This window comes from Curtobacterium sp. PvP017, assembly GCF_054060195.1.
Genome location: NZ_JBSSCY010000003.1, coordinates 283,933 through 340,142, shown reverse-complemented (window position 1 = coordinate 340,142; position 56,210 = coordinate 283,933). Strand labels below are relative to the sequence as shown.

Annotated in this window: 55 protein-coding genes (2 of these 55 only partly in view); 24 read left to right on the top strand and 31 right to left on the bottom strand. The window is 70.7% G+C overall.

Features of this window, described 5'->3' with window-relative positions; genetic code table 11:
• From ACVKXF_RS09170 to ACVKXF_RS09150, 5 genes are all read left to right on the top strand, one after another.
• Positions 1–733, top strand: the 3' portion of a protein-coding gene (locus ACVKXF_RS09170; protein ID WP_456795531.1) for an SDR family oxidoreductase. The gene continues 29 nt to the left of window position 1, outside the view; 733 of the gene's 762 nt are visible here — the last part of the coding sequence; the start codon falls outside the window, past its left edge; its stop codon occupies positions 731–733.
• 10 nt (positions 734–743) lie between these two features.
• Positions 744–1,199 (top strand): NUDIX hydrolase, encoded by a 456-nt coding sequence (locus tag ACVKXF_RS09165; protein ID WP_123312602.1) that lies wholly within the window; start codon positions 744–746, stop codon positions 1,197–1,199.
• Positions 1,200–1,615: 416 nt separating this feature from the next.
• Positions 1,616–4,009 (top strand): ATP-binding cassette domain-containing protein, encoded by a 2,394-nt coding sequence (locus ACVKXF_RS09160; RefSeq protein ID WP_456795530.1) that lies wholly within the window; start codon positions 1,616–1,618, stop codon positions 4,007–4,009.
• A 122-nt stretch (positions 4,010–4,131) separates the two neighbouring features.
• Complete coding sequence (locus ACVKXF_RS09155; RefSeq protein WP_340196366.1) at positions 4,132–4,398, top strand: hypothetical protein; 267 nt, start codon at positions 4,132–4,134, stop codon at positions 4,396–4,398.
• Positions 4,399–4,536: 138 nt separating this feature from the next.
• Positions 4,537–4,692 carry a hypothetical protein gene (locus ACVKXF_RS09150; RefSeq protein WP_396288449.1) on the top strand — a complete coding sequence of 52 codons (156 nt, stop codon included), beginning with the start codon at positions 4,537–4,539 and terminating at the stop codon, positions 4,690–4,692.
• A gap of 220 nt (positions 4,693–4,912) precedes the next feature.
• Here ACVKXF_RS09150 and ACVKXF_RS09145 read toward each other — a convergent pair whose 3' ends face one another.
• The gene (locus tag ACVKXF_RS09145) at positions 4,913–5,881 is read right to left on the bottom strand and encodes an alcohol dehydrogenase catalytic domain-containing protein (RefSeq protein WP_456795529.1); all 969 of its coding nucleotides are present in this window, start codon (positions 5,879–5,881) and stop codon (positions 4,913–4,915) included.
• Between the two features lie 153 nt (positions 5,882–6,034).
• Here ACVKXF_RS09145 and ACVKXF_RS09140 point away from each other — a divergent pair, with 153 nt between their 5' ends.
• On the top strand, positions 6,035–6,484 hold the full coding sequence (locus tag ACVKXF_RS09140; protein WP_456795528.1) for a GNAT family N-acetyltransferase: 450 nt from the start codon (positions 6,035–6,037) through the stop codon (positions 6,482–6,484).
• Between the two features lie 34 nt (positions 6,485–6,518).
• Here the strand turns inward: ACVKXF_RS09140 and ACVKXF_RS09135 are convergent, their stop codons facing one another.
• A complete protein-coding gene (locus ACVKXF_RS09135) occupies positions 6,519–7,199 on the bottom strand; it encodes an SDR family NAD(P)-dependent oxidoreductase (RefSeq protein WP_456795527.1) in 681 nt (226 codons plus the stop codon).
• Between the two features lie 102 nt (positions 7,200–7,301).
• On the opposite strand from ACVKXF_RS09135, the gene ACVKXF_RS09130 reads away from it, so the two are divergent.
• From ACVKXF_RS09130 to ACVKXF_RS09120, 3 genes are all read left to right on the top strand, one after another.
• Entirely contained in the window at positions 7,302–8,138 is an 837-nt protein-coding gene (locus ACVKXF_RS09130) for a helix-turn-helix domain-containing protein (protein WP_396288441.1), read from the top strand.
• Positions 8,139–8,196: 58 nt separating this feature from the next.
• Positions 8,197–8,775, top strand: a complete 579-nt coding sequence (locus ACVKXF_RS09125; RefSeq protein WP_340196361.1) for an NADPH-dependent FMN reductase — start codon at positions 8,197–8,199, stop codon at positions 8,773–8,775.
• Between the two features lie 62 nt (positions 8,776–8,837).
• Entirely contained in the window at positions 8,838–9,662 is an 825-nt protein-coding gene (locus ACVKXF_RS09120; RefSeq protein WP_340196360.1) for an ornithine carbamoyltransferase, read from the top strand.
• Between the two features lie 72 nt (positions 9,663–9,734).
• On the opposite strand, the gene ACVKXF_RS09115 is transcribed toward ACVKXF_RS09120, so the two are convergent.
• Positions 9,735–11,636, bottom strand: a complete 1,902-nt coding sequence (locus tag ACVKXF_RS09115; protein ID WP_456795526.1) for an ABC transporter ATP-binding protein — start codon at positions 11,634–11,636, stop codon at positions 9,735–9,737.
• A 31-nt stretch (positions 11,637–11,667) separates the two neighbouring features.
• On the bottom strand, positions 11,668–12,888 hold the full coding sequence (locus ACVKXF_RS09110; RefSeq protein ID WP_456795525.1) for a beta-ketoacyl-[acyl-carrier-protein] synthase family protein: 1,221 nt from the start codon (positions 12,886–12,888) through the stop codon (positions 11,668–11,670).
• Between the two features lie 55 nt (positions 12,889–12,943).
• Between ACVKXF_RS09110 and ACVKXF_RS09105 the strand changes: the two genes are divergently transcribed.
• Positions 12,944–13,552 (top strand): TetR/AcrR family transcriptional regulator C-terminal domain-containing protein, encoded by a 609-nt coding sequence (locus ACVKXF_RS09105; protein WP_456795524.1) that lies wholly within the window; start codon positions 12,944–12,946, stop codon positions 13,550–13,552.
• A 24-nt stretch (positions 13,553–13,576) separates the two neighbouring features.
• Here ACVKXF_RS09105 and dhaM read toward each other — a convergent pair whose 3' ends face one another.
• The 3 genes from dhaM to dhaK form a co-directional block, all read right to left on the bottom strand.
• The gene (gene dhaM, locus ACVKXF_RS09100) at positions 13,577–14,299 is read right to left on the bottom strand and encodes a dihydroxyacetone kinase phosphoryl donor subunit DhaM (RefSeq protein ID WP_456795523.1); all 723 of its coding nucleotides are present in this window, start codon (positions 14,297–14,299) and stop codon (positions 13,577–13,579) included.
• Entirely contained in the window at positions 14,296–14,937 is a 642-nt protein-coding gene (dhaL, locus tag ACVKXF_RS09095; protein ID WP_396288427.1) for a dihydroxyacetone kinase subunit DhaL, read from the bottom strand. Before dhaL ends, dhaM begins: the two co-directional genes overlap by 4 nt.
• Before the next feature lie 74 nt (positions 14,938–15,011).
• Positions 15,012–16,013, bottom strand: a complete 1,002-nt coding sequence (dhaK, locus tag ACVKXF_RS09090) for a dihydroxyacetone kinase subunit DhaK (RefSeq protein ID WP_340196355.1) — start codon at positions 16,011–16,013, stop codon at positions 15,012–15,014.
• A 318-nt stretch (positions 16,014–16,331) separates the two neighbouring features.
• On the opposite strand from dhaK, the gene ACVKXF_RS09085 reads away from it, so the two are divergent.
• Together ACVKXF_RS09085 and glpK are read left to right on the top strand one after the other, a co-directional pair.
• The gene (locus ACVKXF_RS09085; protein ID WP_123312615.1) at positions 16,332–17,057 is read left to right on the top strand and encodes an MIP/aquaporin family protein; all 726 of its coding nucleotides are present in this window, start codon (positions 16,332–16,334) and stop codon (positions 17,055–17,057) included.
• A gap of 74 nt (positions 17,058–17,131) precedes the next feature.
• The gene (gene glpK, locus ACVKXF_RS09080; RefSeq protein WP_111084025.1) at positions 17,132–18,643 is read left to right on the top strand and encodes a glycerol kinase GlpK; all 1,512 of its coding nucleotides are present in this window, start codon (positions 17,132–17,134) and stop codon (positions 18,641–18,643) included.
• Between the two features lie 484 nt (positions 18,644–19,127).
• Here glpK and trpD read toward each other — a convergent pair whose 3' ends face one another.
• Positions 19,128–20,183 carry an anthranilate phosphoribosyltransferase gene (gene trpD / locus ACVKXF_RS09075; protein ID WP_123312616.1) on the bottom strand — a complete coding sequence of 352 codons (1,056 nt, stop codon included), beginning with the start codon at positions 20,181–20,183 and terminating at the stop codon, positions 19,128–19,130.
• A 70-nt stretch (positions 20,184–20,253) separates the two neighbouring features.
• On the opposite strand from trpD, the gene ctaE reads away from it, so the two are divergent.
• The 5 genes from ctaE to ACVKXF_RS09050 all read left to right on the top strand — a co-directional run bounded on the left by ctaE (position 20,254) and on the right by ACVKXF_RS09050 (position 25,639).
• Entirely contained in the window at positions 20,254–20,892 is a 639-nt protein-coding gene (ctaE, locus tag ACVKXF_RS09070; protein ID WP_123312617.1) for an aa3-type cytochrome oxidase subunit III, read from the top strand.
• A gap of 21 nt (positions 20,893–20,913) precedes the next feature.
• Entirely contained in the window at positions 20,914–21,723 is an 810-nt protein-coding gene (gene qcrC, locus ACVKXF_RS09065; protein WP_123312618.1) for a cytochrome bc1 complex diheme cytochrome c subunit, read from the top strand.
• A 33-nt stretch (positions 21,724–21,756) separates the two neighbouring features.
• Positions 21,757–22,821, top strand: a complete 1,065-nt coding sequence (gene qcrA, locus ACVKXF_RS09060; protein WP_123312619.1) for a cytochrome bc1 complex Rieske iron-sulfur subunit — start codon at positions 21,757–21,759, stop codon at positions 22,819–22,821.
• Positions 22,821–24,512, top strand: coding sequence for a cytochrome bc1 complex cytochrome b subunit (qcrB, locus tag ACVKXF_RS09055; protein ID WP_123312620.1), 1,692 nt, complete (start codon positions 22,821–22,823; stop codon positions 24,510–24,512). The genes qcrA and qcrB overlap by 1 nt, the downstream gene beginning before the upstream one ends.
• A 167-nt stretch (positions 24,513–24,679) precedes the next feature.
• Positions 24,680–25,639 carry a phosphodiesterase gene (locus ACVKXF_RS09050; protein WP_222657713.1) on the top strand — a complete coding sequence of 320 codons (960 nt, stop codon included), beginning with the start codon at positions 24,680–24,682 and terminating at the stop codon, positions 25,637–25,639.
• Between the two features lie 354 nt (positions 25,640–25,993).
• Here the strand turns inward: ACVKXF_RS09050 and ACVKXF_RS09045 are convergent, their stop codons facing one another.
• The 4 genes from ACVKXF_RS09045 to ACVKXF_RS09030 form a co-directional block, all read right to left on the bottom strand.
• Complete coding sequence (locus ACVKXF_RS09045; RefSeq protein ID WP_456795522.1) at positions 25,994–27,547, bottom strand: stealth conserved region 3 domain-containing protein; 1,554 nt, start codon at positions 27,545–27,547, stop codon at positions 25,994–25,996.
• Between the two features lie 97 nt (positions 27,548–27,644).
• On the bottom strand, positions 27,645–28,079 hold the full coding sequence (locus ACVKXF_RS09040; protein WP_340196075.1) for a DUF6804 family protein: 435 nt from the start codon (positions 28,077–28,079) through the stop codon (positions 27,645–27,647).
• A complete protein-coding gene (locus ACVKXF_RS09035) occupies positions 28,079–28,663 on the bottom strand; it encodes a GDSL-type esterase/lipase family protein (RefSeq protein ID WP_456795521.1) in 585 nt (194 codons plus the stop codon). Before ACVKXF_RS09035 ends, ACVKXF_RS09040 begins: the two co-directional genes overlap by 1 nt.
• Positions 28,660–30,192, bottom strand: a complete 1,533-nt coding sequence (locus ACVKXF_RS09030) for an SDR family oxidoreductase (protein ID WP_456795520.1) — start codon at positions 30,190–30,192, stop codon at positions 28,660–28,662. The genes ACVKXF_RS09035 and ACVKXF_RS09030 overlap by 4 nt, the downstream gene beginning before the upstream one ends.
• A 43-nt stretch (positions 30,193–30,235) precedes the next feature.
• Here ACVKXF_RS09030 and deoC point away from each other — a divergent pair, with 43 nt between their 5' ends.
• The 3 genes from deoC to ACVKXF_RS09015 all read left to right on the top strand — a co-directional run bounded on the left by deoC (position 30,236) and on the right by ACVKXF_RS09015 (position 32,751).
• Positions 30,236–30,967: a deoxyribose-phosphate aldolase gene (deoC, locus tag ACVKXF_RS09025; RefSeq protein WP_456795519.1), complete on the top strand. Its 732-nt coding sequence runs from the start codon at positions 30,236–30,238 to the stop codon at positions 30,965–30,967.
• 137 nt (positions 30,968–31,104) lie between these two features.
• A complete protein-coding gene (locus ACVKXF_RS09020; RefSeq protein WP_123312627.1) occupies positions 31,105–32,058 on the top strand; it encodes an ROK family protein in 954 nt (317 codons plus the stop codon).
• Positions 32,059–32,199: 141 nt separating this feature from the next.
• Positions 32,200–32,751, top strand: a complete 552-nt coding sequence (locus tag ACVKXF_RS09015) for a type IV toxin-antitoxin system AbiEi family antitoxin (RefSeq protein WP_456795518.1) — start codon at positions 32,200–32,202, stop codon at positions 32,749–32,751.
• A gap of 48 nt (positions 32,752–32,799) precedes the next feature.
• On the opposite strand, the gene ACVKXF_RS09010 is transcribed toward ACVKXF_RS09015, so the two are convergent.
• The 17 genes from ACVKXF_RS09010 to ybaK form a co-directional block, all read right to left on the bottom strand.
• Positions 32,800–35,124 carry a RelA/SpoT family protein gene (locus ACVKXF_RS09010; RefSeq protein ID WP_260233029.1) on the bottom strand — a complete coding sequence of 775 codons (2,325 nt, stop codon included), beginning with the start codon at positions 35,122–35,124 and terminating at the stop codon, positions 32,800–32,802.
• Between the two features lie 69 nt (positions 35,125–35,193).
• Positions 35,194–35,541: a rhodanese-like domain-containing protein gene (locus tag ACVKXF_RS09005; RefSeq protein WP_456795517.1), complete on the bottom strand. Its 348-nt coding sequence runs from the start codon at positions 35,539–35,541 to the stop codon at positions 35,194–35,196.
• Positions 35,541–36,548 carry a protein translocase subunit SecF gene (secF, locus tag ACVKXF_RS09000; protein ID WP_456795516.1) on the bottom strand — a complete coding sequence of 336 codons (1,008 nt, stop codon included), beginning with the start codon at positions 36,546–36,548 and terminating at the stop codon, positions 35,541–35,543. Before secF ends, ACVKXF_RS09005 begins: the two co-directional genes overlap by 1 nt.
• The gene (gene secD, locus ACVKXF_RS08995; protein ID WP_396288408.1) at positions 36,548–38,299 is read right to left on the bottom strand and encodes a protein translocase subunit SecD; all 1,752 of its coding nucleotides are present in this window, start codon (positions 38,297–38,299) and stop codon (positions 36,548–36,550) included. Before secD ends, secF begins: the two co-directional genes overlap by 1 nt.
• Before the next feature lie 92 nt (positions 38,300–38,391).
• Positions 38,392–38,793, bottom strand: coding sequence for a preprotein translocase subunit YajC (locus tag ACVKXF_RS08990; RefSeq protein WP_123312632.1), 402 nt, complete (start codon positions 38,791–38,793; stop codon positions 38,392–38,394).
• A gap of 91 nt (positions 38,794–38,884) precedes the next feature.
• Entirely contained in the window at positions 38,885–39,928 is a 1,044-nt protein-coding gene (gene ruvB, locus ACVKXF_RS08985; protein ID WP_123312633.1) for a Holliday junction branch migration DNA helicase RuvB, read from the bottom strand.
• Complete coding sequence (ruvA, locus tag ACVKXF_RS08980) at positions 39,925–40,545, bottom strand: Holliday junction branch migration protein RuvA (protein WP_456795515.1); 621 nt, start codon at positions 40,543–40,545, stop codon at positions 39,925–39,927. The genes ruvB and ruvA overlap by 4 nt, the downstream gene beginning before the upstream one ends.
• Positions 40,542–41,186, bottom strand: coding sequence for a crossover junction endodeoxyribonuclease RuvC (ruvC, locus tag ACVKXF_RS08975; RefSeq protein ID WP_123312635.1), 645 nt, complete (start codon positions 41,184–41,186; stop codon positions 40,542–40,544). The genes ruvA and ruvC overlap by 4 nt, the downstream gene beginning before the upstream one ends.
• A 2-nt stretch (positions 41,187–41,188) precedes the next feature.
• Positions 41,189–41,956 carry a YebC/PmpR family DNA-binding transcriptional regulator gene (locus ACVKXF_RS08970; RefSeq protein WP_123312636.1) on the bottom strand — a complete coding sequence of 256 codons (768 nt, stop codon included), beginning with the start codon at positions 41,954–41,956 and terminating at the stop codon, positions 41,189–41,191.
• Between the two features lie 118 nt (positions 41,957–42,074).
• Positions 42,075–42,686 carry a pyridoxal 5'-phosphate synthase glutaminase subunit PdxT gene (gene pdxT / locus ACVKXF_RS08965; protein ID WP_456795514.1) on the bottom strand — a complete coding sequence of 204 codons (612 nt, stop codon included), beginning with the start codon at positions 42,684–42,686 and terminating at the stop codon, positions 42,075–42,077.
• Positions 42,676–43,596 (bottom strand): pyridoxal 5'-phosphate synthase lyase subunit PdxS, encoded by a 921-nt coding sequence (gene pdxS / locus ACVKXF_RS08960; protein ID WP_111084046.1) that lies wholly within the window; start codon positions 43,594–43,596, stop codon positions 42,676–42,678. Before pdxS ends, pdxT begins: the two co-directional genes overlap by 11 nt.
• Before the next feature lie 13 nt (positions 43,597–43,609).
• Entirely contained in the window at positions 43,610–44,179 is a 570-nt protein-coding gene (locus tag ACVKXF_RS08955; RefSeq protein ID WP_123671781.1) for an HIT family protein, read from the bottom strand.
• A complete protein-coding gene (gene thrS, locus ACVKXF_RS08950) occupies positions 44,179–46,200 on the bottom strand; it encodes a threonine--tRNA ligase (RefSeq protein ID WP_396288401.1) in 2,022 nt (673 codons plus the stop codon). The genes ACVKXF_RS08955 and thrS overlap by 1 nt, the downstream gene beginning before the upstream one ends.
• A gap of 55 nt (positions 46,201–46,255) precedes the next feature.
• The gene (locus ACVKXF_RS08945) at positions 46,256–46,798 is read right to left on the bottom strand and encodes an adenine phosphoribosyltransferase (RefSeq protein WP_456795513.1); all 543 of its coding nucleotides are present in this window, start codon (positions 46,796–46,798) and stop codon (positions 46,256–46,258) included.
• A 238-nt stretch (positions 46,799–47,036) separates the two neighbouring features.
• Positions 47,037–47,270 (bottom strand): hypothetical protein, encoded by a 234-nt coding sequence (locus tag ACVKXF_RS08940; RefSeq protein WP_148061754.1) that lies wholly within the window; start codon positions 47,268–47,270, stop codon positions 47,037–47,039.
• 825 nt (positions 47,271–48,095) lie between these two features.
• On the bottom strand, positions 48,096–50,699 hold the full coding sequence (locus ACVKXF_RS08935) for an ATP-dependent Clp protease ATP-binding subunit (RefSeq protein WP_456795512.1): 2,604 nt from the start codon (positions 50,697–50,699) through the stop codon (positions 48,096–48,098).
• A 95-nt stretch (positions 50,700–50,794) separates the two neighbouring features.
• Positions 50,795–51,280 carry a Cys-tRNA(Pro) deacylase gene (gene ybaK, locus ACVKXF_RS08930; protein ID WP_456795511.1) on the bottom strand — a complete coding sequence of 162 codons (486 nt, stop codon included), beginning with the start codon at positions 51,278–51,280 and terminating at the stop codon, positions 50,795–50,797.
• A gap of 66 nt (positions 51,281–51,346) precedes the next feature.
• Between ybaK and ACVKXF_RS08925 the strand changes: the two genes are divergently transcribed.
• Both ACVKXF_RS08925 and ACVKXF_RS08920 read left to right on the top strand, forming a co-directional pair.
• Positions 51,347–51,652 carry a DUF6412 domain-containing protein gene (locus tag ACVKXF_RS08925; protein WP_456795510.1) on the top strand — a complete coding sequence of 102 codons (306 nt, stop codon included), beginning with the start codon at positions 51,347–51,349 and terminating at the stop codon, positions 51,650–51,652.
• 63 nt (positions 51,653–51,715) lie between these two features.
• On the top strand, positions 51,716–52,459 hold the full coding sequence (locus ACVKXF_RS08920; RefSeq protein WP_456795509.1) for a YidC/Oxa1 family membrane protein insertase: 744 nt from the start codon (positions 51,716–51,718) through the stop codon (positions 52,457–52,459).
• A gap of 16 nt (positions 52,460–52,475) precedes the next feature.
• On the opposite strand, the gene ACVKXF_RS08915 is transcribed toward ACVKXF_RS08920, so the two are convergent.
• Positions 52,476–52,691, bottom strand: a complete 216-nt coding sequence (locus ACVKXF_RS08915) for a hypothetical protein (protein WP_111084054.1) — start codon at positions 52,689–52,691, stop codon at positions 52,476–52,478.
• 95 nt (positions 52,692–52,786) lie between these two features.
• Here ACVKXF_RS08915 and ACVKXF_RS08910 point away from each other — a divergent pair, with 95 nt between their 5' ends.
• Positions 52,787–53,731, top strand: a complete 945-nt coding sequence (locus ACVKXF_RS08910) for a hypothetical protein (RefSeq protein WP_456795508.1) — start codon at positions 52,787–52,789, stop codon at positions 53,729–53,731.
• Between the two features lie 228 nt (positions 53,732–53,959).
• Positions 53,960–55,321 carry an MFS transporter gene (locus ACVKXF_RS08905; protein WP_123312647.1) on the top strand — a complete coding sequence of 454 codons (1,362 nt, stop codon included), beginning with the start codon at positions 53,960–53,962 and terminating at the stop codon, positions 55,319–55,321.
• Positions 55,322–55,710: 389 nt separating this feature from the next.
• On the opposite strand, the gene ACVKXF_RS08900 is transcribed toward ACVKXF_RS08905, so the two are convergent.
• Positions 55,711–56,210: the end of a carboxypeptidase regulatory-like domain-containing protein gene (locus tag ACVKXF_RS08900; RefSeq protein WP_456795507.1), read on the bottom strand. Its footprint extends 1,573 nt past the window's final position; 500 of the gene's 2,073 nt are visible here — the last part of the coding sequence; its start codon lies beyond the right edge, outside the window — the gene reads right to left on this strand; it ends in the stop codon at positions 55,711–55,713.

The following is a 56,210-nucleotide window of genomic DNA, read 5'->3' as shown; positions in this document are numbered from 1 at the left end:
CACCGACACGCGCGCCGTCGTGACCGGCTCGTCGCGCGGCATCGGCGCCGACACCGTCGGGTACCTGGCCGAGGCCGGCGCCAAGGTCGTCGTGAACTACCGCAACAAGGCCAAGCGCGCCGAGCAGATCGCCGAGAAGGTCGTCGCGGCCGGCGGCTCCGCCCTGGCCGTCGGCGCGGACCTGACCGACCACGAGTCCGTGGAGGCACTCGTCGACACCGTCGTGCAGGAGTGGGGCGGCATCGACCTGCTGGTCCTGAACGCCTCGGGCGGCATGGAGTCCGGCCTCGGCGAGGACTACGCGCTCCGCCTGAACCGCGACGCCCAGGTCGACATGCTCCAGACCGCCGTGCCGCACATGCCCGCCGGCTCCCGCGTCGTGTTCGTCACGAGCCACCAGGCCCACTTCGTCGAGACCGCCGAGACGATGGACGAGTACGTCCCCGTCGCGAAGAGCAAGCGCGCCGGCGAACTCGCCCTCCGTGAGCTCATCCCGCAGCTCGAGGCCGCCGGCATCGAGTTCGTCGTCGTCTCGGGCGACATGATCGAGGGCACGATCACCGCGACCCTGCTGAACCGCCTGAACCCGGGCGCGATCGAGGGCCGCCGGCAGGAGGTCGGCAAGCTCTACAGCGTGTCGGAGTTCGCCGCCGAGATCGCCCTCGCCGCGATCGAGCCGATCCCCGCAGACCACACCAAGCTCGTCGGCGACGTCAGCGGCTTCGTCGGCTAGCGTCGGGCGGGTGACCGCCAAGCCCGGCCTGCGCCGAACCTCCCGCATCATCCTGCTCGACCCCGAGGGTCGCGTGTTCCTGATGGACACGAACTCGCCGTCCTCCGATGGCGCGCACCGGTGGATCACGCCGGGTGGCGGGGTCGACCCCGGCGAGGACCACCGCGATGCCGCGATCCGCGAGCTGCGCGAGGAGACCGGGATCGTCATCGACGACCCGGGTGAGCCGGTGTGGTCGTGGGACTTCACCGTCGAGTGGGACCTCGCCGACCACGACCGTGGCCACAGCGAGTTCTACGTCGTGCGCACGCCGGGTTTCGAGCTGTCGGACGCCGAGTGGACGGACGACGAACGGGTCGACATCCTGGCGTCACGGTGGTGGACGGCCGACGAGCTCGACGCCACCGACGAGGTCTTCGAACCGGCCGAGCTGCCGGACCTGGTCCGCCGCTTCACCTCCGCCTGACCCGTTCACCCGCTGCCGTGTCCGGTCGCGTGCGGTGCACGGTGCCGCGTCCGTCGGTCGGTGCAGGGATGGTGGCGTGGTGCGCGCTTGTGGCGCTGCACGGTGCGCGTAACCGCGCACGGGGTGAGAAAGTGCGCACGGTGCTGACGGGAGGCGCGGTGCGGGCCCGACCCGTGCCTCCCGTCCGGTGGTGGGGCGCGTCCACCGCACGGTGCCGTGTCCGTTCGTCGGTGCAGGGTTGGTGGCGTGGTGCGCGCTTGTGGCGCTGCACGGTGCGCGTGACCGCGCATGGGGTGAGACAGTGCGCACGGGGTGAGACAGTGCGCACGGGGTGAGACAGCGCGCACGGTGCTGGGTCTGCTGGTGGGGGCCGGGGCGCCTTGTCGGGGTCGGTACCCGTCGGTACCCTGATCGACATGCACATCAGTTCCGGTGACGGCGCCGCCCAGAGCCTGAGCGTGCACGCCGCCGACGGCCACGACCGCATCCGCGTGCGCGGTGCCCGCGCGAACAACCTGCGGGGCATCGACGTCGACCTGCCCAAGCGCCGGTTGACGGTCTTCACCGGGGTGTCCGGCTCCGGCAAGAGCTCGCTCGTCTTCGGCACCGTCGCCGCCGAGTCGCAGCGGATGATCAACGAGACGTACAGCGCCTTCGTGCAGGGCTTCATGCCGTCGCTCGCGCGCCCGGACGTCGACCTGCTCGACGGCCTGACCACCGCGATCGTCGTCGACCAGGAGCGCATCGGCGCCGATCCGCGGTCGACCGTCGGCACCGCCACCGACGCGAACGCGATGCTGCGGGTCCTGTTCAGCCGTCTGGGCGACCCGCACGTCGGCGGTCCGAACGCGTTCTCGTTCAACCTGGCGACGGTCACCGCCGGGGGAGCGATCACGGTGCAGAAGGGCAAGGACGCCAAGGCCGAGAAGGTCTCGTTCACCCGACTCGGCGGCATGTGCGCCGACTGCGAGGGCCGCGGGCTCGTGAACGACATCGACCTCACCCAGCTGTTCGACGACGCGAAGGCGCTCGGCGACGGGGCGATCACGATCCCCGGCTACGGCACCGACGGGTGGAACGTCCGCATGTACGCCGAGTCCGGGTACTTCGACAAGGACACCCCGATCCGCGACTTCACCGAGCAGGAGCGCGCTGACTTCCTGTACCGCGAGCCCACCAAGCAGAAGATCGCCGGCATCAACATGACGTACGAGGGGCTCGTGCCCCGGGTGCGGCGCTCGTTCCTGCAGAAGGACCGCGAGGCGATGCAGCCGCACATCCGCGCCTTCGTGGACCGCGCGGTGACCTTCACGACGTGCCCGGCGTGCGGCGGCACCCGGCTGAACGACGTCGCTCGCTCCTCGAAGATCGGTGGCAAGAGCATCGCCGACGTCTGCTCGATGCAGATCACCGACGTCGTCCCGTGGCTGCGGGCGATCGACGATCCGGGTGTCGCGCCGCTGCTCGACGGCCTCCGCGACCTGCTCGAGTCGTTCGTCGAGATCGGTCTCGGCTACCTCTCGCTCGACCGACCCACCGGCACGCTGTCCGGGGGAGAGGGGCAGCGGGTCAAGATGGTGAAGCACCTCGGCTCGTCGCTCAGCGATGTGACCTACGTCTTCGACGAACCGAGCACCGGCCTGCACCCGCACGACATCGAGCGGATGAACGGCCTGCTGCTGCGGCTGCGCGACAAGGGCAACACCGTGCTGGTCGTCGAGCACAAGCCCGAGGTGATCGCGATCGCCGACCACGTCGTCGACCTCGGCCCGGGCGCTGGCTCCGGCGGGGGGACACTCTGCTACCAGGGACCCGTCGACGGGTTGCGGGGGAGCGGGACCATCACCGGTCAGCACCTCGACGACCGCGTCTCGGTGAAGGCCGACGTCCGCCGGTCCGACGGGGCGATCGCGATCCGCGGTGCCTCGGCCCACAACCTGCAGGACGTCGACGTGGACGTCCCCACCGGGGTGCTCACCGTCGTGACGGGCGTCGCCGGGTCCGGCAAGAGCACGCTCATCCACGGGTCGCTCGCGCAGCGCGACGGTGTCGTCGCCATCGACCAGAGCGGCATCCGCGGATCCCGGCGCAGCAACCCGGCCACGTACACCGGGCTGCTCGAGCCCATCCGCAAGGCGTTCGCGAAGGCCAACGGCGTCAAGCCCGCGCTGTTCAGTGCGAACTCCGAGGGCGCGTGCCCCGCGTGCAACGGCGCCGGCGTCGTCTACACCGACCTGGGGATGATGGCGGGCATCGCCACCCCGTGCGTGGAGTGCGACGGGAAGCGGTTCGACCAGTCGGTGCTCGACTACCACCTCGGCGGGAAGGACATCAGCCAGGTGCTGGGCATGTCCGTCACCGATGCCGTGGCGTTCTTCTCCGACGGCCCCGCGAAGCTCCCAGCGGCGCACACGATCCTGTCGCGTCTGGCCGACGTCGGTCTCGGGTACCTGACGATCGGGCAGCCGCTCACGACGCTGTCCGGCGGGGAGCGTCAGCGGCTCAAGCTCGCGACGCACCTCGGTGAACCGGGCGGCATCGTGGTCCTCGACGAACCGACGACCGGACTGCACCTGGCGGACGTCGCCCAGCTCCTCGGCCTGCTGGACCGCCTCGTCGACTCGGGCAAGACCGTCGTGGTGATCGAGCACCACCAGGCGGTGATGGCCCACGCGGACTGGATCATCGACCTCGGGCCCGGCGCGGGGCACGACGGCGGTCGGATCGTGTTCGAGGGGACACCCGCCGAGCTCGTCGCAGCCCGCTCGACCCTGACCGGACAGCACCTCGCCGCCTACGTCGGTGCCTGAGGCAGGGGACAGGTTCGCGGACGGAACCTGAACGTTGCCGGTGCAGTTCGGATAGCGTCTGATCGACGCTCACGATCGGCTGCCCGGCCTGGATCGGCGTCCTGATCAGAAGGAGCCCCATCATGTCCAACCCCGGGAACGCACCCGCGCAGTCGAACACCTTCGCCATCGTCTCCCTGGTGCTCGGCATCGTCGGGACCGTCGGCGGCATCTTCATCGCCATCATCGGTGTGGTCGCAGGCATCGTCGGGCTGGTGCTCGGCATCCTCGCGCGCAAGCGCGGTGGCAGCCGGGGGATGATCCTCGCCGGCATCATCCTCTCCGTGGTCGCGATCGTCGTCGGGATCATCGGGTACATCGCCACCGCGGTTTTCTTGACCCAGTCGTGAGGCCCGGCCTGCCAGGCGGGCCCAGATCGTGAGCAGCAATGGTCGAGTCCATCCGATGGACTCGACCATTGCTGCTCACAAAGCGTCTCCGGCGAACCGCTGGCGCGTGTTCAGGATCTCGGGCGTACCGTCCGGCGCATGAGCTACAGCCAGCCCGACCCAGCCGAAGAGACCACCCAGAGCGAGACGCCGGAGCAGCCGGACACCGACCAGGCCGACCTGCACGAGCAGGGCGAAGAATCGGCCGCGCTCGAGATCGACAAGGACGACGTCCCGCACGAGTCGGCGGACTGAGGTCGTCTTCGGACGATGTCGTTCCGTGAGCAGAAGAGGTCGGGTCCCGAACGGGGACCCGACCTCTTCTGCTCATCCTGCGTGCTCGGCTGCGCGCCGATAATGCATATTATGTCAACTCAGGTGTCACGAGGTGACCCCCGGACGCTCCCCGCACGTGAACCGGCGACGGTCGAGCGCTGCGTCGACCGAGCGCCGCGACCGCCGGGTGCGACGCCGATCAGAAGACCGCCACGGTCATCCCAGCCGACGTGGCCGGACGGTCCATCGCCACGATGGCGTCCGGCAGGTCGTCGAAACCGATGGTCCGGCCGATCGATTCGTCCGGACGCAGCGTGCCCGTGACGACGTCGGCGAGCATGGCGGCGTACTCCCCGACCGAGATCCCGTGGCTGCCGAGCAGTTCGAGCTCGTCGGCGATCACGCGCCCCATCGGGATGGCCGGTTCGGCTTCGTCGTCGAGCAGCAGGCCGACCTGCACGTGACGGCCCCGCGGGCGCAGGGACGCCACCGCTGCGACGGACGTCGCGCGGCTGCCGAACGCGTCCACCGAGACGTGTGCTCCGCCGTCGGTCCGGGCGCGGATCGCTGCGACGGCCTCCGTGTCCATCGGCACCGAGACGGCGCCGAGTGTCGCAGCACGTTCGAGCGCCGCCGGTGAGACGTCCACCGCGATCACCCGGGCACCCGCAGCGACCGCGACGATGATCGTCGACAGGCCGACGCCTCCGCAGCCGAACACGACCACCCACTCCCCTGCCGTGACCCGTCCGCGTGCGTGCAGTGCGTGGTAGGCCGTGCCGAACCGGCAACCGAGTGCCGCGGCCTCGGCGAACCCCACGGCGTCGGGCAGTGCGACCACGTTGACGTCGGCGTGCGGGATGACGACCGACTCGGCGTAGGACCCGGGCAGGGTGAACCCCGGTTGCTGCTGACGCGTGCACACCTGGGTGGCGCCGTCGACGCACTCGGGGCACGTCCCGCAGGCGAACACGAAGGGCGCGGTCACGCGGTCACCGAGCGACACCCGGGTCACCGACGACCCGACGGCCGTGACGACACCGGCGAACTCGTGCCCGGGGACGTGCGGCAGCGAGACGGAGTCGTCGTGCCCCTTCCAGGCGTGCCAGTCGCTGCGGCACGCCCCGGTGGCGGCGACCCGGACGAGGACCCCGTGGTCCGGCGCCACGGGATCGGGCAGGTCGACGATCGACGGGGCGGATCCGAAGTGGTCGTACTGGACGCGCGCATCCCGCCATCGTCCCAGACGGTGCCGTCGTGTTGTCCACAGACGACGGATTGGCCGTTGCCCGCGGCGGGCGACCGCCGGTTCACTGGTGCGATGGACGAACCGACCGCGCTGCACTTCTCCGCCGACCCCGCCGACCTCGACGTCGACCGCGTGCACCGCTGGCTCAGCGAGCAGTCCTACTGGGCGCGGGGTCGCAGTCGAGCCACCCAGGACGCGATCATCGCCGGGTCCCGCAACTTCGGCGTGTACGACACCGCGACGGGTGCGCAGCTCGGGTACGCCCGGGTGATCACCGACGGGGCGACGTTCGGATGGCTGGCCGACGTGTTCGTCGATCCCGACGCTCGTGGCCGCGGCGTCGGCGTCGCCCTCGTGCAGGGCGTGACCGAGGCGATCGAGCCGCTCGGCCTCAAGCGGTTCGCGCTCTTCACGGCCGACGCCCACGGCCTGTACGAACGGTTCGGGTTCCGTCCGCTCCCCGACCCGGAGGGCTGGATGATGCGCCCCGGGCCGGGGTTCGGTGCCGATGTGCACGACTGAAGCGGATGCCGCGACCGTCCGCGCCCAGCGCGCGTCAGTACTCGATGCGGCCGTCCCGGTTGTGGAACTCCCCCGTGGGCCCGTCCGGCCCGACCGTGGCGAGCGCGACGGTCGCGTCGGTGCCCTCGGTGATCGTCTGGTGTCCACCGAAGCCGTTGAACTCGGTGGCGGTGTACCCGGGGTCGCTGACGTTGATCCGGAACCCCGGCAGGTTCTTCGCGTACTGCACGGTCAACGCGATCACCGCGGCCTTCGACGCGGCGTAGGGCACGGCGGGCACCGGGTACTCGTCGTGGCCGGGGGTCGTCAGCCAGCGGGCGAAGCCGACGCCCGAGGCGACGTTCACGATCACCGGGTTGTCGGACACCCGCAGCAGTGGGAGCGCCGCCTGCGTGACCCGGACGATGCCGGTGACGTTGGTGTCGAGTACCGCCGACATGGCCGCGGCGTCGAGGTCGTCGATGCCGAACGACGTCCCGAGGATGCCGGCGTTGTTCACGAGCACGTCGAGGGCGGGGATGGTTGCGATCGCGGCGTCGATGCTGTCCTGGTCGGTCACGTCAAGCTGGACGACGTGGGCGCCGAGCGCCCGCGCTTCGTCGCCCGAGGCGGGGTCGCGCATGCCGGCGTACACGGTGTGGCCCGCGTCCACCAGGCGGCGGACGGTCTCGAGTCCGAGGCTGCGGTTGGCTCCGGTGATGAGTGTCGTTGTCATGCCCCCACTCTCCGCCCCTGCGGCTGACTCCCCCAGGCACCGTGCGACGGTGGGACCACCAGTACCAGGAAGGACAGGAGGCGCGGGGCGAGGATGGTGGACATGAGCGAGTTCGCGAGTGTGTTGCGTTCCTGGCGCGACCGGGTCCGTCCCGAAGAGGTCGGCCTGCCGGCCGGGCCCGGCCGGCGGACCCCGGGGCTCCGACGCGAGGAGCTCGCGGCGCTCGCGGGGGTGAGCGTCGACTACGTCGTCCGGCTCGAGCAGGGCCGCGCGCTGAACCCCTCACCCCAGTTGCTCGGCGCCCTCGCCACAGCGCTCCGGCTCACGGCGGCGGAGCGGGACCACCTGTGCCGGGTCGCCGGAGTCGCTCCCCCGTCGCTCCAGGTCGTTCCCCGGCACATCACACCCGGGGTGCAGCGCCTCGTCGACCGACTCGGCGACGTCCCGATCGCGGTCTTCACGGCGACGCACGACATCGTCCTGTGGAACGACCTGTGGGCGGCGTTGAACGGCGACCCCTCGCGGGCGGTCGGGATCGAGCGGAACCTGGTGTGGCGGCACTTCATGCACGCACACGACGGTGTCGAGTGGGACGACGAACACCAGGAGGAGTTCTCGAGCGACCTCGCAGCGGACCTCCGGCAGGCATCCGGCCGCTACCCCGCCGACCGCGACCTGGCCGAACTCGTCGCGCGGCTCCGCCGGGAGTCACCCGAGTTCGAACGTCGCTGGGACACCGGTCGCATCGCCGAGCACCGGGCGAGCCGCAAGCAGGTGCACACACCCGTCGGACCCATCGAGATCGACTGCGACGTGCTGACCGTGCCGGGGGGCGACCTGCGGATCGTCGTCTACACCGCGGTCCCCGGCACCGAGGACGCCGCCAAGCTCGACCTGCTGCGCGTCACCGGCCTCCAGCAGTTCACACCGGCACCGTGAGCACGGAACGGACTCCGGTCCCCTCGTCGCCCCAGGTGCCGATCGGTACGGTTCTCGGATGGTCCCGCTGAACCTCCCGGTCATCTCGTGCAGCCTCGATCCGACCAGTGCGAGCCGCCGCCTCGCCGAGCAGACAGCGCAGCTCCTCACCGACGGCGGGCACGCATCGACGGTCATCGACCTCGCCCGCGTGGCACTGCCGCCCTTCGACAACGACCAGGTGTTCAGCAGCGGAGCGTTCGAGGTGCTGCACCGCGAGATCCAGGAGTCGGACGGCGTGGTGCTGGCGTTCCCGGTCTACAACTGGGCTCCGTCGTCCGCCGTCAAGTCGCTCATCGAAGCCACCGGTGCGACCGGTGAGGGCCGCCGCGCAGCGTGGTTCGACAAGGTCGTCACCTTCGTGTGCGCTGCGGGCCTCCCCCACAGCTACATGGCGACGGGCGCCCTGGCGCAGTCGCTCATGCTCGACTTCAAGTGCGTCGTCAACCCGTACACGGCCTACGTCTCCGAGCGGGACTGGGAGGGCACGGCGCTCAACGCCGATCGCGCCGCCCGACTGGGCAAGACCATCGACGTCCACGCGGAGCTGGCCGGCCTGCTCCGGGGCCGGACCTTCACATCAGACTGGGAGGTGTGAGGTCCGACCTGCTGCGCCGTCCGGTGACGGACCCTGGTCCGGACAGTCCCTACGGTGGTGGGATGCGTTCGCTCGTGAAACTCGATGACTGGTCCCCGTCCGACGTCCGTGCGGTCTTCGACCTGGCTGACGCGTTCGTCGCGGGTCGAGGGCCCACCACGGAGGGTGCCGCGGCGATGTTCTTCCCGCCGACGAGTCTGCGCACCAGGGTGACCTTCGAGCGGGGCGCTTCGTCGATGGGGCTCGAACCGATCGTGTTCCCGGACACGACGCTCGACAAGCCGGAAGCGCTGGCAGACGTCGCCCGGTACCTCGACAACTGGGTCGACATCGTCGTGGTGCGCCATCAGGACCTCGCCGTGGTCGCGGCGCTGGCGGCGGCTCGTGCGGTACCCGTCGTGAACGCGATGACGGACGACAACCACCCGTGCGAGGTGCTGTCAGACCTCTACGCCCTGCAGCAGCAGCGGGGGGACATCGCGTCGCTCCGCTTCCTCTTCGTGGGTGCTGACGGCAACATCGCCAGGGCATGGCAGGAAGCCGCTCGCGTCCTGCAGCTCGATCTGGTCCAGTGCTGCCCGCCCGAGCTCGCGACCCCGGGAGCCGGGTGGACCGACGACCTCGAGGCTGCTGTGCGGTCGGCGGACGTGATCCTCACGGACGGACCCGGTCCGCACGCCCGGGCCCTCGAGCCGTACCGGATCACGGCCGCGCTGCTCGACCTCGCCCCCGCGGGAGCTCGCTTCGCCCCGTGTCCGCCGTTCGTGCGCGGCCGTGAGGTGAGCGTCGACGCGGTGGAACACCCCGCGTTCGTCGGACACGACTTCAAGGCCGCGCTCCTCCCGGTGCAGCAGGCCGTCATGTCGTTCTGCCTCGGCCTCGGATGACAGGGCGTGCCGATCGGCCAGGGGCCCAGTGAGCGACCCCGTGCTGTGGGTGGCGGCACCGCAGACGGCGGACTAGCTCCCGCTCAGCGCTTCCTCGTCCGCCGCGACGTCCTTCTGCACGGCGAACTGGGTCCGGTGCAGCTCCTCGTACCGCCCGCCCACGGCCAGCAGCTCCTCGTGTGTCCCGCGCTCCACGATCGAGCCGTCCTCGACCACGAGGATGAGGTCCGCGCTCCGGATGGTGGAGAGCCGGTGCGCGATCACCATCGCCGTCCGTCCCTCGAGCGCCTCGCTGAGCGCTGCCTGCACAGCAGCCTCGGACGTCGAGTCCAGCGCCGCGGTGGCCTCGTCGAGGATGACGACGCGCGGCTGGGCGAGCAGCAGTCTCGCGATGGTCATCCGCTGGCGCTCACCGCCGGACAGCCGGTAGCCACGCTCCCCGACCATGGTGTCCAGCTGGTCCGGCAGGGACCGGATGAGCGGTTCGAGCCGCGCGCGGCGGACGGCGTCCCACACCTCGTCCTCGGTCGCCTCGGGCCGCGCGAGCCGGAGGTTGGACCGGATGGTCTCGTGGAACAGGTGGCCGTCCTGGGTGACCATGCCCATGGTGTGCCGCATCGAGGCGAACGTGACGTCGCGGACGTCCGCCCCGGCCAGGCGGACCGCGCCGCTGTCGACGTCGTACAGGCGGGAGAGGAGCTGCGCGATCGTGGACTTGCCAGCACCGGAGGTCCCGACGAGCGCGACGGTCTGCCCCGGCTCGATCCGGAAGGAGACACCGTGCAGCACCTCGTCACCGCCGCGGGTGTCCAGTGTGGAGACCTCCTCGAGCGAGGCCAGCGACACCTTGTCGGCGGACGGGTAGGCGAAGCGGACGTCGTCGAACTCGACCGCCACCGGGCCGTCGGGGACGGTGGCGGCGTCGGGCTTCTGCTGGATGAGCGGCTCGAGGTCGAGGACCTCGAAGACGCGCTCGAAGCTGACCACGGCGCTCATGATCTCCACCCGGGCGTTCGCGAGGCTGGTCAGCGGCGCGTACAGGCGGGTGAGCAGGAGGGCCAGCGTCACCACGTCGCCGGTGTTCAGCTGGCCACCGAGTGCGAGGGCACCGCCGACCCCGTAGACGAGCGCGAGGGCGAGGGCGGAGACCAGGGTGAGGGCGGTGACGAAGACGAACTGCAGCAGGGCACTCCGCACCCCGATGTCGCGGACGCGGGCAGCGCGCACCCGGAACTCCTCGGCCTCCTCCTCGGGGCGGCCGAACAGCTTGACGAGGGTGGCGCCGGGCGCGGAGAAGCGCTCGGTCATCTGCGTGCTCATGGCGGCGTTGTGGTCGGCGGCTTCGCGACGCAGCGCGGCGAGGCGGCTGCCCATGCGGCGCGCGGGGACGAGGAAGATCGGGAGCATCACGATCGCCAGGACCGTCACGAGCCAGGACGTGCTGAGCATGACGGTCAGGGTGAGGATCAGCGCCACGAGGTTCGTGACCACGCCGGACAGCGTGCCGCTGAAGGCCTGCTGCGCGCCGATCACGTCGTTGTTGAGGCGGCTGACGAGCGCGCCGGTCCGTGTGCGCGTGAAGAAGGCGATCGGCATCTTCTGCACGTGGTTGAAGACGGCGGTGCGGAGGTCGAGGATGACGCCCTCGCCGATCCGTGCCGAGAACCAGCGCGTCGCGAGTGACACGGCCGCGTCGCCCACGGCGACCAGGGCGATGACGACCGCGAGCCAGACGATCGTGCTGAGTGCGCCCCGAGCGACGATCACGTCGACCACCCGGCCGGCGAGGACCGGTGTCGCGACCGCGAGGACCGCGCCCACGACGGAGAGCGCGATGAAGACCACCAGCTTGGCCCGGTAGGGCACGGCGAACGTCATGATCCGCCGCACGGACTCGCGTGAGATGCCGTGCTTGCCGTCCTTGGCGGTGGAGATCTTGTACAGCGAGCTCCAGGCCACGCCTTCCATGCTCATGGCAGTCAGGATACGTCGGTCCCCGTGCCCCTCAGACCGCGGTGAACACCAACGACGCGTTCTGTCCACCGAACCCGAACGAGTTGTTCAGCGCGGCACGCACGGTCGCCGTCCGGGCTGCCCCCGCCACCACGTCCAGGTCGATCGCCGGGTCCTGGAGTTCCAGGTTCAGCGTCGGCGGCACGATCCCGGTCTCGAGCGTCCGGACCGTCAGGATCGCCTCGACCGCTCCCGCCGCGCCGAACATGTGCCCGATCGCGCTCTTCGGCGCCGTCACGATCGCGCCGCTGCCCACTGCACGAGCGATGGCGGCAGCCTCACCGACGTCGCCGACCGGGGTCCCGGTGGCGTGCGCGTTGACGTGGTCGATGTCCGTCCCGGTGAGCCCGGCCATCCGGATCGCGGCCGTCATCGCGCGCTCCTGCTCGCTGCCGTCCCCGAGCGGGGCGGTGATGTGGAAGGCGTCCGACGTGATCCCCCACCCGGCGAGTGTGCCGTGCGACCGCTGTGCGCGGGCGGCGGCGTGCGAGGCCCGCTCGAGGACGACGAACCCGGCGCCCTCGCCGAGCACGAACCCGCGGCGGTCGGCGTCGAACGGTCGCGACAGCGTGGTGGGGTCGCCGCCGTCGGGCTTCGCGAGGGCCTGGGACTGCGCGAACGAGGCCATGGTCACCGGGGTGACCGCGGCTTCGGTGCCGCCGGCGATGACGACGTCGGCCTCCCCCGTGACGACGAGGCGCGCTGCGATCGCGATCGCCTCGGCGCCGGACGCGCACGCCGAGACGGTCGTGTAGGCGCCGGCACGGGCGCCGTACTCGATGCTGATCTGCGCCGCAGCCCCGTTGGCCATGAGCATCGGGACGGTCCGGGGCGACACCCTGCGGGCGCCCGAGGCCCCGAGCACGTCGTGCGCGTCGAGCAGCGTCTCCACTCCCCCGATGCCGGTCCCGACGACCACGGCCAGGCGGTCGCCCGCGACGGCGGGAGCGCCGGCGTCGGCCCAGGCCTCGGCGGCGGCGACGAGCGCGAGCTGCTGGCTGCGGTCGAGCCGGTTCGCCCGGACGCGACCGAGTACGGACTCGGCGTCGAGTGCCGCGTCGGCACCGACCATGATCGGGACCTGTTCCCAGAGCGGCGCGTCGCGGTGCAGTTCGTGCACACCGGAGCGCCCGGCGACCAGGGCGTCCCACAGCGGCGCGACGCCGTGGCCGAACGGCGAGACGGCGCCGTAGCCGGTGATGGAGATGTCCACGAGTGCTCCTTCTTGTACGTTGAACAAGTCGAGTTGTACCACGTACAATTCAGAGATGGCAACCACCGACGGCGCCGGGACGACCCGCGGCGCAGCGACCCGGGCGAGGATCCTCGCCGCGACCGCCGGACTCCTCAGCGCAGGGGCAGCCGGTGACGCGGGCGGAGCGAGCACCGCGCGCCACGCCGTCACCGTCAGCGAGATCGCCCGTGCGGCCGGGGTCTACCCGAACCAGATCACGCACCACTACGGCTCGAAGGACCGCCTCGTCCTCGACGCCGCCTTCGCGCTCTTCCTCCGTGACACCACGCGCCTGCAGGCCGCCGGTCGGCGCGCCGGGTCCGCCGACGCGTTCCGCCAGGTGCTCGCGCGCACGGCGCTCGCCATGCCGTCGACGCCGCTCGTCGTGCGCGCGCTGGCCGCCGCCGGTGACGACGACGCCCAGCGCGAGCGCGTGCGTCTCCTGCTCGCGGTCCTGTTCCGGCAGTCGGAGCGCTACCTCGAGCGCGTCGTCGCCGAGCACGGCTGGACGAGTCCGAGCGGCGTCGGCCGCGATGCCCGGACGTTCTGGAGCGCGGTCTTCGGAGCCACGCTCCTCGCCGACGCGGGCGTCACCGGCGGGCCGTCCGACCTCGACCTGGCCGGCACGGTGTCCATCCGCTGAACCCGGGACGGCGAGCGGCGACGCCTACTCGCCGAAGCCGCTCCGCACCAGTTCCGCGAGCGCGTCCACCGCGGCCTGCGCGTCAGCACCGGTCGCCTCGATCGACACGGTCGCACCCTTCGGCAGCGCGAGCGCCATGATCGCCAGCAGGCTCTTCGCGTCCACGCCGTTCACGCGCACCGCTGCGTCGTACCTTGCCGCCGTCTTCACGAACTCCGCCGCGGGGCGGGCGTGCAGGCCGGTCTCGTTGACCAGTTCGACGCTCTCGGACGCGGCCACGTCGTCGACGCTGCTGGCCCCGTCACCCGGCCCCGTGCCTCCCGGCTGGTCACCGGACGGACGGGAGGCGCTGCTCGCGTCGTCCGCGGACCCTGCGGCGGATGCCGCAGCAGCGAGCACCGCCTCGGCGTCACCACCCGTCTGGGCCGCGACGGCCGCGGCGACCGCGCCCTCGACGAGGGGAGCCTGCGAGACGTGCACGCGTGCGCGGACGTCGTCGTCGAGGAAGTCGAGCGCCGTGTCGGTGGTCAGGTAAGCCGATCCGAGGTCGCACAGGACCACGACGGCGTCGGCGTCCGAGAGCTCCTCGATGCCGGCGGTGATCGCCTCGAACGACGTGCCGATGCCGCCGTCGTCGGTCCCGCCGGCAGCGACGAGCCGTACGTCCGCCGCCATCTGGCGGGCGAGCTCGACCGTGCCGGTGGCGATCGCGGCGCTGTGCGACACGATCAGGATGCCGACGGTCACGCGGCGGCGCCCGTCGTCGCCTCCACCGCGGCACGCAGGATGTACGCCGTCGACTGCGCACCCGGGTCGCGGTGCCCGACCGCGCGTTCGCCGAGGTAGCTCGCACGTCCCTTGTGGGCGACGAGCGGTTCGGTGGCCTCGGCGCCCGAGGCGGCGGCGTCGGCCGCGGCGGCGAGCACGGCTGCCGGGTCGGCACCGGCTGCCGCTGCGGCGGTGGCGGCGTCGACCGCCGGGCCCCACGCGTCGACCATCGTCTTGTCGCCGACCGCGGCCTTGCCGCGCGAGACCACGCCGTCACGGGCTGCGGCGAGCACGGCGACGAGCGTGTCGGCGTCGAGCTCGGACGCGTCGCCGGCGGCCTGGGCTGCCTTCAGGTACGCGGTGCCGAACAGCGGACCGGCGGCGCCGCCGACGGTCGAGATGAGCTTGGTCGCGACCGTCTTCAGCACGGCGCCGGGCGTGTCGAACGAGCCGCCGTCGACGGCCTCGAGCACGGCGCGGAAGCCGCGGTCGAGGTTCTCGCCGTGGTCGCCGTCACCGATCTCCCGGTCGAGCGTGACGAGCTCGGCCCGGTGTTCGTCGATCGTCGCGGCGGTGCGACGGACCCAGTCGATGGCCCATGCGGTGTCGAGCGCCAATGCGGTTCCCTTCGTGTGTCCGGCCCGGTGGGCTCGGTGTCGTGGTCGGTGGTCGAGTGGACGGATCCGGCCGCTCAGCGTCCCCAGCGCAGTGCGGGGGTCTCCACCGGTGCGTCCCAGAGTGCCGTGAGTTCGTCGTCGAGCACCGTGACGGTGAGCGAGAACCCCTGCATCTCGAGGGATGTGACGTAGTCGCCCACCAAACTACGCGTGACGTCGTACCCGCGGTCCGTCAGCACCTCGGCGGCGCGTCGGTAGGCGATGTACAGCTCGGACAGCGGGGTGCCGCCCATGCCGTTCACGAGCAGGAGCAGCTTCGAGCCGGCCGGTGCGTCGAGGTCGGTGAGGATCGGTTCGAGCACGCGGTCGACGAGCTGGTCGGCCGGCGCCATCGGGATGCGCTCGCGTCCGGGCTCGCCGTGGATGCCGATGCCGAGCTCGACCTCGTCGTCGGCGAGCGTGAAGGACGGCTCCCCCGCGTGCGGCACGGTGCCGGACGCCAGGGCCAGGCCCATCGACCGCGTGACGTCGTTGACGTGGCGGGCGACCGCGGCGACGGCGTCCAGGTCGTCACCGCGCTCGGCCGCGGCACCGGCGCACTTCTCGACGACGACGGTGCCTGCCACGCCGCGGCGACCGGCGGTGTAGAGCGAGTCCTGCACGGCGACGTCGTCGTCGACCACGACGGCCTCGACGCGGATGTCGTCCATCTCGGCGAGCTCGGCGGCGGTCTCGAAGTTCAGGACGTCGCCGGTGTAGTTCTTCACGATGTGCAGGACGCCGGCGCCGCCGTCGACGGCCTTGGTCGCCGCGACGATCGGGTCGGGGGTCGGACTCGTGAACACCGGCCCGGGCACGGCGGCGTCGAGCATGCCGTACCCGACGAAGCCCGCGTGCAGCGGCTCGTGTCCGCTGCCGCCGCCGCTGACGATGCCGACCTTGCCGGCGACGGGAGCGTCGGCGCGGTGCAGGTGGACCGGGTCCTCGACCAGGACCACGTGACCGGCGTGTGCCCGGGCGAAGCCCCGGACGGTCTCGTCGACCACGGCCTGCGGGTCGTTGATGAGCTTCTTCATGCGCGTGCCTCCACGGGTACGGGGCCGAACCGAGGCGAACTGCACACCGCCGTCGTCGACCGGAGTGCGCCCAATCTACATCCGACGCCCGGGCGCTCGTTCGTCCGGTCTGCACGTTCGTGCAGCACCACGGGGACGTGTCACCGGCTCGTGATCCCCCGCAGCGCACGGCGCTTGCACGTTCGTGCACGATCGCGGACTTCCCTCAGGAATTCATCGCCCCGTCGTTCTCCGCGTCACTATGCTCGGCCTCAATCACTCAACGGGGAGTGCGGCGCAGCACCACCGGACCCCCACCTCACGCACTGGAGGTCACCGATGGACGACATCGGCGTCAAGTTCCTGTCCGAGCTCGTCGGCACGGCGATGCTCATCATCCTGGGTGGCGGTGTCGTCGCCGCCGTCTCCCTCACGAAGTCGAAGGGCTTCGGGGCCGGCTTCCTCATGGTCACGATCGGTTGGGGCTTCGCGGTCTTCGCCGGCGTCACCGTGTCCTACAAGTCGGGCGGCCAGCTCAACCCGGCCGTCAGCCTCGCCCAGGCCATCCTCGGCAACATCACCGTCGGCGCGATGCTGCTGTTCTGGCTCGCCCAGCTCATCGGCGCGGTCATCGGTGCCGTGATCGTCTGGCTCGCCTACAAGCAGCACTTCGACGAGGAGCCCGACGCGGCCGCCAAGCTCGGCGTCTTCTCCACCGGCCCCGCGATCCGTTCGTACGGCTGGAACCTCGTGACCGAGATCATCGGCACCTTCGTGCTGGTGTTCGTCGTCATCGCCTTCACCAACGGCCAGACCCCGTCGGAGCTCGGCGCGATCCCCGTCGCCTTCCTCGTGATCGCGATCGGTGTCAGCCTCGGTGGCCCGACCGGCTACGCCATCAACCCCGCCCGTGACCTCGGCCCGCGCATCGCGCACGCTTTCCTTCCCATCAAGGGCAAGGGCTCGAGCGACTGGGCCTACGCCTGGGTGCCCGTCGTCGGACCGCTGCTCGGTGGCGCCATCGCCGCCGGCCTGTCCTACGCGCTGCTGCCCGTCGTCAGCTGAACCAACCCAACCCCGGGGTGAGCGGCCCGTCCGCACGGGCCGCTCACCGCACCGAACACCCGTAAGGAGCACCAATGGCCGACTACATCGTCGCCATCGACCAGGGCACGACCTCCACCCGAGCGATCGTCTTCGATCACTCCGGCTCGATCATCTCGACCGGGCAGAAGGAACACGAGCAGATCTTCCCGCGCGCCGGATGGGTCGAGCACGACCCCGCCGAGATCTGGGACAACACCCGCGAGGTGATCGGTCAGGCACTGTCGCGTGCCGACATCACGCGTCACGACGTCGCCGCCGTGGGCATCACGAACCAGCGCGAGACCGCCGTCGTCTGGGACAAGACCACCGGCAAGCCGATCTACAACGCGATCGTCTGGCAGGACACCCGCACGCAGTCGATCGTCGACAAGCTCGCCGACGGGGACACCGACCGCTACAAGGCCATCGTCGGCCTGCCGCTCGCGACGTACTTCGCCGGCACCAAGATCATGTGGATCCTCGAGAACGTCGAGGGTGCGCGTGAGAAGGCCGAGGCCGGGGACCTGCTCTTCGGCACCACCGACACCTGGGTCCTCTGGAACCTGACCGGTGGCGTCGACGGCGGCGTCCACAAGACCGACGTCACGAACGCGTCCCGCACGCTGTTCATGGACCTCGAGACGCTCCAGTGGCGCGACGACATCCTCGCCGACTTCGGTGTGCCGAAGTCGATGCTCCCCGAGATCGTCAGCTCCTCCGAGGTCTACGGCCACGTCGAGTCGTCGAACCTGCTCCGCGAGGTCCCGATCGCGGGCATCCTCGGCGACCAGCAGGCCGCGACCTTCGGCCAGGCGGCGTTCGACCAGGGTGAGTCGAAGAACACCTACGGCACCGGCAACTTCCTCATCTTCAACACCGGTACCGAGATCGTCCGCTCCGAGAACGGCCTGCTCACCACCGTCGGCTACAAGCTCGGCGACCAGGAGACGCACTACGCACTCGAGGGCTCGATCGCGGTCACGGGCTCGCTCATCCAGTGGCTCCGTGACAACCTCGGTCTCATCGGCAGTGCCCCGGAGGTCGAGGCGCTGGCCAAGACCGTCGAGGACAACGGCGGCGTGTACTTCGTGCCGGCCTTCTCCGGGCTGTTCGCGCCGTACTGGCGTCCGGATGCCCGCGGTGCCATCGTCGGCCTGACCCGCTACGTCAACAAGGGGCACATCGCACGTGCGGCCCTCGAGGCGACGGCGCTGCAGACCCGCGAGGTCCTCGACGCCGTCAACGCCGACTCGGGCGTGGACCTGACGGAGCTCAAGGTCGACGGCGGCATGACCGCCAACAACGAGCTCATGCAGTTCCAGGCCGACATCCTTAACGTGCCGGTGGTGCGTCCGGTCGTCGCCGAGACGACGGCGCTCGGCGCGGCCTACGCGGCCGGTCTCGCGGTCGGCTTCTGGGCGAACCTCGACGAGCTCCGTGCCAACTGGCAGGAGGACAAGCGCTGGGAGCCGCAGCTCGACGCCGCGGAGCGCGAGCGCACGCTCCGCCTCTGGAAGAAGGCCGTCACGAAGACCTTCGACTGGGTCGACGAGGACGTCCAGTAACGACGCGGGCGCACGCTGACCGCGTGCACTGAACGCACCGACGGGAGGCCCGGTGCCGGTTCCTGGAACCGGCACCGGGCCTCCCGTCGCGTTGCGACTCCCCCGCGTCCGTTGCGGTGCTGGGGTGGTGCGGTTGTGGCCGGCACGGCACGGTGCGGGTCTGTTCGCCGGGTGCGGCGGTGACCGCCGGGTGCGCGCTCGTGGCGCTGCACCGAGCCGCCAGGCTCGCACCGGGTGACGCACCCCGCACGGTGCGGCTCGCGCGGAAGCGGCGCGGGACTGCGGACCGCGCACGGTGCGGACTGGAGGCGCGCGGCGGCCCCGCAACGGGCCTCCCGTCCGGCACGGGGTTGCTGGCACGGCACGGTGCGGGTCCGTTCGCCGGGTGCAGCGGTGACCGCCGGGTGCGCGCTCGTGGCGCCGCACCGAGCCGTCAGGTTCGCACCGGGTGACGCACCCCGCACGGTGCGCGGGGCGGCGTGGACTACGCGGCGGGAGCTTCGCCGACCCAATCAGCCAGCTTGCGGGCGCCGGCGCCGGAGTCGATCGCCTCGGCGGCCACCGCGAGCTGCTCCCGGAACCGCTGCAGGATCGGGCGATCGGACTGTGCCGGGTCCTGCGCGAGCCGGAAGGACACCAGGCCGGCAGCGGCGTTCAGGAGCACGATGTCGCGGACCGGGCCGGTCTCCCCCGCCAGGACGCGGTGCACGACACCGGCGTTGTGCTCCGGGTCGCCACCGAGCAGGTCTTCCGTGCGGGCACGGGCGATGCCGAGGTCACGCGGGTCGAGGTCGTGCTCGGTGATGCGCCCGCCGGTGACCTCCCAGATGTGGCTGTGCCCGGTGGTCGTGAGCTCGTCGAGACCGTCGTCACCGCGGAACACCAGGGCGGTCGCGCCGCGGGTCTGGAACACGCCCGTGATGATCGGCACGAGCTCGAGCTGGGCCACGCCGACGGCGTTGGCCTCGCACCGTGCGGGGTTGACGAGCGGTCCGAGGAAGTTGAAGACCGTCGGCACCCCGATCTCGCGCCGGACCGGCCCGGCGTGGGCGAAGCCGGGGTGGAACGCGTTGGCGAACGCGAAGGTCAGTCCGACACGCCGGAAGGTGTCCGCGACACGCGCGGCGTCCATCGTGAGATCGAGGCCGAGTGCAGCGAGCACGTCGCTCGACCCGGACTTCGAGGAGCTGGCCTTGTTGCCGTGCTTGACGACCGGCACCCCGGCGGCGGCGATGACGATCGCGGCCATCGTCGAGACGTTCACGGTGCCGACGACGTCACCGCCGGTGCCGACGATGTCGAGGGCCATCGGGTCGACGTCCAGCGGAACCGCGGCGTCGAGGATCGCGTCGCGGAACCCGACCACCTCGTCGACGGTCTCGCCCTTCGCCCGGAGGGTCACGGCGAACGCGGCGATCTGCGCCTGGGTGGCGCGCCCGTGCACGATCTCCTCCATGGCCCATGTGGATTGCCTGATCGTCAGGTCCTCGCGCGCCATGAGCGCGCTGATCACTGCAGGCCAAGAGAGTGCGTCAGGCATGGCTCGATCGTAGTGAATTCGAGAGACCCGCCAGTCTCCTGCGAAAACACTGTCGGGGGTTTCGGCCATAATGGAGGACGTGACTAGCACCTCTCTCTCCCGATCCGCCAGCGGTCCGGCCCTGAACAGGCCGAACGCCGTTGCCGTGGGGACGATCGTGTGGCTGGGCAGCGAGGTCATGTTCTTCGCCGGCCTGTTCGCGATCTACTTCACGCTGCGCAGCACGTCCCCCGAGCTCTGGGCGGCCGAAACCTCCAAGCTCGAGGTGCCGTTCGCCTCGGTGAACACGATCATCCTGGTGCTGTCCAGCTTCGCGTGCCAGTTCGCGGTGTTCGCAGCGGAGCGCTTCCAGGTGCACCGCACGAGCTGGAACCCGCGCCACTGGGGCATGACGGAGTGGTTCTTCGTCACCTACGCGATGGGCGCGATCTTCGTCTGCGGCCAGATCTTCGAGTACGCCAACCTCTGGCACGAGGGCGTCACGCTCTCCTCGAGCGCCTACGGCTCGGCCTTCTACATGACGACCGGGTTCCACGGCCTCCACGTCACGGGTGGCCTCATCGCCTTCCTCCTGACGCTCGGCCGCGGCTTCGCCGCGAAGAACTTCGGTCACAAGGAAGCGACCACCGCCATCGTCGTGTCGTACTACTGGCACTTCGTCGACGTCGTGTGGATCTTCCTCTTCGCCGTCATCTACCTTCTCAAGTAGGAACTGGACACCCCCCAGCACATGTTCAACAGAACCAAGTCCAAGAAGGGCCGCCGCTCTCCGATGGCGACCGTCTCGCTCATCGTCGTGGGTCTCATGACCACCGGCGGTGCGTACGCGCTGTTCAGCTCCACGGCGAACGCGGACGACAGCACGACCACCGTCGCAGCGACCAGCCAGTCGAAGGTGAACGAGGGCCAGAAGCTCTTCGCCTCGAACTGCGCGACCTGCCACGGCCTCTCCGCCCAGGGCACGAGCGAGGGTCCGTCCCTCATCGGCGTCGGCGCCGCCTCGGTCGACTTCCAGGTCGGCACCGGCCGCATGCCGATGGCCGCGCAGGGCCCGCAGGCCGAAGAGAAGCCCGCGCAGTTCACGGACGAGCAGGTCGACGCCCTCGCCGAGTACGTCGCCTCGCTGGGCCCCGGCCCGGCCGTCCCCTCGACCGAGCTCACCAACGGTGAGGACGGCGACGCGGCCGAAGGCGCAGAGCTCTTCCGCATCAACTGCGCCATGTGCCACAACGTGGCCGGCGCTGGCGGCGCTCTGACCGAGGGCAAGTACGCCCCGAACCTGTCGACGGTCTCCGGCAAGCACATCTACGAGGCCATGCAGACCGGCCCGCAGAACATGCCGGTCTTCAACGACCTGAACCTCACGCCGGAGCAGAAGGCCGACATCATCACGTACCTGAAGTACGTGCAGGACAACAAGTCGCCCGGCGGGTTCGCACTCGGCTCCCTGGGCCCGGTGGCCGAGGGTCTGTTCATCTGGATCTTCGGACTCGGCGCGGTCGTTGCGATGACCGTCTGGCTGACCGCGAAGTCCAACTGATCGTCCGTGTCGAACGACACTGAAGGGAACACCATGGCAGAGCACGACGACGAGACGCTGAACTCGTCCTCGGCTGTCGAGAAGCACGGCACGACCACCTCCCCCGGGATCGCGGTGCTGCCCACCGACCCGTTCGAGAACCCGGGTGAGCCGCCGCACCGCGCGCGCCGCACCGACGTCGACCCGAAGAAGCAGCGTCTGGCCGAGCGCCAGGTCGCGACCTTCTTCTACCTCTCGATCGTCGGCAGCGTCCTCTCGATCGCGGCCTACGTCGCCTTTCCGATCGACTCGAACGACTTCGGGACGGTCCGCACCGCGAACCTCTTCCTCGGCCTGTCGATCGCCCTCGCACTCATCGCGCTGGGCCTCGGTGCGGTCTACTGGTCGAAGTCGCTCGTCGTCGACCGCGAGATCACCGAGCTCCGCCACGGCACCCGCGGCACCGACGCGACCCGCGCCAAGGCCGTCGAGGCCTTCCAGCTGGCCGACAAGGAGTCCGGCTTCAGCCGACGCAAGCTGATCCGCAACTCGATGATCGGCGCGCTGGCCGCGTTCCCGCTGCCGGGCATCGTCCTGGTCCGCGACCTCGCTCCGGCCGAGGACCCGAACGAGCTCCTGCGCCACACCTTCTGGAAGCAGGGTCTGCGCCTGACGAAGGACCCGACGGGTCTGCCGATCAAGGCCTCCGACGTGACCATCGGTTCGGTGTTCCACGTCATCCCGGACGGCATGCTCGACTCCGAGCACATGCTGGAAGAGAAGGCCAAGGCCTCCGTCCTCCTCATGCGTCTCGACCCGAAGGACCTCAACCCCGCCAAGGGCCACGAGAACTGGGGCTACGACGGCATCGTCGCGTACTCCAAGATCTGCACCCACGTCGGATGCCCGGTCGCGCTCTACGAGCAGCAGACGCACCACCTGCTGTGCCCGTGCCACCAGTCCACCTTCGATGTCTCGAACAACTGCGAGGTCATCTTCGGTCCGGCCGCACGCCCCCTCCCCCAACTTCCGATCGCGATCGACGACGACGGCTACCTGGTTGCCCAGAGCGACTTCCACGAGCCGGTCGGACCGTCCTTCTGGGAGCGTGAACGCTGATGACCAGCACCCCCACCACCACGGCACCGAGCAGCACGGCGAACAAGCCGGCTCCGGAGCGCGGATCCCGCATCATCGGCGGGGTCGCCAACTACATCGACGAGCGCACCAGCATCTCGGGGCTCGTCAAGGAAGTCGGCCGGAAGATCTTCCCGGACCACTGGAGCTTCATGCTCGGCGAGGTGGCGCTGTACAGCTTCGTCGTCGTCTTGCTCTCCGGCACGTTCCTGACGTTCTTCTTCCAGGCCTCCATGGCCGAGGTCGTCTACAACGGCTCGTACGTCCCGCTCAAGGGCGTCGAGATGTCGACGGCCCTGCAGTCCACGCTGGACATCTCGTTCGACATCCGTGGCGGGCTGTTCGTCCGCCAGGTCCACCACTGGGCAGCCCTGCTGTTCGTGGCGTCGATCATGCTGCACATGGCCCGCGTGTTCTTCACCGGTGCGTTCCGCAAGCCGCGTGAGCTCAACTGGGTCTTCGGCTTCCTGCTGTGGGTCCTCGCCATGGGTGAGGGCTTCACCGGCTACTCGCTCCCCGACGACCTGCTCTCCGGCAACGGGCTGCGGATCATCGTCGGCATGATCGAGGGTGTCCCGGTGATCGGCGTCTGGATCGCCTACCTGCTCTTCGGTGGCGAGTTCCCGGGGACCGACATCGTCGGCCGCCTCTACACGCTGCACATCCTGCTGCTGCCGGCGATCCTCGTCGCGGTGCTCGGTGTCCACCTCGTGCTCGTCGTCATCAACAAGCACACCCAGTTCGCCGGACCGGGCAAGACCAACGACAACGTCGTCGGTGTCCCGATCCTCCCGGCGTTCGCCGCCAAGGCCGGTGGGTTCTTCTTCATCGTCGCGGGCATCATCGCCCTCATCGCCTCGATGTTCACGATCAACCCCATCTGGAACTACGGCCCGTACGACCCCTCGCCGGTCTCCGCCGGTACCCAGCCCGACTGGTACATCGGCTTCGCCGACGGCGCACTGCGTCTGGTGCCGCCGCACTGGGAGGTCGTGTGGTTCGGCTACACGGTGTCGTTCAACATCCTGGCGCCGATCGCGGTCCTGGTACTGCTCATCCTCGCGATCCTGCTGTACCCGTTCCTCGAGTCGTGGATCACCGGCGACAAGCGCGAGCACCACATCCTGGACCGCCCGCGCAACGCCCCGACCCGCACGGCGATCGGTGCCGCCGGCATCACGCTCTACGCCAGCCTCTGGGCTGCGGCGTCGTCGGACATCATCGCGACCCACTTCCTGGTGTCGATCGAACACGTGATCCACGTGATCCAGGCCACGACGGTCCTGGGCCCGTTCGTCGCCTTCTGGATCACGAAGCGCGTGTGCCTCGCACTCCAGAAGAAGGACCGCGAGATCGTCCTGCACGGCTACGAGTCCGGTCGCATCGTCCGACTCCCCCACGGTGAGTACATCGAGGTGCACGAGCAGCTCGACGAGTACGAGCGGTGGAAGCTCCTGCAGTTCAACGAGTACAAGCCGCTCATGATCCGCCCGAACGCCAAGGGGCAGATCACCGTGGTCCAGAAGGCCCGTGCGAGCATCTCCCGCTTCTTCTTCGAGGACCGCATCGAGCCGGTGTCGAAGGCCGAGCTCGAGGCAGCGCACGCCGCCCACCACGGCCCGGACCTCGCGGGAGGCCACCAGGCTCCGCAGGTCGGCCCCGGGGATCACTGATCCGAGGCACACGAGGAGACCCCCGTCACGATGTGGCGGGGGTTTCCTCGTGTGTGGGGCAACACGCCGCCCCCAGTTCACGGCTGGTTCACCGACACGTGCTGGACTCGTCCAGGACGGTGTGGCAACGTGTTGCACCACGCATCCGCCAACGGAATGAGACCCCGATGGACAGCCGGACGGCCGAACACCCCAGGCCGAACCACTTCCTCCTCCACCTCAGCGACACCCACCTCGTCTCCGGCGACGGTGATCTGTACGGCGGGGTCGACTCCGCCGCACGGCTCACCGAGATCGTCGCGGACATCGAAGCATCCGGAACCCGGCCCGAGGCGATCGTCGTCACGGGCGACGTGGCCGACAAGGGCGAACCGGGCGCCTACGCCCGCGTCCGCGAGATCGTCGAGCCGGCCGCACGCCGGATCGGCGCGCAGGTCATCTGGGCGATGGGCAACCACGACGAGCGCGGCGCCTTCCGCCAGGAGCTCTTCGGCCTCCAGCCCACCGATCGCCCGGTCGACTTCGTCTACGACGTCAACGGTCTGCGGGTCATCACCCTCGACACGAGCGTCCCAGGCCGCCACCACGGTGAGGTCTCCCCCGAGCAGCTCGACTGGCTCGCCGAGGTCCTCTCCGAGGCGGCGCCGCACGGCACCATCCTGGCGATGCACCACCCGCCCGTCCCGAGCGTGCAGGACCTGACCGTCCTCGTCGAGCTCCGCGACCAGCAGGCCCTGGCCGAGGTCGTGGAGGGCAGTGACGTCCTGGCCATCATCGCCGGGCACCTGCACTACTCGACGAGCGCGGTCTTCGCGGGCATCCCCGTGTCGGTCGCCAGCGCCACCTGCTACACGCAGGACCTCACCGAGTTCCAGGGCGGCACCCGCGGGCGCGACGGCGCACAGTCGTTCAACCTGGTGCACGTCTACGGTCGCAACGTCGTGCACTCGGTCGTCCCGATCGGGCACTACTCCACGGTCGGTGAACCCGTGTCGGCGGTCGAGACCGAGGCCCGCCTCGCAGCGCACGGAGTCACGATCCCGCCCGCGGTCGAACCGGCTCCGGTCACCTCGAGCATCCCCGTCTTCACGCTCGACTCGGTGCCGGTCTCCCCCATCCACCGGTAGGCCGCCGCACTTCGTGAACAGGAATGGTCGGGTCCCGTCTGGGGACCCGACCATTTCTGCTCACCATGTGTGGGAGGCGTGCGCCCGAGGCGGACGGGAGGCACGTGGCGGGGCCGCTCCGGGCCTCCCGTCCGGCTGTGGTCGCGACCACGGCGCGTGGCCGAGTCTCGGCGCCGGGCTCGCAGGCTCGCGCGGAGCGCATGGTCGGGTCTCGGCGCCGGGCTCGCAGGCTCGCGCGGAGCGCATGGTCGGGTCTCGGCGCCGGGCTCGCAGGCTCGCCCGGAGCGCATGGCCGGGTCTCGGCGCCGGGCTCGCAGGCTCGCCCGGAGCGCGACAGCAGAACGCTGGCGCGTTCTAGACGCTGTCGCGCTCCCACGGCGCGGGGAAGGGGAAGTAGCGCTCGAGGAAGTCCGTGACGCGCTGCGTCCGCTCCTCGTCGCTGACCTCGGGGAAGCTGCCGTCGTTCAGGCAGAAGAAGTCCGCGTTCCGCTTCTTCAGCAGCTCGTCGAGGGACCGCAGCCCGGACTGCATCGTGGTGTCGATGTAGCGGACGTCCGCGTTCTCCTGCACGATCGCCCGGCCGGTGAGCAACGAGTAGTAGTGGTACAGCGAGTTCGTCACCGAGATGTTCTCGGCGGCGCGGAAGCGTGACGCCGCCGTGGTGCGGAACTCGTCGGCGAACTCGTGCTCCATCTCCGTCATGATCGACGCTCGGAGCGGCGTGGGCGCGTGCTCGAGGTGCCGCGTGGTGACCGCACCGAACCGCTGCTGCAACAACCGGCGGTTCACGCGCGCCGAGTTCTCGAACCCGCTGCGCGCGGCGTTGTTCACGCCGAGCCCGATGCGGGTGGTGGCGAGGATGAACTTCGTCACCGACCCCGGGCTGAAGAACACCGACGGGTCGACGGTGCGGCCGAAGAACATGTCGTCGTTCGAGTAGATGAAGTGCTCGCTGATGCCCGGGATGTGGTGCAGCTGCGACTCGACGGCCTGGGAGTTGTGCGTCGGCAGCACGGACGGGTCGGCGAAGAACTCCTCGCTGCGCACGATGCGGACCTTGGGGTGGTCGGCGAGCCAGTGCGGCGCGGGCGAGTCGGTGGCGATGTAGATCTGACGGATCCACGGTGCGAACGTGTGCACGGAACGCAGCGCGTACTTCAGCTCGTCGATCTGCCGGAAGCGGGCGGGGGCGTCATCGCCCTCGCCCAGGACGGCCGTGGCCTGCGCTGCCTGGCGGGCGCGCTGGTACTCGATGGCGTTGCCGTCGACCCACGAGAAGACGATGTCGATCGGGAAGCGGATGTCGGAGACGTGGTCGTCGAACATGTGCTCGACGGTGCGCCAGGTGCGGCCGTAGCGCTCGATGTCGACGAGCACGAACTCCTCGACCGGCAGGCTGCGGCGCATCAGGGCGTTCTCGACGGGCGCCAGCACCTCGGTGTCGGTGAGTCGCCAGAACTCGAGCTGGACGCTCGTCTCGGCGCCGTAGCGCAGACGGCCGAGCGGCTCGAGGCGCGGACGGAACACACGCAGCACCGGTTCGTCGACGGGCCCGAGCCCGTCGTCCTGCACGAGCACGGCAGGCTGACCCGGCGGCTTCGCGTAGAAGGGCTCGTTGACGGCGGCGGCCATCACGGCGCTCTCCGCACGTTGCCGGTCGCGCTCGTCGATCGCGATGACCGGACGCTCGTCGTTGCCGCGGATGAGCAGGTGGTCGACGTCGGCCTCGGTGAGCGCGTCGTCGAGGAACAGCAGGTCCTCGATCATCGACTGCTGCGGCGTCAGGTGGCCGTTGAGCAGCGTCAGGCGCCCCTTGCGGACGACGACGTCGGGTCGGTCGAGACCGCCGGAGGACGGTCGAGGGTTCAGCAGAGGACTCTCGGTCACCGGCTCGGTCTCGTCGTTCATCCATGCCCTTCGGGTCGCGCTGCCGGGTCCTGTACCCGACCCTGCGATCCTACCGTCCGCCCGCCCGCTCGGTTCCGCAGGCGGCCAGCCGAGCCGTTCAGGAGGCCCGGGGAGCGTCCGCCTCGCGCGGCACCTTGACGGCGATGCCCACCACGATGAACAGCGCGGCGACCAGGATCTGCAGGGCCGCCCACACCTGGCCGGGGATCGGCACCGTGACCAGGGGGTTCCAGCAGACGGCGACGGCGGCCATGAGCAGCGCAGCCCACCACGTCTTCCCGCGGACGGCGAAGACCAGCACGATGAGGGCCAGGACCGTGACGCCCCACCGGGCGAAGACGAATCCGGACGAGTCGATGATCGCCACGCAGGCGAGCAGGACGATCGCGGCGATGAGCGACGGCGCGAGCGCCGGCCGGGTGAACCCGGGGGTCGCACGGGTGCTCGTCGCGCCCGCGGCCGGTCGGACCGGGGCGGCGGGCACGCCGTGCTGCGACGACCCCACCGGGGGTCGCCCCTTGCGGGCAGCCATCAGGCGGGGGCCTCGTCGAGGTCGATGGCCGTGAAGGACCGGGACATGGGTGGGAGACCCCGCACACGTTCGAGCGCGGGGACCAGCTCGCCGAGGTACGCCCGGTAGCCCTCGTCGGTGAGGTGCAGTCCGTCGTCGGTGAAGCGGTCGTCGAGGTGGTCGCCGTCGGCCAGCGCGGGCCAGGCGTCGAGGTACTGCGCGTGGCAGGTCGCGACGAACTGGCGAAGGTGCCGGTTCGCCTCCTCGATCTTCGTCGTGTACTCGGCCTGGCGCGGCAGGACGGAGACGAGCAGCAGACGCACGCCCGGCAGCTCGCGCCGGAGGGTGACGAGGATGGTCTCGACGTTGCGGACGACGTGTTCGGCGCTCGCCCGGTGGTTGCCGAAGTCGTTCGTGCCGATGAGCAGCACGATCACCTCGGGCTGTTCGGCGACGACGGCCTCGAGGCGCGCGAGCACGCCGTCGGTCGTGTCGCCGCTGACGCCCTGGTTCAGCGTGTGCTCGTCGGGGAGCCAGGTGTTCCACGACCCCTGGGCCGTGATGCTGTCGCCCAGGAACAGGACGGGACTGCGTTCCTCGGTCATGCTGCCTCCTCGTTCGCCGGTTCCGGACTCCCATTGTGCTGGGTCCGGTTGCGCTGCGTCGACTCGGTGTTGTCCGACTCGCGCTCGGCGGCCGCGGTGATGCGTTCGACCATGCCGGGGAAGATGATCCCGTGGAAGGGCAGGATCCCGTACCAGTACAGGCGTCCGGGGAGGCCCTGCGGGAAGTAGATCGCCCGCTGGTGGTAGTCGCTGCCGCCCTCGGGGTTCGGGGTGACGGTCATCTCGAGCCAGGCGCGTCCCGGGGACTTGAACTCTGCCCGGAGCCGCAGGTACCGGCCGCGCTCGAGTCGTTCGACGCGCCACCAGTCGAGCGCGTCGCCCTGCTCGAGCCGGTCCTGGTCACGGCGCCCACGACTGAGCCCGACACCGCCGGCGACCTTGTCCATCCAGCCGCGCGCGACCCAGGCCAACGGGAACGAGTACCAGCCGTTCTCGCCGCCGATCGACTCGACGACGCGCCAGACGTCCTCGGCCGAGGCGCTCGAGTGCCGCTTCCGGTCGTCGACGTAGACGGTGTGGCCGGCCCAGTCCGGGTCGTTCGGCATCGGGTCGGCCGAGGCGCTCGACAGCGTGGCACTCCGCCAGCTCGTCTCGACCTGGCCCGAGCGCATCTTGTTCAGGGCGAGGCGGACGGCTCGGCGGTACGAGGTGAGCCCACCCTCGGGCTGCGGCACGACGTCGTCGATGTCGTGCTCGCGCTGGACGCACTCGAACTGCAGCGACTCGATGATCGGGGTCGCGAGCTTGCGCGGGATCGGGGTGACGGCGTTGAACCAGTGCGCCGCGAGTCGCGGGGTGAGCACCGGCAGGACCGTGATGGGGCGCTGCCGGAGCTTCGCCTCGACCGCGTAGCCGTTGAGCATCTGGCCGTAGCGGAGCACGTCCGGACCGCCGATGTCGAAGGTGCGGTTGACGTCTGCTGGGACGTCGAGCGCCGCGACCAGGTAGTAGAGGACGTCGCGCACGGCGATCGGCTGGATGCGGTTGCGCACCCACCGCGGTGCCGGCATCCAGGGCAGGACGTCGGTCAGGTGCCGGATCATCTCGAACGAGGTGCTGCCGGATCCGATGACGACACCCGCCTGGTAGGCGACGGTCGGCACGCCCGATCCGAGCAGGATCTCCCCCACCTCCTTGCGGCTGCGAAGGTGCTTCGACAGGTCGCCGTCGGGGTGCAGCCCGCCCAGGTAGACGAACCGGCTGACACCGGCGCGCTTCGCCTCGTGCGCCATCGTCTCGGCCGCCTGGCGTTCGGCGGACTCGAAGTCGCCGTCGGCACCCATCGCGTGGGCGAGGTAGTACACGGCCTCCACGTCGTCGACCGCGGCGCGGACCGCGTCGGCGTCCTGCAGGTCCCCTTCGGCGATGTCGACGTCGCTGCTCCACGGGACGTCCTGGAGCTTGCGGGGGTTGCGCACGAACACGCGCACGGAGTGTCCGGCTTCGAGGAGACGGGGGACGAGACGACCGCCGATGTACCCGGTGGCGCCGGTGACGAGGACCTGCATGCCCCGAACGCTACGCGGCACGCCTGACGGGTAGGCTTGCCGGGTGGACAACGCAGCCTTCCCCGTCACCGCCGATGCCGTCCGCGGCCTCATCGACCACGCGATCCTGAAGCCCGAGCTCACCCGCTCGGACGTCGACGCCCAGCTCGACGAAGCCGCCGCGTACCGGGTCTTCAGCGTGTGCGTCCGGCCGAGCGACGTGGCGTACGCCGTCGAGCGCCTGCAGGGCACCGGCGTCGGCGTCGGCACGGTCATCGGCTTCCCGCACGGCACCACGTCCACCGCGGCCAAGGTCGCCGAGTCGCTGCAGGCGCTGGCCGACGGTGCCTTCGAGCTCGACATGGTGCAGAACATCGGTGCCGCGAAGTCCGGCGACTGGGAGCGGGTCGAGCAGGACGTCCGCGCGGTGGTCGACGCCGCCGGGTCCACCGTCGTCAAGGTGATCCTCGAGACCGCGTTCCTGACCGACGACGAGATCGTCGCGGCGTCGCGTGCCGCGCAGTCGGCGGGTGCCGCGTTCGTGAAGACCTCCACCGGGTTCGCCGGCGGCGGAGCGACGACCGAGCACATCGCCCTGATGCGCCGCACCGTCGGTGCCGACACCGGGGTCAAGGCCTCGGGCGGCGTCCGCGGGCTCGACACCCTGCTCGAGATGGTGGACGCGGGAGCGAACCGCATCGGCACGAGCGCCTCCGCGCGCATCCTGGACGAGGTCGCGCACCGCGTCGAGACCGGGGTCGCGTCGTCGCAGGGCGACGACACCAGCTCCTACTGATCCACCGCGACACGACCTGATCCACCGCACGACGACCTGACCCGACCGACCCACCACCTGCCAGGCCGGGGCCCACCGGACGCGACGACGCGTCCGGGAGCCGCGCCGGGCCTCCAGACCGCCGCATCGGAGCGCGCATGTCCAGCACCGCACCCCAGTCCCCCGCCCTCGCCCTCGCCGTCGACCTCGGCGGCACCAAGGTCGAAGCCGCTCTCGTCACCGACCAGGGCGTCGTCCTGCCGGGCACGCGTTTCCGCAGCCCCACGGGGCCGCAGCGCACGTCCGACGAGCTGCAGGCGGCCGTCGACGAGGTCGTGACGAGCGCGCTCGGCACGGTCCCCGCGGACGCGACCCTGGTCGGCGTCGGCGTCGGCTCGGCCGGCCCCGTCGACGAGGAGCACGGCCTGGTCTCCCCCCTCAACATGCCGGTGTGGCGCGGCCACCCGCTGCGGGACCGCATCGCGGCGCTCGTGCCCGAGGGCGTGCCGGTCACGTTGCGCATGGACGGCCTGGCGATCACGCTGGCCGAGCACTGGGTCGGGGCTGCCCAGGGGTACGACCACGTCATGGGCATGATCGTCTCGACGGGCGTCGGCGGCGGCCTCATCCTGCACGGCCGCACCGTCAGCGGCCCGACCGGCAACGCCGGGCACATCGGCCACGTGGAGTGCGGCGGCTACGACGACCCGTGCGCCTGCGGGGGAACCGGCTGCCTCGAAGCGATCGCCAGCGGCCCGAAGACCGTCGCCTGGGCGCAGCGGCAGGGGTTCGCCGGGTCCACGGGCGAAGAGCTGTCGGCGGCGTACGCAGCCGGCGACGAGATCGCGGTCGCGGCGGTCAAGCGCAGCGGCCGGGCCCTCGGCCAGGCGATCGCCGCGGCGACGAGCCTCGTGGACCTCGAGGTCGTGGCGATCGGCGGCGGGTTCTCGCACGTCACGCCGGACCTGTTCGAGTACGCACGCGAAGCGGTGGCGGAGCGCGTCGAGTTCGGGTTCGTGACGAAGGTGCGCATCGTGCCGACGGCGCTGTCGCAGGACGGCCCGCTCATCGGGGCCGCCGCGCTGGTGCACCGCGCCGACGTCCTGCGCTGACGCTGACGCCGGGGCGTCCGGGGCGTCCGGGGTGTCCGGGCGCTGGGTGTGCGGGCTGTTCGGGCTGTTCGGGCTGTCCGGGCTGTCCGGGCTGTCCACAGGGGGTGTCGGCGGGGCGCCGGTGTCCGGCAGGATGACGAGGTGCCCGGTTCCCGTCTCCTGACCACGGACGACTGGCCCGAGGCGGAACTGCGCGCAGCGGTGCTGGCCGGCGAGCTGGTCCCCGTCGGGCCGTGCTGGGCCTCACCCGCGACCCCGCAGGACCCGGCGCTCCGAGCGACCGCAGCCGCCTGGGTCCTCGGTGATGCCCGGCTGGTCGCCGCCGGCCGCACCGCCGCGTGGATCTGGGGCACGACGTCCCGTCCGCCGGACCCGTTCGAGGCGAGCGTCCCGCCGCAGCTACGCATCGCCGCCGGGCCGGCCCTGCACCTGCGCGAGGTGGCGCTCGAGCCCGTCGACGTGGTCCGGCTGGGATCGGCGCAGACCACGGTGACGACACCGGCGCGCACCGCGGTCGACCTGCTGCGCACGCCCGGACCGACGAACCCGTCGCGCATCGACGCGGTCGCCGGGTTGCTCGCGATCGGTGCGGTGACCGGCGACGAGTTGCGGGAGCGCCTGAGCGCCCTCGGCACCATCCCGATGGTGCGCCAGGCCGAACGTCGTCTGCGCGCGCTGCTCAGCGAGCGGTGACCGGATGGACTGTCGGCTCAGCCGTCGGTGACGGGTCTGCCCGTCCGCTCAGCCGGCGCTGACGCGGTAGACGTCGTAGACCGCGTCGATCCGCCGGACGGCGTTCAGCACCCGGTCGAGGTGGATGGTGTCGCCCATCTCGAACACGAAGCGACTGAGCGCGAGCCGGTCGGACGAGGTCGAGACCGTCGCGGACAGGATGTTGACGTGGTGGTCGGTCAGCACCCGGGTGACGTCGCTCAGCAGCCCCGACCGATCGAGGGCCTCGATCTGGATCTGGACGAGGAACACCGACTTCGACGACGGCGCCCACTCGACCTCGATCATCCGGTCCGGCTCGTTCATCAGGGACTTGACGTTCGTGCACGACGACTGGTGCACCGAGACGCCCTGGCCGCGGGTGATGAACCCGACGATCTGGTCGCCCGGCACCGGGGTGCAGCACTTCGCGAGCTTCACCAGGATGTCCGGCGCACCGCGCACCAGCACGCCGCTGTCACTCGTGCGGAGCTGGCGGCTCGTGACCTGGCGGGGGAACGTGAGCTCCGGCTCGTCGGTCTCGGTGTCGCTCTGGACGCTGCCCAGGACCTTCTCGATGACGGACTGGGTCGACACGTGCCCTTCGCCGACCGCGGCGTACAGGGCCGAGACGTCGTCGTACCGCATCGACGAGGCGACCTCGGCGATGGTGTCCTGGCTCATGATCCGCTGGAGGGGCAGGTTCTGCTTGCGCACGGCGCGGGCGATGGCGTCGCGCCCCTGCTCGACCGCCTCTTCGCGACGCTCCTTGGTGAACCACTGCTTGATCTTGTTGCGGGCCCGCGGGCTCTTGACGAACTTGAGCCAGTCCTGCGAGGGCCCGGAGTCGGGGTTCTTCGACGTGAAGATCTCGACGACGTCACCGCTCGACAACGAACTCTCGAGCGGCACCAGTCGACCGTTGACCTTGGCGCCCATGGTGCGGTGCCCGACCTCGGTGTGGACCGCGTACGCGAAGTCGACCGGGGTGGCGCCGGCGGGGAGTCCGATGACCTTGCCCTGCGGCGTGAAGACGTAGGTCTCCTTCGCGCCGATCTCGTAGCGGAGGGAGTCGAGGAACTCCCCCGGGTCGCTCGTCTCCGCCTGCCAGTCGGTGATGTGGGCGAGCCACGCCATGTCCTGGTCGTCGGTGGTCGACGAGGTGCCGACGTCGCGGCCGGCAGCGCGCTGCTTGTACTTCCAGTGCGCGGCGACACCGAACTCGGCACGCTGGTGCATCTCGTGCGTGCGGATCTGGATCTCGACGGGGCGCCCCTGCGGCCCGAGCACGCTGGTGTGCAGCGACTGGTACAGGTTGAACTTCGGCGTCGCGATGTAGTCCTTGAACCGGCCGGGCAGCGGCGTCCACCGGGCGTGCACCGAGCCGAGCATCGCGTAGCAGTCGCGCACCGTCGGCACGAGCACCCGGATGCCGACGAGGTCGTAGATCTCGTCGAACTCGCGACCCCGCACGATCATCTTCTGGTAGATCGAGTAGTACTGCTTCGGCCGCCCCATGACCTCGCCGCGGACCTTCGCGGCCTTCAGGTCCTTCTTGAGGGTGCCGATGACGTTCTGGACGAACTGCTCGCGCTTCGGCTGCCGTTCCTTGACCAGGCTGTCGATCTCGACGTAGAGCTTCGGGTGCAGGACCGCGAACGACAGGTCCTCGAGCTCGAGCTTGATCATCTGGATGCCGAGCCGGTGCGCGAGGGGCGCGTAGATCTCGAGCGTCTCCTTCGCCTTGCGGGTGGCGGAGGTGGACTCGACGAAACCCCAGGTGCGGGCGTTGTGCAGTCGGTCGGCGAGCTTGATGACGAGCACGCGGATGTCCTTCGACATCGCGATGACCATCTTGCGGACGGTCTCGGCCTGGGCGCTGTCGCCGTACTTGACCTTGTCGAGCTTCGTGACGCCGTCGACGAGCATGGCGATCTCGTCGCCGAAGTCGACCTGCAGCTGGTCGAGCTGGTAGTCGGTGTCCTCGACGGTGTCGTGCAGCAGCGCCGCAGCGATCGTGATCGGCCCGATGCCGAGGTCGGCGAGGATCTGGGCGACGGCCACCGGGTGCGTGATGTACGGCTCGCCGGACTTGCGCTTCTGACCGTCGTGCGCGCGCTCGGCGACCGAGTAGGCGCGCTCGATGAGGGTGACGTCGGCCTTCGGGTGGTGCGACCGCACCGTGCGGATCAGGGTGTCCACGGCACCTGCCGGCTGGGCGCGCGAGAACAGGCGCGGGAGCAGCGAGCGGAGGGAACCGAGGTTGCCCGTCGTGTTCGGGCCGAGGGGGCTGGTCGGGCGCTGTGCGGACCCGGGGCGACTCGGCGCAGACGGCTCTTCGCGGGTGTCCGTCATGATGCGCCTCCCAGGACTCGGTCCGAGAGCTCGATCCGAGCTCGATCCGACAACACTACGCGCGTCCGGTCAGTGCTCGTGACCCGGTTCGCCCTGGGCGTCGCGGACCACAGGGGCACCGGACTGCTCCCAGGCGACCATGCCGCCGGTCAGGTTGACCGCGGAGACGCCGGACTGCTCGAGGGCTGCGACCACGCGTGACGAACGGGCGCCCGAGTGGCAGACGATGATCGCCGGCTCGTCGCCGCCGTCGATCTCCTGCCACCGGTTCACCAGCTCGGACATCGGCACGAGCGTGGCCTGAGGCGCGTGGACCTCGTCCCACTCCCCCTGCTCGCGGACGTCGAACAGTCGTGCGCCGGACTCCAGTCGACGTCGCGCCTCGGCGACGTCGACCTCGGTGATCTCGATCGGCATCAGACGTCCGCCGTGGCCGCGGCGTCGACCTCGCGCTGGCGCTTGGCCGCCGCTTCGGTCTTCTTCGCGTCGGCCTGCTTGATCTTCGGCTCGTTCTCGCGCAGGTGGGCGTACATCGGCGACGCGATGAAGATCGTCGAGTAGGTCCCGACGATGATGCCGATGAACAGTGCGAGCGAGATGTCGCGGAGGGTCCCCGCGCCGAGCACGTACGACCCGATGAACAGGATCGCCGCGACGGGCAGCAGTGCCACGACCGAGGTGTTGATCGAGCGGACGAGCGTCTGGTTCACCGCGAGGTTCACGGATTGCTTGAAGGTCCGGATCGACTCCTGCGCGGTGTTCTCGCGCACCTTGTCGAACACCACCACGGTGTCGTAGAGCGAGTAGCCGAGGATCGTCAGGAATCCGATCACGGCCGCGGGCGTGACCTCGAGCCCGACGATGCCGTAGACGCCCGCCGTGATCAGCAGGTCGTGCAGCAGCGCCGCCATCGCCGACAGCGACATCTTCCAGGTGCGGAAGTACAGCGTCATGAACACGGCGGCCAGGGCGAGGAAGATCACCAGACCGCGGATGGCCTGGGCCAGCACGTCGGCACCCCACGTGGCACCGATGAAGGTCGCGGCGACCTGGCTCTGCGGCACGTCGTACGCCTCGGCCAGGGCGTCCTGCACCTCGGTCGTCTGGCGGTCGGTGAGCTGGCCGGTCTGCACGCGGATGCCGTGCGTCCCGAGCTGGGAGACGCGCGGGATCTCGTCCGAGACGACCCGCTCGACGGTGTCGGTCGCGATGCTCTGGTCGGTGTTCTTGACGTCCGACAGGGTGAACTCGGAGCCGCCGGTGAACTCGATGCCGAGCTGGTACCCGCCGCGCAGCCACGGGGTGGCGAGCGAGATCACGATCATGATGAGCGCGATGAGGTACCAGGTCTTGCGTCGTCCGATGATGTCGTACGACCGCTTGCCCGTGTAGAGGTCGCTGCCGAACTGGCTGAAGCTGGCCATCAGTCGTCCTTCCCGTCCGGCGTGGAGCCGTTGTCGCCGGAGGCCTGCTGGGCCTTCCGCTCCGCGATCGTCTGTCGGCGCTGCGCCTCACCGGCGCTGCGCTGGCGCTTGCCGTCCACCACGGGAGCGCGGAACTGCGCGCGCCCCTTGTAGACAGCACCGAGCGCCGCCGGGTCGAGCCCGCTGAACCTGTGCCCCTCGCCGAAGAACCGGCTGCGGGAGATGAGCTGCATCATCGGGTGGGTGAAGAGCGCGACCACCACGATGTCGATCAGCGTCGTGAGGAGGAGCGTGAACGCGAAGCCCTTCACGTCGGCGACGGCGAGCACGTACAGGGTGACGGCTGCGAGGAAGTTCACCGCGTCGGACGCCAGGATCGTGCGGAGTGCGCGCTTCCAGCCGGACTCGACCGCGCTCTCGAGGGCACGGCCGTCGCGGAGTTCGTCACGGATGCGTTCGAAGTACACGATGAACGAGTCCGCCGTGATGCCGATCGCGACGATCAGACCCGCCACACCCGCCAACGACAGGCGGTAGTCGACGCGCCAGGACATGATCGCGATGACCAGGTAGGTCAGCACCGCGGCGACCCCGAGTGACAGCACCGTGACGAACGCGAGCGCCCGGTACTGGATGACGGAGTAGATGATCACCAGGACGAGCCCGATCAGGCCCGCGACGAGACCACCGATGAGCTGGGCGGTGCCGAGCGTCGCCGAGATGTTCTCGTTCGACTGCACCTGGAAGTTGATCGGCAGCGCACCGTACTTGAGCTGGTCGGCGAGGGTCTTCGACGACTCGGCCGTGAACGAACCGGTGATCTGCGCCTTGCCGTTGGTGATGGCGGAGTTCGTGGACGGGGCCGTGATGACCGAGCCGTCGAGCACGATCGCGAACTGGTTCTGCGGCGCCTGCAGCGAGACGAGACGGTTCGTGACGGTGCGGAAGTCCTTCGTGCCCTGTCCGTCGAAGGTCAGGTTGACGGCCCACTGGCCCGTCGAGGTGCCCTGCGAGTCGGTGGCCAGACCCGAGGTGGCGTTGCTGATGTTCGCACCGGAGACCTCGACCGGACCGAGGATGTACTTCGCGGCACCGTCGGCGTCACAGGTGACGAGGGGCTCGTCGTCCGGAGCGGAGGTGACGTCGTCCGGGGCGGCGCAGTTGTAGTTCGTGTAGAGGTCCTGGAGCGCCGGGGTCACCCAGTTGACGTCGCTGCCGTTCGTCGGCTTCGCGCTCGGCGTCGCCGCGAGCGAGGCGGGCGGCGAGTACGGCGTCGGCGAGGCGGTGGACTTCCCGTCGTCACCGACGGCGGAGTTCGTCGCGGCCTCGGTGAAGAGCACCGGGCGGAACGTCAGCTTCGCCGCTGCCTCGATGCGGTCGATCGTGGCCTTGTCGGGCCGACCGGGGATCGACACGACGATGTTGTTCGCACCCTGCGTGTTGATCTCGGTCTCGGAGACGCCGGTGGCGTTGATGCGCTGGCGGATGATCTCCACCGCCTGCTGCAGCTGCTGCGAGGTGACCGAGTCGCCCTCGGTGTTCTGCGCCGCCAGGGTCAGCTGCGTGCCGCCCTGCAGGTCCAGTGCGAGCTCCGGGACCCAGCTCGCGCCCTGGTACCACTTGTCCGTGTCGTCCTTCGAGCTGCCGGCGAGGATCGACGCGGCGGTGTTCAGGCCGGCGAGGATCGCCATCAGGATCACCAACCAGGTGAGCGAGCGCAGCGCCTTCTTGACGGGTGTCGATCGTGCCACCGGTCGTCTCGTCTTTCTGTTCAGGACCATCGGCACTCAGGCGCGACGGCAGAGGGAAGCCGCCGGGTCAGACGACCCGGCGGCCGAGGGCGTCAGTCGTCGGACTTGCGCTTCGTGGCGTCGGTCTCGTCGAGGCGGTCGTTGTCGACCCGCTCGCCGTAGACCGGCTCCCCGTTGAGTTCGGCGACGGGCTTGGCCTCGTCCTCCGGCGTCGCGGTGGTCTCGATGTCCGAGGCGCTGTCGTCGACGACGCGCGACAGGGTCTGACGGTGCACCGTGACGACCGTGCCCGGTGCGATCTCGACGTCGGCGGTGACCTTCTCGTCGTCGACCGAGAGGAGCGTGCCGTACAGGCCGAAGGACAGCATCACGCGAGCACCCGGCACCATCTTGGTGGCGAGCTCGCCCTGCTGCTTCTTGCGCTTGCGGCTGTTGTAGAACATGAAGGCCGCGAACGCCACGACGATGACGATGAGGATGACTTCTTGACCCATGATGCAGTTGCCTTCTCTGGTTGCTCGGTTTCGGGCCGTAGCAGTCTAGGGCACGCCACTGTGCGTGGCATGTCACCCGACCGATCGGCCGCTAGTCGGTGGTGTCTGCGTCGTCGAACAGGCCCGGGAGCGGTCCGACGCCCTGCCCCGGCGTGAGGCCGAGGTGCCGCCACGCGACCGGCGTCGCGATGCGGCCGCGCGGGGTGCGCGTGACCAGACCGACCCGGACGAGGAAGGGTTCGACGACCGACTCGATGGTCTCGGACTCTTCGCCGACCGACACCGCGAGGGTGTTCAGTCCCACCGGTCCGCCGTCGAAGCGGGTCAGCATGATCTCGACCACGGCGCGGTCGAGGCGGTCGAGCCCGAGCTCGTCGACGTCGTAGAGGTCGAGCGCGCCCTGGACGGCAGCCATGCCGTCCGTGGTGCGGTGCACGAGGGCGTAGTCACGGACCCGGCGGAGCAGCCGGTTCGCGATGCGCGGGGTGCCGCGGGAGCGCCCGGCGATCTCGCGCAGCGCGGACCGGTCGATGTCGAGTTCGAGCAGGTGGGCGGCGCGGATCAGGACCTGCTCGAGCTCGTCCTTCTCGTAGAACTCGAGGTGTGCCGTGAAGCCGAAGCGGTCACGGAGCGGGTTCGGCAGCAGGCCGGCGCGGGTGGTGGCGCCGACCAGGGTGAACGGTGCGAGGTCGAGCGGGATGCTCGTCGCGCCGGCGCCCTTGCCGACCATGACGTCGATCCGGAAGTCCTCCATCGCCAGGTAGAGCATCTCCTCTGCCGAGCGCGCCATCCGGTGGATCTCGTCGATGAACAGGACCTCGCCCGGCACGAGAGAGGACAGCACGGCCGCGAGGTCGCCGGCGTGCTGGATCGCGGGCCCGCTCGACATCCGCAGGGGACGACCGGTCTCGTGCGCGACGATCATCGCGAGTGTGGTCTTGCCGAGGCCGGGAGGACCCGCCATCAGGATGTGGTCCGGGGTGCGGTCCTGCATGCCGGCGGCCTTGAGCAGCAGGTCGAGCTGCCCGCGCACCTTGCGCTGCCCGACGAACTCGTCGAGCGACCGCGGACGGAGGGCTCCCTCGAAGGCGAGTTCCTCCTGCGACTCGGCTCCGGCTGACGTGATGCCGCTCATCGACCGGCACCGGCGGGCCGGAGCGCACCGAGCGCGGCGCGGAGCAGCGCCTGCGTGCCCATGGCCGCGGCCCCGGGCTCGTTCGCGACGGTCTCGTCGACGGCGGTCTGTGCGGCGTCCTCGCGCCAGCCGAGGCCGATCAGTGCGGAGACGACGTCGATGGCTGCCGGGTGCGCGGCGGTGCCCCGACCGGCGGTGACGACGGCGGCCTGCTCGAACGCGGCGAGCTTGCCGGTGAGCGCGAGGATGATGAGCTTCGCGGTCTTCGGGCCGATGCCGGAGACCTTGCGGAAGGCGCCGTCGTCGTCCTTCGCGACGGCGTTGGCGACCTGCGACGGGTCCATGTGGGCGAGGACGCCCATCGCGGACTTCGGCCCGACGCCCGTGACGCTGCGCAGCAGGTCGAAGACCTGGAGGGCGTCGGTCGACTCGAAGCCGAAGAGCAGGTGCTCGTCCTCGCGCACGATCATCGCCGTGCGGACGAACACCTCGGCCCCGTGGCGCATCGTCAGCGCGTGGGCCGGGGTCACGGTGACGGCGTACCCGACTCCCCCGGCCTCGATCACCACGGCGGAACCGGCGATGTCGATGCAGGTACCCCGGAGACTCGCGATCATGCCCCGAGCCTACGGCTGCCCACCGACGCGGCCGACGAGCCACGCGGTCGTGCCGCGGCAGCGGCCGCACGGGCGAGCGGGGAGTCGACGGTGCCGCCCTGTGCATCGCGCCAGGCACGCTGTGCCGGGGTGAGGTTCGTGGCACGCTCGCCGGCGACGTCAGGTGATCCGAGCCTCCAGGCATGGCACACGGCCAGCGCGAGCGCATCGGCGGCGTCGGCCGGCTTCGGGGCCTCGTCCAGACCGAGCACGCGCGCGATCATGGTCTGCACCTGGCGCTTGTCGGCGTTGCCGTAGCCGGTGACGGCCGCCTTGACCTCGGACGGGGTGTGCAGGCCGACCGGCAGTCCGCGCGCCGCGGCGGCGTGCAGGGCCAGACCGGCCGCCTGGGCGGTCCCCATCACGGTGCGGACGTTCGCCTGGGCGAACACGCGCTCCACGGCGACGGCGTCCGGGTGGTGCTCGTCGATCTCGGCGGCGATGCCGTCGGCGATGCGGAGCAGCCGCTGTTCGAGCGGCATGTCCGCCGGGGTGCGCACGACCGTCACGTGGACGAGCCGTGCGCGCCGGTTCGGTGCGACCTCGACGACGCCGACGCCGCACCGGGTGAGCCCGGGGTCCACCCCGAGCACACGGAGCACGCTTACTCGCCCTCGTCCTCGTCGAGCTCGGCCTGGACGTCCGCCGGCACCTCGAAGTTCGCGTAGACGTTCTGCACGTCGTCGCTGTCCTCGAGCGCGTCGATCAGGCGGAAGACCTTGCGGGCGGTCTCGGCGTCGACCGGCACCTTGAGGCCGGGCACGAACTCGGCGTCGGCCGAGTCGTAGTCGATGCCGGCGTCCTGCAGCGCGGTGCGGGCCGCGACGAGGTCGCTCGCCTCGGTGATGATCTCGAAGCCGCCGCCCTGGTCGATGACGTCCTCGACACCGGCGTCGAGCACGGCGGTCATGACGGTGTCCTCGTCGAGGCCGTCGACCTTCGTGACCGAGATGACGCCCTTGCGCGAGAAGTTGTAGGCGACGCTGCCCGGGTCGGCCATGGTGCCACCGTTGCGGGACATCGCCGTCCGGACCTCGGCCGCTGCGCGGTTCTTGTTGTCGGTGAGGCACTCGATCAGCATCGCGACGCCGTTCGGGGCGTAGCCCTCGTACATGATCGTCGTGTACTCGATCGACTCACCGGTCAGGCCGGCACCGCGCTTGACGGCACGGTCGATGTTGTCGTTCGGGACCGAGGTCTTCTTGGCCTTCTGGATCGCGTCGACCAGCGTCGGGTTGCCCGACAGGTCGGCGCCGCCCATCTTCGCGGCGACCTCGATGTTCTTGATGAGCTTGGCGAACGACTTGGCACGGCGGCCGTCGATGACGGCCTTCTTGTGCTTGGTCGTCGCCCACTTGGAATGCCCGGACACGGTTCTCCTTGCGTCTTGCGGAAAGTCGGGGTCAGTTTACCCAGCCGGGAGGCCCGGCGCCGCCCCGCCCCGCCGGTGCGGGCGCGCAGGCGGCCGGGCCCAGGGCGCGCGGCTCACGTCAGGCGCTGCGCACCATGGCGAGGAAGCGGCGGTGGAACCGGTCCTCGCCGGCGACCTCGGGGTGGAACGCACTCGCGAGCACGTTGCCCTGCTGCACCGCGACGACCTGCCCGTCCGCCAACGCGCCGAGGACCTGGACGCCGGGTCCGTGCTGCTCGACGACGGGGGCACGGATGAAGACCGCGTGCACCGGGGCGTCGCCGAGTTCGGGCATCGGGACGTCGACCTCGAACGAGTCGTTCTGGCTGCCGAACGCGTTCCGTCGCACCGTGGTGTCGAGCACGTCGAGGGTCTGCTGCCCGCTGATGCCGTCGGTGATCCGTGACGACAGCATGATCATGCCGGCACAGGTCCCGTACGTCGGCAGGCCCCCACGGATCGCCTCGGCGAGGGGCTCGGCGACGCCGAACGCCCGGGACAGCTTGTCCATCGCGCTCGATTCGCCGCCGGGGATCACGACGCCGTCGAGGGCCGCGATCTCCTCGGGTCGACGGAGCGGCACGACGTCGGCGCCGAGTTCCGTCAACGAGGCGATGTGTTCGCGGAAGTCACCCTGCAGTGCCAGGACCCCGATGCGGGGCCGAGCGCCGCCCGTCGTGCTACCAGCCACGCTCGGCGAGGCGGTGCGGTGCGGGGACGTCGGCGACGTTGATGCCGACCATCGCCTCACCCAGGCCACGCGAGACCTCGGCGATGACCTTGGGGTCGTCGTGGAACGTCACGGCCTTGACGATCGCCGCGGCACGCTTCGCCGGGTCGCCGGACTTGAAGATGCCGGAGCCGACGAACACGCCGTCCGCGCCGAGCTGCATCATCATCGCGGCGTCGGCCGGGGTAGCGACGCCGCCGGCGGTGAAGAGCACGACGGGGAGCTTGCCGGTGCGGGCGACCTCGCGCACGATCTCGAACGGCGCCTGCAGTTCCTTGGCGGCGACGTAGAGCTCGTCTTCCTTGAGGTGGCGCAGCGCCGCGATCTCCTTGTTGATCGTGCGGATGTGCTTCGTGGCCTCGGACACGTCACCCGTGCCCGCCTCGCCCTTGGAACGGATCATCGCAGCGCCCTCGGTGATGCGACGGAGCGCCTCGCCCAGCTCGGTGGCACCGCAGACGAACGGCGTGGTGAAGTTCCACTTGTCGATGTGGTTGACGTAGTCGGCGGGCGAGAGCACCTCGGACTCGTCGATGTAGTCGACGCCGAGCTCCTGCAGCACCTGCGCCTCGACGAAGTGGCCGATGCGGGCCTTCGCCATGACGGGGATCGACACGGCGGCGATGATCTCCTCGATCATCGACGGGTCGGACATGCGGGCGACGCCGCCCTGTGCGCGGATGTCGGCGGGGACGCGCTCGAGGGCCATGACCGCGGTCGCGCCGGCTTCTTCCGCGATGCGGGCCTGCTCGGCGTCGACGACGTCCATGATGACGCCGCCCTTGAGCATCTCGGCGAGGCCGCGCTTGACGCGGTCGGAGCCGGTGATCGAGGTGCCAGGGGTGCCGGAGGTGCTGGTGCTGTCGCTCATGATGCCGATCAGTCTAGTCCGCTGCCGGCCAGCCCTCGGCGACCAGTCGGCGGGTGTCCCCGAGCATCTGGGACATCGACTTCGTCCGCGCGATGATCGGGAAGAAGTTCGCGTCGGACTGCCACCGCGGCACGATGTGCTGGTGCAGGTGCGCGGCGATGCCGGCCCCCGCGACCTCGCCCTGGTTCATGCCGATGTTGAAGCCGTCGCAGTGCGACACGGCACGCAGGACCCGCATCGCGGTCTGGGTGAGTTCGCCCATCTCGCGGAGCTCGTCCGGTGTGGCCTCGTCGTAGAGCGGCACGTGGCGGTACGGGCAGACGAGCAGGTGTCCGTTGTTGTAGGGGAACAGGTTGAGCAGCACGTAGGCGTGCTCGCCCCGCGCGACGATGAGGGCGTCCTCGTCGGACTTCCGCGGTGCCTCGCAGAACGGGCAGTCGTCGGCGTGCCCGCGACCCGTGCCCTCGCGCCCGGCGTCGATGTACGCCATCCGGTGCGGGTTCCACAGGCGCTGGAAGGCATCCGGGACGGCCGCTCCGGTGGCGGCGTCCCGGATGACCAGCGGGTCCTGCTCGTCCGTCATCAGACCTGCGCGCGCTCGCGGATCGCCGTCAGGATGCGGTCGACCGCCTCGTCCACGGGCACGGCGTTGTCCTGCCGTCCGTCGCGGAAGCGGAACGACACCGCCCCAGCGTCGCGGTCGTCGCCGCCCGCGATGAGCTGGAACGGCACCTTCGCCTTGGTGTGCGTGCGGATCTTCTTCTGCATGCGGTCGTCCGAGTGGTCGACCTCGGCGCGGACGCCGTGCGAGCGGAGCTTCGCGACGACCTCGTCGAGGTAGTCGCCGTACTCGGCAGCGACGGGGATGCCGACGACCTGCACCGGGGAGAGCCAGGCCGGGAAGGCGCCCGCGTAGTGCTCGGTCAGCACGCCGAAGAACCGCTCGATCGAGCCGAACAGCGCGCGGTGGATCATCACCGGGCGCTGACGGGAGCCGTCGGCCGCGGTGTAGTCGATGCCGAAGCGCTCGGGCAGGTTGAAGTCGAGCTGCACGGTCGACATCTGCCACGTGCGGCCGATGGCGTCACGCGCCTGCACCGAGATCTTCGGGCCGTAGAACGCGGCGCCGGCGGGGTCGGGCACGAGTTCCAGGCCGGATTCCTCGGCGACCTCGCGCAGGGTGTTCGTGGCGACGTCCCAGACCTCGTCGTCGCCGACGTACTTCTCCGGGTCCTTCGTGGAGAGCTCGAGGTAGAAGTCGTCGAGGCCGTAGTCGCGCAGCAGCGAGAGCACGAACTCGAGGGTCGTGGTCAGCTCCTCCTTCATCTTCTCCTGCGTGGTGAAGATGTGGGCGTCGTCCTGGGTCATGCCGCGCACGCGAGTGAGGCCGTGGATGACGCCGGACTTCTCGTTGCGGTAGACCGTGCCGAACTCGAACATGCGCAACGGCAGGTCGCGGTAGGAGCGCGGTTGCGACCGGTACGCCAGGATGTGCATCGGGCAGTTCATCGGCTTGAGGTAGTAGTCGGCACCCTGCCGCGTGACGTTGCCGTCCTCGTCCTTGGCCTCGTCCATGTGCATGGCCGGGAACATGCCGTCCTTGTACCAGCCGAGGTGCCCGGAGGTCTCGAACAGGTCGCCCTTGGTGATGTGCGGCGTGTAGACGAATGAGTAGCCGTTCTCCTCGTGCCGGCGACGCGAGTAGTCCTCCATCTCGCGGCGGATGATGCCGCCCTTGGGGTGGAAGATCGCCAGGCCGGAACCGATCTCGTCGGGGAACGAGAAGAGGTCGAGCTCGGCACCGAGCTTGCGGTGGTCGCGCTTCGCGGCTTCCTCGAGGCGGACGAGGTACGCCTTGAGCTGGTCCTTGTCGGGCCACGCGGTGCCGTAGATGCGCTGCAGCTGCGGGTTCTTCTCCGAGCCGCGCCAGTACGCGGCGGCGACGCGCATGAGCTTCGCGGCGTTGCCGATCCACCGGGTGTGCGGCACGTGCGGACCGCGGCAGAGGTCCTGCCAGACGACCTCGCCCGACTTCGGGTCGACGTTCTCGTACACGGTGAGCTCGCCGGCGCCGACCTCGACGCTCTCGCCGGAGTCGCCGTCCGTCGCCGCGCCCTTGAGCCCGATGAGTTCCTGCTTGTACGGCTCCCCCGCCATCAGTTCGCGCGCCTGCTCGTCGGTGACGACCACGCGGCGGAAGCGCTGGGCCTGCTTGACGATGCGGTCCATGCCCTTCTCGATGGCCTTGAGGTCCTCGGGGGTGAAGGGCTCGGCGACGTCGAAGTCGTAGTAGAAGCCGTCGGTGACGGGCGGCCCGATGCCGAGCTTGGCGTCGGGGTTGATCTGCTGGACGGCCTGCGCCAGCACATGCGCGGCCGAGTGACGGAGGATGTCGAGTCCGTCCTGCTCCTGCAGGGTGACGGCCTCGGCGGTCTCGCCGGCCTGGACGTCGGCAGCGAGGTCCTTCAGGACACCGTCGACACGGATCGCGACGACGCCGCGCTCACCGTCGAAGAGCTCGGTGCCCGTCGTGGTGGTCGTCGCGGTCCGGGGCTCGGGTGCCTGGGGAAGCTCTGCGGGCGCGGGTGCGACTGACTCGGTCACGATGATGGGACTCCTCGATCGAAATGGTGCGTCAAGACTAGTGCGCGCGCGGCGGTCAGGCGGGCACGGCGCCGAGCGTGGTGACGGGCAGTCGGGGCTCGAGCCGCTCGCGTCCGTTCAGCCCGTCGAGCTCGAGCAGCGCGGCGAAACCGATGGCCTCGTACCCGGCACGCTCGAGCAGCGTGATGGTCGCAGCGCCGGTCCCGCCGGTGGCCAGGACGTCGTCGACGACGAGCACCCGCGTGCCGGCCGGCAGTTGGCCGGGACGCAGCTCCAGCTCGGCCTCGCCGTACTCGAGCGCGTACTGCTCGCTGAGGACCTCGCCCGGCAGCTTGCCGGCCTTGCGCACGGTGAGCACGCCCACCTGGTGCTGGGCGGCGATGCCACCGGCGAGGGCGAAGCCACGGGCCTCGATGCCGGCGACGGCGTCGAACCCGGCGCCGACCGCGAACGGCGCGGCGAGTGCCTCGCACACGCGGCCGAACGCCACGGCGTCCGAGAACACCGGCGTCACGTCACGGAACAGCACCCCCGGCTTCGGGAAGTCCGGGACGACGGCGGTCAGGCGTTCGACGAGTGCAGCTGCGGTTTCGGTCACCCATCAACGGTACGGGAGGCCCGGGGTGCGTCCGGACGCCCCGCACGGTGCGAGGGATGTCGCCTCGTGCGGGGCCGACCGTCCGCTGCACGGTGCGGGTTCCGTCGGACGGTTCACCGAGGGCGGCTCGGTGCGAGGTTGTTTCCTCGCACCGAGCCGTTCCGGCCGCACGGGCTCCGGAATGACGCACCGTGCGTGCTTGACGCTGACGGCAGCGACGGCGACGCGGCGCCGCGGGTCAGCGCCACATCCGCATGGCGGCGCCCTGGGTGATCCAGTCGGCCTCGCGCTGCTGGCGTTCGCGCTCCGTGCGGGCCAGCGTGGCGAGGTCGACCTCGGGCCGCTCCTTGCGGGTGCGTCGGCTCCAGATGATGAGCGACATCCCGACCCGGAGTGCGATGCGGTCGGCGAGTGAGACCCGGCGGCGCACCGCGCGGGTATCGGGTGGACGGGTGGTGGTCTTCGTGGACACGGTGATCCCCTTCAGGGCATGGCAGAGCTGCCCGGGTGTCGGGCATGACGAAACCGCCCGGATCGCGGGCAGCGAGAATTGAATGCGTGGGAATGCACTCCGGGATGGTCCGGAAATGTTCGGACAACGATCGCGGAATGCACGTCGACCCCGAGAGCGTCGCACTGCCCACCGACATTCTTCCGGCGTCGTCCGTACAGATCGGACGGGACGCACCAACGTGCCGTCGAGCCGTTCGTCGGACGAACGAACCGGTGCTGCACAAGCCTGATCGGCTCAGCGCACGGCGCCCGGAGGCACAGATGTCAGGAGAGTGGGACGCTCCGGGTCAGCGGACGCGGAACGGGGTACCGACGCGTCCACGGATTCCACGGAACGGAGTGGTCGTTGTGATCATCATGGTCGGCCCCCTTTCGGTCTCGAGCTGGCGGATTCGTCCGGGTCGAATGTTCGACCGTTCGCGACGAGTGAACACTATCGGCACCGCAATTCAGAGCGCAACCCCTTTTCCGGAAAAGATCCGGAATTGCATTCCCGAACAGGATGATCACGGTGCGAGGTTGGTGTACTCGTGTCGACGAGCAGGCTGCGTGCCGAGTTCCCGTCGTGCACCGGAGCAGGGCCTCCCGGCTGCACCGTGCGTCGTCAGCGGACCGGTGGCAGCCTGCGCGCTCGGTGCGGGATCGCAGGCACGCACGGAGCGGGCAACCTCGCACCGTGTGACGGAGCACGCACGGTGCGCGGCGGCGGCGCGCATGGCGGCGGTCCGCGCACGCCGAAGGCCCGGCACCGAACCGGTACCGGGCCCTCGTGGTCGGACGGCTGCTACAGCGCGGCGGGTTCCACCACGGCCGCCGTCAGCACGTCGTCCACGACGTCGATCCGCACGGTGTCCCCGGCGGTCGCGCCACCGTCGACCACGAGCGTCGCGATGCGGTCGTCGACCTCGCGCTGGATGAGCCGGCGGAGCGGACGGGCGCCGTACTCGGGTTCGTACCCGTGCTCGGCGAGCCAGTCGACCGCGGCGTCCGACACGGAGAGCACCATGTCCTGCGCGACGAGCCGCAGCGCCGTGTCCTGCAGCAGCAGCGCCACGATCGACGCGATCTGCGACCGGTCGAGCTTGCGGAAGAGCACGATCTCGTCGATGCGGTTGATGAACTCCGGCCGCATCGCCTCGCGCAGCTTGCCCATCACACGGGCACGGAGGTCATCCTCGGCGTAGCCGTCGGTCGTGCCGACCGGCGCGAACCCGAGGGCGCCCGACCGCGAGGCCAGGAACTCCGAGCCGATGTTCGACGTCATGATGACGACGGTGTTCCGGAAGTCCACCGTGCGCCCCTGGCCGTCGGTCAGTCGACCGTCGTCCAGCACCTGCAGCAGCAGGTTGAACACGTCGGGGTGGGCCTTCTCGACCTCGTCGAGCAGGATCACCGAGTACGGGTTGCGGCGCACACGCTCGGTGAGCTGTCCGGCCTCGTCGTACCCGACGTACCCGGGAGGCGCACCGACCAGGCGCGAGACGGTGTGGCGTTCGCCGAACTCGCTCATGTCGAAGCGGAGCATGGCGGACTCGTCACCGAACAGCGACGACGCGAGGGCCTTCGCCAGCTCGGTCTTGCCGACGCCGGTCGGGCCGAGGAACAGGAAGCTGCCGACCGGTCGGCGTTGGTCGCCCATGCCGGTGCGGCTGCGCCGGACGGCCTTCGCGATCGCCGCGACGGCGTCGTCCTGGCCGACGACGCGCTCGTGCAGCTCCTGCTCGAGCACGGCGAGCCGTGAACGGTCGCCCTGGGTCAGGCGCGTCGCCGGGATGCCGGTGGCACGCGACACCACGCCCGCGATGTCGCGTTCCGTGATCGAGTTGCCCACTGATTCCGGACGGGAGGCGCGCCCAGCGTCCGCCGACGTGGCGGCGGTGATCCGGGCCTCCAGTCCGACCGTCTCGTCGCGCAGGCGCGACGCCTCTTCGTACCGTTCCTCGGCGACCGCGCGGTCCTTCTCGGCGAGCAGCTCGGCGACCTGGTCGCGTAGGGCCTCGACGTCGACGTCACCCGAGCGGGCGAGCCGGCGACGGGCGCCGGCCTGGTCGATGAGGTCGATGGCCTTGTCCGGCAGGTGCCGGTCCGTGACGTAGCGGTGTGAGAGCTCGACGGCGGCGCGGAGCGACTCCGGCGTGTAGACGACGCCGTGGTGCTCCTCGTACCGGGGTGCGAGGCCGGTCAGGATCGCGACGGCGTCCTCGACACTCGGCTCCCCGACCGTGACCGGCTGGAAGCGACGCTCGAGTGCGGCGTCCTTCTCGATCCGGCGGTACTCGTTCAGGGTGGTCGCGCCGACCAGGTGCAGGTCGCCGCGGGCGAGCCGGGGCTTGAGGATGTTGCCGGCGTCCATCGAGCCGCCCTCACCGCCGCCACCGGCGCCGACGACGGTGTGCAGCTCGTCGACGAAGACGATGAGCTCGTCGGCGTGCGCCGCGATCTCGTCCATGGCCTTCGTCAGGCGCTCCTCGAAGTCGCCGCGGTACCGCGTGCCGGCGAGCATGCCGGGCAGGTCGAGTGCGACGACCCGCTTGTCCTGCAGCAGGGACGGGACGTCGCCGTCGACGATGCGCTGCGCGAGTCCCTCGACGATGGCGGTCTTGCCGACGCCGGGCTCGCCGATCAGGACGGGGTTGTTCTTGGTGCGGCGGAGCAGGATCTCGACCGCCTGTTCGATCTCGTCGGCACGACCGATCACCGGGTCGATGCGGCCGTCACGGGCCCGCGCGGTGAGGTCGGTGCCGAACTGGTCGAGGGTCGGGGTGTCGCTGTCGGTCTCGGTCGTGCCGGGTGCGGTGTCGGTTCCGGGCATGGGGCGCCCCTCTCGTGCTGCTGCCGCGGCCTGCTGGGCGTAGTCCTGCATGGCCTGCGGGGTGACACCGGCGCTGGCGAGCAGCTGCCCGGTGACGGTCTCCTGGTCGGTCACGAGCGCGAAGAAGACGTGCTCGGGGTCGGTGTAGGTGCTGCCGAAGCCCCGCGCGGCCTGGGTGGCCTCGACGAGGATGCGCTGCGCCGTGGCGGTGAGGGCCGGGCGGCCGGTCTGCTCGGCCTGCGGCTCGCGCGCCATCGGCAGGCGCTGCTCGATCTCGGCGGCGAGGCGCTCGGGGTCGACCCCGGCGGAACGGACGACGGCGTCGAACGGTTCGGTGCGGACGAGCACGTGCAGCAGGTGCAGTGCGTCGACCTCGCGCTGTCCCTGCGACACCGCGTACTCGGCGGTGTGCTGGAGCAGCTCGTGGGTACGGCGGCTGAGGAGCCGCGTGATGTCCACCGGTCGGCCGAACGCACGGACGCGCTGCGGGTCGCCGGTGTTCTGCGCCGCGAGGAGTCGGGCGAGGAACTCGTCGAACGAGTCACTGCCGCTGGTCGGGCCGAACGTCTCTGGCAAAGGGACCTCCTGGGAACTTGAGTGCCTTCGACTCAATGCAACGCAGGAGAACCAGGGTCATTCCCGGTCCGGAGAGAAACTTGCGGCGACCCGACTCAGGTCCGCGCGATCGCAGCGGAGACCGCGTCGGTGACCCGCGCGAGGTCGGCCGGCGCGACCTCGATGTCGAACCCGCGGCGACCACCGGAGATGAAGATGCTGTCGTACGCCAGCGCCGACTCGTCGAGGACGGTCCGGATCCGGGACTTCTGGCCGACCGGGCTGATCCCGCCGACGACGTACCCGGTGCGCTTCTCGGCGAGGGCCGGATCGGCCAGCGTCGCCTTCTTCCCGCCGACGGCCGCGGCGATGGCCTTGAGGTCGAGCCGGTTCGCCACCGGCACGATCGCCACCGCCAGTGCGCCGTCGACCGACACCACCAGGGTCTTGAAGACCTGCTCCTCGCGGAGTCCCAGGGCGGCGGCGGCCTCTTCGCCGAAGTTCGTGGCGCTCTCGTGGTGGTCGTACACGTGCGGCGTGTACGACACCCCGGCTCGGTCGAGCGCGACGGTCGCTGGGGTGCTCGGCGAACCTGCGGTCATGCGCCGATCCTCTCCCGTGCTCCCGTCCTGTCCGTGGCGGCACGCGGGCGTTACGCTGAACCGACCATGACCGTCGCCCTGCTGATCCTCCGCGCCGCCGCCGCGCTCGTGCTCGGTGCGCCAGCAGTCGGCGACCCCGCGGGCGGTGTCCTGCCGCTCCTGGCGGTCGCCGCGCTCGGTCTGACGGCCGTCGCCGTGGCGGTGCTCGTCGCGCAGGTGCTCGCCACGGTGCTCGCCGCGGTGCTCGGACTCGGCACGACGGTCGTCGAGCGCGACGCGGTCCCCGACCTGGTGACGCGCATCGCGTGGAGCCACCCCGATGCCGACGGGCACGTCCGATCGCGTGCTCCGGGAGTCGTCGCCCCGGCCTGACCACCCATCGGTGGCCGGGCCCGTCGCGACCCCTGCTCTGCACCACCACCGATCGGAACCGTCATGGACCTGTCCACCCTGCCCCTCGTCGGCCCGCTGCTGCACGGCGGCGCGGACCTCGTCGCCGCCCTGACCGCGGCGCTCTCCCCCGTCGCCGGCTCGTTCGCCGCGGCGATCGCCGTCGTGCTGCTCACCCTCGCCGTCCGAGCCGTGCTCGTCCCGCTGTCCGTGCTGCAGGTCCGGGCGGAGCGCGACCGGCGTCGGCTCGCGCCGCAGCTCGCCGCGCTGCGGAAGCGCCACGGGAAGAACGCCGAGCAGCTGCAGCGCGCTGTCCAGCAGCTCTACACGAACGAGAAGGTCTCACCCCTCGCCGGCTGCCTGCCCGTCCTCGCGCAGGCTCCGGTGCTGTCCCTCGTCTACGCCCTGTTCACGCACGCGTCGATCGGCGGCACGGCCAACGCCCTGCTCGAGGCCACCCTGGTCGGCATCCCGCTCGGACACTCGCTGATCGTCACGCTGACGTCGCCGCTCTGGGTGCACGCCTGGGTCGTGGTGCTGTTGCTCGCCGTGCTCGCCGTCGTGGTGGAGCTCAGCCGTCGGGCGAACCTGCGCTGGAACCCGCTGCCCACGTCGGAGCCGGGCGCGCAGGTGCCCGGTGCCGCCGCCACCGCGGCGATCGGGCGGTTCGCACCGTTCATCACGGTCGTGTTCGCCGCGATCGCGCCGCTCGCCGCCGCGCTGTACGTCGTGACGAGCGCCGCGTGGACGGCAGGTGAGCGCGCGGTGTTGCGCCGGGCGATCCGGTAGCGCGGACGGGATCCGGTCAGCCGCCCTGGCCCTCCTGCTGCGGTCCCTGGTCGACCGGGTCGTACTCGGTACCGCGGCCTTGCTCCTCGTCGGCGGTCGGCACGTGGCGCTCCGTGCCGGTCCCGCCGGGGCTCGTCGCGACGTAGTCCGCCTCGCCCGACTGGGTGTCGTGGCTCAGCGGCTCGAGGGTCTCCGGGTCGGCGTCGTGCCGCGGTTCGGGTTCGGTGCTCATGGGTCACGCCTACTCCCCTCGTTCTGGGTGCGCGCCGCCGTCCGCGCAGTGCCACGATGAAGGGAGTCCACGCGACCGGCAGATCGGGAGTGCGCATGGCCCACGACGACGTGGCAGCGGAACGGGCACGGCTCGAGGCCGTCGCCTGGGGAGCGGGATCGAGCCCCGCCGACGCGGCGCGCGCCCGGATCGCGCTGCAGGACCTGGCGAGCGGGCGGCGGTCCGGTGGTCGGCGGGCGGTCGCGGGTGTCGCGTCCGCCTCGGGGTCGGGCGAGCGGTCGGGAGGCACGGCCCCCGCCAGCGCGCAGGTCGCGTCCCCCGAACGGTCGGCTCCACCGCCCGTGCCCGCGCCGGAGCGCTCGCCGGAGCGGTCGGCTCCGGAGCGCCCGACGGCTGCTGCCGAGCCGGAGTCGTCCCTGCGGACGCCGGCCGGACCGTGGGCGGCGACCGACGCCCGGGAACCCGAGCGTGTCGACGACGCGAGTGGTGACGGCGGGGGCGAGTCGGGCCTCCCGGTCGAACCGAAGCGACGGTCCGGGTGGCGCACGCTGCTCTGGACGGAACGGCCGCGCGTCTGGGTCGCGCTCGGCGCGGCGGCGGCGGTCGGGGTCGCGTTCGCTGCCGGCACCGTCGTCGGGCCCGTGCGTGGCGACGTGGCGGCGGCACCGAGCGTCACGCCCACGGCGGGCACGGTCACGCTCGAGCAGCTGCTCGACGTGCCGCAGACCTACGCCGACCAGCTGCCGGGGCCGGTGGAGGCGCCGGTGAGCCTGCACTCCACGCGGCTCGTGTTCACGAACCGGGCGCTCGACGGCAGCTCGTTCGACACGCCGTGGGCCGTGTGGGCCGGGATCGGCACCGACCGGTCGACGATCTGCCTCGTCGCGACGGCGAACCGGATCGAGTCGTCGACGGCGTGCTTCCCGCGCGAGGCGGCGCTGCACGGTTCGGTGTCGATGTCGGCGCAGTCGATGAGCGGGACGCTGACGATCGCGCTGCGCGGCGGCGGGGTGCAGGGGCGGGTGACGAACGAGAACTGAGCGGGCGCCGCTCCTCGTCGGTCCGAGTGTTGGAGCGCTCCGAGAATCTCGTCCGACCCCCTCGCGGGCTGCGGTCCATCGTGCAACACTGGATGAGCGCACTCGCCGTGGAGTCGTACCCACATCACCCACATCCACAGCGAGCGCGCCCCGCAGACCCTCCGGTCACCGTCGTTCCCCGAACGGCACCGTCGCGCGCTCGCCCGTGCCCCGGAGGAGGTCAGCAGCGTGTCCACCAACACCACCACCTCGGCCGTGTCGACGAACACGCGGCCGATCACCGTCACCACCCAGTCCATCGTCGGCATCGCCGTGCTCGGGCTGGCCACGTTCTTCGCCATCACCACCGAGCTCATGCCCGTCGGGTTGCTCGGCACGATGAGCGCCGACCTCGGCGTCTCCGAGGCCACCATGGGCATCGTCGTCACCGTGTACGCCGGGGCCGTGGCGCTCCTGGCGCTGCCGCTCACCGCCTTCACCGCGAAGCTCCCCCGCAAGGCCGTGCTCGTGTCGACGCTCGTCGGCTACACGGTCTCGAACCTCATGATCGCGTTCGCACCGTCCTTCGCCGTCGTCTGCGCCGGCCGAGTGGTCGGCGGCGTCGCGCACGCGTTGTTCTTCTCGGTCGCCTCGGCGTACGCCACCCGGATCGTGCCGCCGCGCCTGGCCGGTCGGGCGATCGCGTTCGTGTACTCGGGCAGCTCGCTCGGCTTCGTGCTCGGCGTGCCCGTCGCCACCTGGGTCGCGCAGCACATCGGCTGGCGTCCCGCCGTGTTCTCGATCGGTGTCGCCGCCGCCGTGCTCGCCGCCGTGGCACTGCTGTTCCTGCCCGCCGTCAGCGGTGCGTCCTCGCCGCACATCGGGTCCCCGAAGGCCTGGGCGCGCACCGGCCTGCTGTCCGTCGTGATCGCCGACCTGCTCCTGTTCGCCGGGCACTACGTCGTCTACACCTACGTCGGGCCCTACGCGATCGACGCCGGACTCGACGCCTCGATGGTGAGTGGTGCGCTGCTCGTGCTCGGCGGCACCGGGGTGATCGGCCTCTGGCTCGCGGGGATGTTCGTCGACCGGGCTCCCCGGCAGACCCTCATCGCCGCCGTCGCCGTGATGGCCGCCGCGTTCGCCGCGATGCCGTTCGTGCACGGCTCCCTCGTCGGCACGATGGTCGTCGCCGGCGTGTGGATGGCCGCCAACGGCACGACCGGCACGCTCTTCATGGCGGCGGCGATCCGCTCCGGGGGCGTCTCCCCCGACATCGCCGGTGCGCTCATCAACGGTGCGTCGAACATCGGCATCGCCGGCGGCGCGGCCATCGGCGGGCAGGCGCTCGGGATCGTCGGGCTGCAGTACCTGCCGTTCGCCGGGGGCGCCGTGCTGCTCGGGTCGCTCGGGGTCGTCGTCCTGGCGCGTCGGGGCTTCCCGGTGCACTCGGTCGGGCAGGAGCACCTGTCGACGTCGTCGATCGAGGCGATCACGTCCTCGCTCGCGGTGGTCACCACGTCGGTGCCCGTCGTCGGTCGGGCGATCCAGACACTGACGGGTTCGGTGGCGACGGTCACGGGGTCGCACCGCACGCACCGCACGCAGTAGCCCGGGCGCGGGGGCGGGCGCGTGCGCGTCGTCGTCGGGCGCGTACCCGTGCCCGTGCGGCGCCGAGGTTCCAAAATCTCGGCATCTCGACGGTCCTGGCGGCCATCCGTGGAACCTCGGCGGTGGGGCGGCGGCATGTCGTGGAACCTCGGCGGCGAGACCCGGGCGTGTCGTCGTCGCGGCGGAGGGCGGCGGCGTGTGGCGAGGGGCCGCGGCGACATGCCGTCCGCGCGGCGATGAGGTTCCACGAACTGCCGTTCGCGTTGCGTTGAGGTTCCACGAACTGCCGTTCGGGACACCGAGATGGGCAGATTTCGGAACCTCGGGGCGCGCACCGACGATGAAGGGCGGGCCGGCATCGCGCCGGGCCCGCCCTTCGTCGTGACCGATCAGTCCTGCAGGTGGCTCCGGCGACGGTTGCGCACCGCGCGGTAGGTCAGGAGCGCCGCACCGAGCAGCACGAGCACCCCGGCCGCGATGAGCCCCGGCTTCAGGTCGGCGCCCGTGTAGGCGAGGGGTCCACCGTCACCGACGTCACCCGAACCAGCGGCCGGCGCGTTGCCCGAGCCCCCGGCAGCGGGCACGGTCGGGACCGCCGTCGGCGAAGTGCTCGGAGCACTGGGCGACGGCGACGGCGCCGGGGTGACCGCGGCGTCGACCACGAAGGCCAGCGGCGTCGCAGCACCGTCCTCGGGCGTGACGACGGTCGCCGGGGTGGCGCCGTCGACGTCGACGGTGATCACGTACTCGGTCGTCGGCTGGAGGCCGGTCAGGTCGAAGACGCCGTCCTCGTCGGTCGAGACGGTGACGGCGTCGCCGGCGTCGTCCTCGGTCGGGGTGGCGACGACCTCGACGTCGGCGATCGGGTCACCGTTCGTGTCGACCACGG

Coding starts and splice junctions, on each gene's coding strand:
- ACVKXF_RS08925 (WP_456795510.1), top strand. CDS start 51,347: ATGACCGTCGCCCTGCTGATCCTCCGCGCCGCCGCCGCGCTCGTGCTC.
- ctaE (WP_123312617.1), top strand. CDS start 20,254: ATGGAGGACGTGACTAGCACCTCTCTCTCCCGATCCGCCAGCGGTCCG.
- glpK (WP_111084025.1), top strand. CDS start 17,132: ATGGCCGACTACATCGTCGCCATCGACCAGGGCACGACCTCCACCCGA.
- ACVKXF_RS09020 (WP_123312627.1), top strand. CDS start 31,105: ATGTCCAGCACCGCACCCCAGTCCCCCGCCCTCGCCCTCGCCGTCGAC.
- ACVKXF_RS09085 (WP_123312615.1), top strand. CDS start 16,332: ATGGACGACATCGGCGTCAAGTTCCTGTCCGAGCTCGTCGGCACGGCG.
- ACVKXF_RS09005 (WP_456795517.1), bottom strand. CDS start 35,541: ATGCCGATCGAGATCACCGAGGTCGACGTCGCCGAGGCGCGACGTCGA.
- secF (WP_456795516.1), bottom strand. CDS start 36,548: ATGGCCAGCTTCAGCCAGTTCGGCAGCGACCTCTACACGGGCAAGCGG.
- ACVKXF_RS09130 (WP_396288441.1), top strand. CDS start 7,302: ATGAGCGAGTTCGCGAGTGTGTTGCGTTCCTGGCGCGACCGGGTCCGT.
- ACVKXF_RS08915 (WP_111084054.1), bottom strand. CDS start 52,691: ATGAGCACCGAACCCGAACCGCGGCACGACGCCGACCCGGAGACCCTC.
- ACVKXF_RS09040 (WP_340196075.1), bottom strand. CDS start 28,079: ATGGCTGCCCGCAAGGGGCGACCCCCGGTGGGGTCGTCGCAGCACGGC.
- ACVKXF_RS09045 (WP_456795522.1), bottom strand. CDS start 27,547: ATGAACGACGAGACCGAGCCGGTGACCGAGAGTCCTCTGCTGAACCCT.
- ACVKXF_RS09010 (WP_260233029.1), bottom strand. CDS start 35,124: ATGACGGACACCCGCGAAGAGCCGTCTGCGCCGAGTCGCCCCGGGTCC.
- ACVKXF_RS09030 (WP_456795520.1), bottom strand. CDS start 30,192: ATGCAGGTCCTCGTCACCGGCGCCACCGGGTACATCGGCGGTCGTCTC.
- ACVKXF_RS09050 (WP_222657713.1), top strand. CDS start 24,680: ATGGACAGCCGGACGGCCGAACACCCCAGGCCGAACCACTTCCTCCTC.
- ACVKXF_RS09160 (WP_456795530.1), top strand. CDS start 1,616: ATGCACATCAGTTCCGGTGACGGCGCCGCCCAGAGCCTGAGCGTGCAC.
- ACVKXF_RS09140 (WP_456795528.1), top strand. CDS start 6,035: ATGGACGAACCGACCGCGCTGCACTTCTCCGCCGACCCCGCCGACCTC.
- qcrA (WP_123312619.1), top strand. CDS start 21,757: ATGGCAGAGCACGACGACGAGACGCTGAACTCGTCCTCGGCTGTCGAG.
- trpD (WP_123312616.1), bottom strand. CDS start 20,183: ATGCCTGACGCACTCTCTTGGCCTGCAGTGATCAGCGCGCTCATGGCG.
- ACVKXF_RS09125 (WP_340196361.1), top strand. CDS start 8,197: ATGGTCCCGCTGAACCTCCCGGTCATCTCGTGCAGCCTCGATCCGACC.
- ACVKXF_RS08920 (WP_456795509.1), top strand. CDS start 51,716: ATGGACCTGTCCACCCTGCCCCTCGTCGGCCCGCTGCTGCACGGCGGC.
- ACVKXF_RS09150 (WP_396288449.1), top strand. CDS start 4,537: ATGAGCTACAGCCAGCCCGACCCAGCCGAAGAGACCACCCAGAGCGAG.
- ACVKXF_RS09155 (WP_340196366.1), top strand. CDS start 4,132: ATGTCCAACCCCGGGAACGCACCCGCGCAGTCGAACACCTTCGCCATC.
- ACVKXF_RS08910 (WP_456795508.1), top strand. CDS start 52,787: ATGGCCCACGACGACGTGGCAGCGGAACGGGCACGGCTCGAGGCCGTC.
- ruvA (WP_456795515.1), bottom strand. CDS start 40,545: ATGATCGCGAGTCTCCGGGGTACCTGCATCGACATCGCCGGTTCCGCC.
- ACVKXF_RS09135 (WP_456795527.1), bottom strand. CDS start 7,199: ATGACAACGACACTCATCACCGGAGCCAACCGCAGCCTCGGACTCGAG.
- ACVKXF_RS09035 (WP_456795521.1), bottom strand. CDS start 28,663: ATGACCGAGGAACGCAGTCCCGTCCTGTTCCTGGGCGACAGCATCACG.
- pdxS (WP_111084046.1), bottom strand. CDS start 43,596: ATGAGCGACAGCACCAGCACCTCCGGCACCCCTGGCACCTCGATCACC.
- ACVKXF_RS08955 (WP_123671781.1), bottom strand. CDS start 44,179: ATGACGGACGAGCAGGACCCGCTGGTCATCCGGGACGCCGCCACCGGA.
- qcrC (WP_123312618.1), top strand. CDS start 20,914: ATGTTCAACAGAACCAAGTCCAAGAAGGGCCGCCGCTCTCCGATGGCG.
- ACVKXF_RS09105 (WP_456795524.1), top strand. CDS start 12,944: ATGGCAACCACCGACGGCGCCGGGACGACCCGCGGCGCAGCGACCCGG.
- dhaK (WP_340196355.1), bottom strand. CDS start 16,013: ATGAAGAAGCTCATCAACGACCCGCAGGCCGTGGTCGACGAGACCGTC.
- ruvB (WP_123312633.1), bottom strand. CDS start 39,928: ATGAGCGGCATCACGTCAGCCGGAGCCGAGTCGCAGGAGGAACTCGCC.
- qcrB (WP_123312620.1), top strand. CDS start 22,821: ATGACCAGCACCCCCACCACCACGGCACCGAGCAGCACGGCGAACAAG.
- ACVKXF_RS09120 (WP_340196360.1), top strand. CDS start 8,838: ATGCGTTCGCTCGTGAAACTCGATGACTGGTCCCCGTCCGACGTCCGT.
- ACVKXF_RS08990 (WP_123312632.1), bottom strand. CDS start 38,793: ATGGGTCAAGAAGTCATCCTCATCGTCATCGTCGTGGCGTTCGCGGCC.
- ybaK (WP_456795511.1), bottom strand. CDS start 51,280: ATGACCGCAGGTTCGCCGAGCACCCCAGCGACCGTCGCGCTCGACCGA.
- ACVKXF_RS09115 (WP_456795526.1), bottom strand. CDS start 11,636: ATGAGCATGGAAGGCGTGGCCTGGAGCTCGCTGTACAAGATCTCCACC.